We start from the raw sequence: 57,671 nt of genomic DNA, 5'->3' as shown, positions 1-57,671 counted from the left end.
CATCTTCTGAAGGTACCCATAAACTATAAAACTCCTTTCCATATACTATTAATATTGCTAGTGGAATAGTTATTAAAATTGCTATTATTTTCATACCCTGTTTTAAATTATTTTTAAGCGATTCTTGTTCTCCTTTAGCATAATCAATTGTTAAACTTGGCATAAATGTAGAAGTAAGTGTTCCTGCAAGACTAATTATTATATTAGGTATAGTTTTTGATAATGCAAGTACTCCCATTTCTACAGGTCCTATAAATAAATTTGTTATTAATAAATCTAATCCGCTTAAAAGTATTTGTCCTACATTAGTAATTGTATTCCAAATCCCTGAAGATATAAGTTCTTTTATAGTTTCCCACTTGAAATAACCTTTTTTGATTTTAAGCTGTGGAATTAGTTTTTTTTGATAATATCTATTAAAATAAGTAGAATATATCCCTGAAATCATAGTAGCTAATCCAACATAATAAACATGTGGTGAAAAAAATAAAAATAGTAATAATATCACTCCTATTCTTATTAAATTAGATTCCATACCTCGTATTGATTGTAAATATAATTTATTTGCAGCAAAGGTTGCTGTCCCCCAGCTCGGCATAGATTGTATAACAAGAAAATTTATAAATAATATAGAAAATAATATTTTTACATCTAAAACTAAGTTACTAGATATATTTATAATTGATTCTAATTTAATAATACAGATTAGTGCTGGTAATAATAATATACTTGTTATAATTAAGTTGCCTATGAATACTGAATTAAAATACTTATTTGCTGTTTTATAATCTTCTTTATGAATAGCTATAGTTATAAACCTACCTGCCATAGAATTTAACGCAATTGTTATTAATGTAGCATAACTAATGAAAGTATTAGCAAGAGATACGAAACCATTAGCCTCAACCCCTAAAGTCTTAACAACATACGGTGATAAAAAAAAGCTTATTATTAAATTAACTCCAAAAACAATCAAACTACTAGTTAAATTAATTGCTGTTTGTTTATTCCTATCTATGTCATATTTATTCATTATATTCTCCTCTAAAATTATATTTTTAATTTTTATCTAAGTTAATCAATAAAAAAACTATTCTTTATTAATTTTTCTATTTTACACGCAATATCATTACCATTAAAATCTACAATGTATCCTGTTTTTCTATCAATAATATGTTCTGTTGAGGTAGCAAATTTAGTAATTATAATAGGTTTCTCAAAAATTTTTGCTTCGCTGACTGTTATGCCAAACCCTTCCTCTAATGAAGGTTGTACATAAATGTCACAAGTTTTAAAATATCCGTATGGATTATCTTTATTTCCTAATAATATAACGTATTTTTTTAAGTCATTTTCTTCTACTTTTTTTAATAACTTATTTTTAATTGGACCTTCTCCAATTAAATACCACCTGAAATTTACTCCTTTTTTCTTTAATAAAATGGCTGCTTCTATTATTAAATCATGTCCTTTTTCAGTTGATAATCTAGCCACCGTTAATATGTTATAATTTCCATCACTTGTCTCAAACTTTTCTCCGCAGTCACTCAATTTTCTAATTTCACCTTTATCTATAAAGTTATATATAACTTTAGTCTTGTTTTTAAATTCTGGAAAAATATTAATAACTTGATTTTTTACTGCTTTAGAAATGCAAATTATTTCATCATATTCTTTATATAATTTATAGTACCCTCTTTTTTCATTTTCAGCTATCTTACTCATATCCATATGTATCCATAATACCTTTTTGTTTGATTTTACATTATCTATAACATACGGAACGGGTAAATCTGTAGGTTTATGGTAGCATACTGCTACATCATATATTTCATTTAATTTTCTGTATAACTTACATCTATATCTACATTTTTCATTATAATCTTTAACTAAATTACACATTATTAAATTTTTTATCTTTTTAATTAATTCTATTAGCTTCATTTCTGCTAAATCTTTAATTAAAATTGTTTTTATGGATTCATTCACTTCTGGTATTTCTATTATTTTTACATCTGATCTTAAACTTTTTTCAAGTTCTCCACCTAAATTAAATACTCCAATAGTAATTTCAAAATTATCTTTTGGAATTTGTTTAATCATCTCTAATAATGCTTTCTCGACCCCACCAGTTATTAATTTATTTGTAATAAAAATTACTTTAGTCAAATAATCACTTTCCTTTTTAGTGTTTTTAATTTTTGAAATTTATATATAAAAAAATATACTTTAACAAAACATACTTTTTTCTAATAATCAACTTGTTAATTATACTTATAGTTGTATTTTCTTGTTTTATCTTAAAACAATTTGTTATTTTCTCGTTACTTAATGCTTTGTTTAAAATCTTATTCTTTTGTTTTCTTTTTAGATTTTTACACATTAATATTTTTATAAATGCACTATAATATTGGGGATACATGGTATTATTTGCAATGCTAATAGCTTCCTTTGTTTTATAACACTTTGTATATTCTAAAAACTTTTCATGAACAATTAAGTAATTTTCAAATATATCTTTATATGCTATTTTTGTGATGCTACTATGCCTATCATAATGAGCATAAAAATACAGTTCATCTTGTAATACTTTTATATATTTGCAAAACTTCAAATAGCATAGGTTAAATACCGTATCTTCACTAAGTTTTAAGTCTTTAAATAGTATATTATTATTTTTTATAATATTTGTTTTATATAATTTACCCCAACACGGATGTACCAGCCCATTAACAAAAAAATCTTTATCCATTTCGACATCCATATCTAATAACCTTGACTTTACTTCTCTATTCTCACCGTAATTAATACTAATTTCATTTATAAAAACTTCTTTATAGTTGCAAACTATTAAATCAGCTTTACAGTCCACCATATTTTCTATTAAAGTCAAGATATAATTTTCACATATCCAATCGTCTGAATCTACAAAACTTATATATTCTCCATTAGCTACTGATATCCCTATATTTCTTGCTATATGCGCACCCTCATTCTTTTTATGAATAACCGCTATTCTTTTATCATTTTTAGCATAATAATCACATATTTCACCTGATTTATCTTTTGACCCATCATCTACTAATATAATTTCAATATAACTGTAACTTTGATTAATTATACTTTCTATACATTTTTTAATGTACTTTTCTGAATTATAAACTGGTATTATTATTGATATTAATTTATTATTAATCACTTTAAGCTCCTTACCATTTTACTTAAATTTTATCTTTCTAGAATGTTTTGTTCTATTTGCTTAATAGTTGTAAAATAATTGAAACTATTAGCTCTTTTTTTAGCCTTATTTTTTAATTCTTCTAATAAATCATTGTTACTTATTATATCTTTAAGTGCTAAGTATAGATCATTTTCATTGTTATCAACTAGCATTCCATATTCGCCAAAATTCAATAATTCATTTGGCCCACTACAATTTGTACTTATTACTGGAATACCTAGCACTAAAGCTTCTGCAATTACTAGACTAAATCCTTCTGCTCGTGATGAACATACAAATAAATCTGCTTGTTTAATAAACTTATAGGGATTTTTTTCGAATCCTAGCAACTTTACATACTCTTCTAAATCATTAGCTTTTATAAACTGCTCTAAATTTTCTCGTTCTTGCCCTTCTCCTAATATAATTAGTTCAAATTTAATATCTATTTCATTCTTTAGATTATTTATTATCTTAAGTAATCTATCATACCCCTTTTGGTGTACTAATCTCCCTACAGAAATTATCGTAAATTTATTACTATCAATTAAAGTACAATTTTCATTTGCTTTCAAAATAATACTCTCTTTATCAATTGGGTTGTATTGAACTTTAACCTTTTCTTTACTTATATTGTATTTTTTTACCAAAGAATCTTTAACACTATTGGAAACACATATTATTTTTTGAAACTTATTATAGCATTTCTTATGTTCATCTAAATTTTTAAAATACAAATCTGCATAATCTCTTTCAATTGGGTCAACATGTATCCAAGATATTTTCTTAGATACATTATTATTAGAATTACTTATAACTTTAGTAGCAAATCCTTCAACAAAAGCTACTTCCACATCAAATTTCTTTCTAAATAAAACTTTATAAACTACTTTAGCTGGTAATTTATAAATTAAATGATACTTAATTTTATATATAAATTTAAAAAATATATTTCCATTTAATAAATCTTTAGATAAAAAACTTTCATAAATACAATAATCTTTTATTTTGTCATTATATATTCCAATATCAGTTATAGTTTTTACCGTTATTTCAAACTTTGTTTTATCTAAGCCTTTTACTATATCTAATAGTACTTTCTCAGCACCACCCCCTCCAAGACTCTCTATAAAGAATATAACTTTTATCATTGTGTCACTTAATTTACTCCTTTATAATTTTATATAATTTAGCTAACTCATAACTATTTCCATACTTAGTATTTCTACAGTTTTCAGCTAACTTTTCTATAAACCCTTTGTATTTATACACCTTTTCAATTCCATCAGCTATTCCTTTTATACTTAAATCTGATATATATCCATCAACCTCATTATTCACTTGACTTTTTGCAGTATCATAATTAGTTATCATTACAGGCTTTCCTAAAATCTGTGCTTCTGTAACTGTAACTGCTTTACCCTCATATCTAGAAGGTTGAACATATAAATCACAAGCCTTTATATATGGATATGGATTAGTTTTCTTGCCTAATAAAATAAAGTTATTTTCAAGATTATATTCTTTTATTAAGCCTTTAATTAAATCTTCATCTCCACCATAGCCTATAACATACCATTTAATATTTTTTACCCCTTTATCATGTAGTATTTTCAAAGCCCTAACTGCATTATCTATCCCTTTTGCATAACATAGTCTTCCTACAGAAACTATATTAAATTTATCTTCTTCAAATTTTTCTTCTATATATTCATCAGCCATTTTTCTAACAAACTCTGGTGATGTTATATTTTCCATTACTTTTACTTTATCTTTTAAGCTAGGATATTTTTTTATAAATGAATTTTTACATTCTTCTGAAACAGCCATAATATAATTAAATTTATTCCAAATCCTTAAATCTTCTTTTATGTCTGTTTCTATTTTGGAGTAATCAGTATGTATCCAAGCTATTTTTTTCTTTGCCTTAACTTTTTCTGCAATAAAGTAATGTGGCCAAAGATAGCTTATTGCTACATCATACTCCTTATCAATTTTAGATAAGAATGAAATAGTATACTTCCACATTAGCTGCATTTGAATTACGCTTTCCATATCAGAGGTTTTAACTTTATTTTTTCCTTTAAACTTTGCTAGGAGTCTTGATACTCCAATAAGTAAATTTCCTTCTTTCATAACTTGTCCTATACCTTTTCTAAAAGTAGCTAATTCTTTAATTTCTGGTAATAGATTAACTTTCTTACTTAATAGATTCATAAATTCTCCAGAATGTCTATATAACATTAAATCTACTTTATAATTTTTATAATCAAAGTTATCTAACATACTTATTAAGCTTCTTTCAACACCTCCAACTTCTAAATCAAAAGATGCTATTAGAATATTCTTCATACAACTTCTCCTGCTCTAATTTAAATTTATAAACAGACATTAAATTTTTTAAAATCGAATTAAGATCATACCCTTTTTTTTGTATTGACTTCATTATATCTACATTTATAGACTGTTTTTTTTCTATAATATTTAAAGCCTTATTTGCCCATACTTCACTACCTTTATCTAATTTTATTTGAGTTATTAAATTTAATCCTAAATCTACTTCATTTTGAATAGCTTCTGATACTAAACAAGGAACTTTAGATGATTGCGCTTCTAATAAAACTAATCCTAACCCCTCACTAATTGAAGGTAATATAAATAAATCAATACTTTTTAAAATATATGGTATATCGCCTCTAATGCCTAAGAAATATACATTATTACTTAAATCTAACCTATCTACTTTTTTTCTAATATTCTCTTCTTCATCTCCAATTCCAACTAAAATAAGCTTTATATTATTATTTAATAAAACCATTTCCTTTGTAATATCTATTAAAAATTTATGGTTTTTTGCAGTTATAAACCTACCGATATGACATATTAATAAATCCTCTTTATTAAGTCTTAACTCTTCTCTTAAACTAGTTTTAGAATTATAATTAATGAATTTTTCATAATCTATATAATTAGGAAGTATTCTATATTTTTTATTTTTTAATATGTTATTACCAAAAAGATACTTACCAGCAGAATTACTACAAGCTAAAAAATCAGTGGAAAATATTCTTATAAGAATCCTCATTACAAATACATAAAACTTTCTTAATAAACTACTACTTATATCAGCAGTAGTATGTGCATGTGAAACCCTAACCTTTATTTCTTCCAAATAGGCAGCTATCATTGCCACTCCACAATTAAACATCATATGTGTATGAACTGCATCATATGGTCCATTTTCTCTTATTACTTTTCTTATATCATTTATAGCTTTAATAAATCCAACTTCATTAGGGGCTTTTAACCTTATTATTTCTCCTCCAAGCGATTCTACCTCTTTGTCATAATAGGCTTCTTTATTGCTATAAGAAATAAAATGAAATGTTATATCATTATTAATTTTTCTATATAAATTTATAAGCATTGTTTCAGTTCCGCCAACATTCATAGCCCCTGTAATATGCAATATTTTTTTCTTCATAATTATCACCTATAACCATTTAATATTTTTATTTAGCACTATTTTATTTCATAAAAAAATGTGTCTAATTTATATATTGTAGTATACCTCACTCTATTAGTTACTTCTTGGTCATAATAAAAGAATATGAAATATAATATTAATAACATAAAATAAAATAATCTTTTTTCTTTTCCCTCAAGACAATTGGCAATTATATATGGAATTAATATAAAACTATATAACTGAAAGTAAATTGTAAATCTTGCAAATATCCAGTTATATGCTGAAAACAACATAACTATAAAACAAATAATATTCATATTTACAAATACATTTCCATACTTCCACTTATCTTTTATTACATTTCTCTTTAAATAAGCTAATAATACCGGTACAGCAAAAACTGCAATTCTAATTAAATTAGCTCCTCCTTCATCAAATTCAGCATATTGCTCATATCTTGTATTACCTAAAAACTTCATAGCTAGATTTAATGATGGTTCATAAAATACTAATCCTATAGCTGTTAATACAAAAATGATATTAGTCATTCTTTCCCATGGTGTAAGTCTAACTATAAAATACAAAGGAATCATTATTAATGCTGAATTATGTATTGTGCTCATTAGTAATACTATAAGAAAATATGTTTTATATTTTTTCTTAAATATTAGTGTTGTTGCAAAGAATAATATTGAAGCTGCTAGGCTTTGTCTAATTCCATTCATTGTTACAATATAATATCCTGAAGTAATGTATAAAAATATTCCTAATTCAAAATAACTATCCTTTGTATATCTATAAATAGTTATTACATTTAATATATTGATAATTACAGAAGTTACTATTATTAATAATTGTGAATCACCAGAAAATATTTTTAAAAATTTTATAAAATAAACAAATCCGATTTCATATCCATCTGACACATATGATTGGTCTACTAATTCACATAGATGCCTATACATTCCTGTATCCCCTATACCAGATCTAATTGCAGATACTATTACTAAAATAGATATAACAAAAAACAAGAAAAACCATGATATTTTTCCATATTTACTTTCAATTTTCCTAGTCAGTAAAGCTAAGAAATAAGTTACTATTGTTGTTACATAAAAAACTGTCATGTTTTCCTCCTTTAATGTTTATGTTATTCTTACTTTTTTTCTAATGTATAAATATAATAAAAAGCCTATTGGTATTGATAATATCGTTAAAGCTTTACTTGGACTTTCATTAATAAAGCTTTTATTCCTTGAAATAATGCAACTTGATACATAGTGTATGTTTTCTTTTAACCTATATATTAAATTTCCCTGTCTATTTTTTAAATTTTCTTTCCTATAAAAAGCAAATCCTCTTGGATTTCTAATATATTGTCTTAACATATTATTACTAGATCCATCTTGCTGATATTCAACAATACATACTATTTCATTCATTAATAAAAGCTCATACTCTTGATCTATCTTATAATATTTATAAGATAGTCCAACATATCTTTCCCCTTCAAATATCGGGTATGGATACCTTCTTGTTAAATCACTTCTATATATGAGCTTTTTATCTCCCTTTACTTTCTTTTTATTATATAAATCAAACAGAGTAGATGATTTTATATGCTTTGGAAATTCAGTTCCTATAACTCTTCCATTTTCAAAAGCATCTAAACCTGCAAATCCAGCATATTTGTTAGATCCATTATTAATCCAAAAGCTACATATTTTTTCTACAGCATCTTCTGGCATATAGTCATCTGAATCTACGCATGTGTTTAATTCAGTATTTATGTTTTCATAAGCTGTATTATGTGCACCATGCATGCCTTGATTTTCTTGATAGATGTATCTTATACTAAAGTCATTTTTTTCATTAATCCATTTATCTACACAAGCTCTTGTCCCATCTGTAGATCCATCGTCAACTATTAACCATTCAAAGTTATTACTTGTTTGCTTTCTTAAACTTTTATAGCATCTAAACAATAAATCTTTTCTATTGTAAGTTGGCGTAAATATCGTTAATAAAGGCCTCATATATACTCCTTATCTACTTAATAATTGATTTATACAATTTATTTTCTACATTATTAATATATGTTTTTATACTAAATTTTTCTTCTACAGTTCTTTTAGCATTTATAGAGTAAAACTTAATTAACTTTTTATTGTCTTTAATCTTATCTAGCTCATTTATAAACTTCTCATATTCACAAGATTCTATTAAAACACCTGTATCTTTCTTAATAACTTCATTTATACTTCCTACATCTGTTGCTATTATTGCTTTTCCAAAAGCCATTGCTTCCAATAAAACCATTGGCAGCCCTTCATATAATGAGGGAAGAAAAAATATATCTATAAGTGGATAAAAACTGTATGCATTGTCTTGAAAACCAGTTAAAACAAATAATTCTTCTAATTCATTTTCTTTTATAAGCCTTTTCACTTCATCTTCCTGTGACCCATTTCCTACTAATAAAAACTTACTATCATTAAATTTATGTTTATGTTTAACAAGCTCCTTAATAAATGGTATAATTCCCTTTTCATAATCCAATCTTCCTATAAATCCAATAATTACCTTACATTCTGGTATATTAAATTTTTTTCTTACTTCATCTATTTTACTAATATTAAAATTATTTATTTCATTTATATCTATTGCATTTGAAAGAATTATTGTTTTCTCTTTATCAAAATATTTTGCATTCTCTTCATAAAACTCATAAACAATATTTCCGCATACAATGTTGTAATCATATTTAGGTCTTAAAAATGAATCTACTTTTTTATTAACTCCATTTTTTTTTAACCAGGGATAACAACTATGTATATGAGAAATAATTTTAACTTTTAACTTAAATATCTTTTTACTAAGATAACTGATAACTGAAGCTGTGTTGTCATGAGCATGTATTACTTTTATATCTTCTTTATTTACTATTTCCTTAATTTTTTTAATATCTTTTATAATATTTTTATTTGAGAATTCTATTGAATAGCTTTTTATGTTACTTTCTTCAAAAATCTTTTTAAGATTATTTCCTCCACATAAAACTATTGGTTCATATTCTTTCATATTTTTACATATTAAGAGTGCCATTTTTTCAGCACCACTTAATTTATTCATTGGTAATACATGTAATACTTTCTCCAGAATAATCACCTCTCTTTAACTAACTTACATATAAGAAAAAATCTTTTCATCTAATATATCATTACAAACTTCTGAATATATCTCTTTAAGTTTATCGTTAATATTTTTAATATTATATTTCTCAATATCTTCTGAAACCTCAAATTTCTTATCCTGTAACAAATAATATCTTTCAATTTCTTTTGCTGTTTCTTTATAATTTCCTACCTCTACAAGGGAACCAATACTTTCATTGCATACTATCTCTCTACATCCCCTTATATTTGTAGCAATTACATTTCTGCCACAAGCCATAAACTCCACAAGGTTTCTAGGTAACCCCTCTCTATGCGACATAAGTATTCCTATGTCTGAGACATTTATAAGTTCATTTATATCTTCTCTATATCCTAATAACTTTATATTTTCTTCTAATCCTCTTTGTTTTATTTCTTTTTTTATCTCTTCTAATAACTGTCCATCTCCAACACAAAGAGCTTTTATATTGGGATATTTATCTTTTAATAACTCCATTGCTTTAATAAGTTGAATATGGTTTTTATTTTTATTTAATTCAGCTATATTCAAAACAATAAAATCATCTTCATTTAATCCTAATTCTTCTTTCTTTCTCTTTATCTCTTCACAACTAATTTTCTTATATTTATTTAAATCAATCCCTACACCATTCATTAAATAGCATTTTTCAGGATTAAGTTTATTTTTAGTTATTTCGTAATCTTCCTTATTAATATTTATAGTTACATTAGTTAAGCTTGCCATAAATTTTTCTATTGGATAATAGATAAGCCATCCTAATTTTGATCCACTTTTTAAAAAGTGATATCCATGTGCTGTATATATAGTTTTTATTTTTGGAAACTTAAATCTAAGTAATCTACCATATATAGCGGCTATTGGTGTATGAACATGTATTACGTCATATTCATTTATAGATTGGATATCTATTAATTTATTAAAAGCCTTTATGTTTCCTAAGCCTAAAGGATTTCTTGAAAAAGGTATTTCGAAGACTCTAACTCCCTTGGCTTGTAATTTTTTATTCAAAGTCTTGTCTATCGAACAAGCACAATCAACTTTATATCCATTAGCTAAAAGCATCTCTATATGAGGAACCAAAAATGCATTTATAGTTCTACTCACTGTTGTCACATATAATACTTTTTTCAAATTCCTCACCTCATTTACTCTTAATTAATCATTTCTATTAAAAACACTATTTGCTTATTTCAACTTGTAACCTGTAATTAATCACTTGTAAGTTGTAACTCTTTAATAACCTTTGCCGGAACTCCAACCGCTGTACAATATGGTTCAATATCATTAATAACCACAGCTCCAGCCCCTATAATAGCTCCTTCTCCTATTGTCTTACCTTGAATTACTGTTGATCCAGATCCCATAGTTACACCTTCTTCGATTAAGTCATTTCCTGAAACATTAACATTCCATAATAATGAAACATAATCTTTAACTACTGAATCATGTCCTATTCCACACTTAGGACTTATAATTACATGTTTTCCTATTTCAATATTTGATGTTAATATGACACCTTCATAAATTATTGACCCTTCCCCTAAAGTCATAAAGTCATGAATCCATACTTTTGGATGAACTATTGTTGCAAATTTGAATTTTCCCTTTAACCTATTTACTATTCTCTTTTTAACCTTATAATTTGCTATTGCTATTACTACATAAGTATCTTCTGCAAAAAAATCTAATGAATCTACTCCTCCAATAACCGAGTATCCATTAATAACTTTTCCCCAATTATCAATGTTATCATCTATGAATCCAATCATATTCCAGGTTGCTTCTAAGTCATTAATTTGTCTAACTATTAAAGATACTTCTCTTCCTACCCCACCTGCTCCTACAATCATTAAATTCTTCATGCTATAACACTGTCCACTCTTTTCTATTTTTTAATATCACTTGAATAATGCTTATAATATCCATATTTTTGTTTCATATCTGACTCATTTAATATACTTCCTATAACATTGGCTCTTACTTTTTCAAGTTCATTGTAAGCAAGCTTTACATATTTAGCCCTTGATTTCTTTGCTCTTGATACTAAGACTGTTCCATCACACTTAGCAGCTAAAAGTTGAGCATCTGTAACAGCTAATACTGGCGGTGTATCTATTACAATATAATCATACTCATCTTCCATATTATCTATAAAATCCTTCAAAGCTTTTGAACCAACAATCTCTGCTGGATTTGGAGGTATTGTTCCTGCTGTTATTAAATGAACTCCTTTTGAAATAACTTTTACCACTTCATTTATAGTACATTTATTTACTAATAAATCCGTTATTCCTTTTTCGTTAGAAATCTTAAACTTCTTGTGAAGTGAAGGTTTTCTTAAATCACAATCTATTAATAAAACTTTGTTATTATTTTCGCTTAACACATAAGCCAAGTTTCCTGATATAGTTGATTTTCCTTCACTAGCAAGTGAGCTTGTAACAACTAATGTTTTTATTTTTTTATCAATTGATGAATACTGAATGCTTGTCCTTATCGATCTGTAGGCTTCAGCTGATATTGACCTTGGCATCATTTGAGCTATAAACATAGTTATCCCCCTTACCAAATTGTTTTTCATGTTTTGGAATATCACCTAATACAGGTATAGGTAATACTTTTTCTAAATCCTTTTTTTCCCTAATAGTATCATCTAAATAATCTAAAACTAATATTAATCCTATTGAAATAACTAACCCTATTACTATTCCAGTTTGAATTACTCTATTTTTATTAGGCCAAATTGTACTTACCCTTGCTGTATTAACTATAATAGGCTCTAAGTCTGGTACAAGTTCCCTTAAGTTAGCTATAAATTCTGTTCCTAATGCTTCTAACGTTTCTGTCATCATATCGCTATTTGCACTTGAAAACATCAAGCTTACTACTGGCGAATCTTCTGATGAAGACACTGATATTCCAGACCTTACTTCCCTTGCATCTCTATTTATATTATTTTTTTGAAGAACTTCTTCAATAAACTCTTCTGTCATTATCATATCCTTCAATGTATTTATGTTTCTTCCATAAAAATTCATCTGTTGCATTGTAGAATAATCTAACCCTTCTGTCTCTATTGCAATAAATATATTAAGACTTGTGCTATAAGATGGCCTCATTGAAGAAGCCTCATAATAAGCAATTCCTGTCGTAACTGCTGTAATAAAAATAATTACCCAAAGCTTTCTCTTAAATAACCTAATTATCTCTTCAAAATCAAATAACTTATCATCCACATTAATCACCTACCATTTGTTCATTAATTTTGACCATTAAAGTATTCCATTGTAATTCCTTCTGATTGGTTAATTCCATCTTTCTTAAATACTTTATATATTGTCTTGAATAGTATTTTTATATCTAACCAAAATGACCAATTATCTACATACCAAATATCTAACTTAAATTTTTCATTCCATGTTAACGAATTTCTTCCATTTACCTGAGCCAAGCCTGTAATCCCAGGCAATACCTCATGTCTTCTAATTTGCTCATCATTATATACACTTAAATATCGCTTAAGTAATGGTCTTGGACCAACTAAACTCATCTCTCCTTTTATTACATTTATTAATTCTGGAAGCTCATCTAAGCTTGTAGCTCTTAAAAATGAACCTAAGCTTGTAACTCTTTCAAAATCGGGTAAGTCATTTCCATACTTATCTTTTGCATCCTTCATTGTTCTAAACTTTATTATCTTAAATACCTCATTATCTTTCCCTACTCTTTCTTGAAGAAATAGTACCGGAGTCCCAAGGCTTATTTTTACTATAAAGCAAATAATTAACATAACAGGCCATAAAAAAAATAATAATACCGTTGAAATTAAAATATCAAATATTCTTTTAATAAACATACCCTAAATCTCTCTAAATAATTCTTTTATAATTTCTATTACATATTCTTGCTCTTCTACAGTCATCTTCGTATCTGAAGGTAAACATACCCCCCTATTAAATACGTCTTCTGATACACTTATTTCATCATCTTCATTATGCTTAAAGAATCTATATTCTTCAAAGTAAGGTTGAAGATGCATTGGCTTCCAAACTGGCCTTGATTCTATATTTTCTTTCTCTAAAGCTAAAATTATGTCAATAGGCTTTACCTTTGAATCCTTAGATAAAGTAATAACACTTAACCAATAATTAGGTTCACCATAATTTCTTACTGGCGCCATTTCTATATCATCTATTTCAATAAAGCTATTTTTGTAAAACTCATATATTTCCTTTTTCTTTTTTATTCGCTCTTCTATAACTTTTAATTGTCCTCTTCCTATTCCAGCTACAACATTACTCATTCTATAGTTATATCCAAGCTCACTATGTTGATAATATCTTTCATTATCTCTTGACTGAGTTGCCCAAAATTTTGCCTTGTGAAGTCCATCTATATTATTTGATACAAGCATACCTCCACCAGAAGTAGTTATTATCTTATTTCCATTAAAAGAATAAACACCATATTTACCTATTGTTCCTGTTTGAACTCCCTTATATGTTGCTCCTAAACTTTCTGCCGCATCTTCAATAACCGAAACCTTATATTTATTACAAATCTCCATTATTGGATCCATATCAGCACTTTGTCCATAAAGATGAACTACTATAACTGCTTTTGGTAACTTACCTAATTTTTTATAATATCTAAATGCATTTTCTAAAGCTATAGGTGACATATTTAAACTTTCTGGCTCTGAATCAATAAATACAGGTTCTGCGCCTTCATAAATTATTGGATTACAGCTTGCCACAAATGTTAAGCTTGAACAAAACACTATATCACCTTTACTTACACCTAATAACTTAACAGCCATATGTACTGCAGCAGTGCCTGAAGATAATGCTATTCCCCCACCAGAGCCAACATAATCTGATAATTCTATTTCGAAATTTTCGACATTTGGTCCTAACGGTGATATCCAGTTAGTTAAAAATGCCTCATCTATAAACTTTTTTTCATACTTACCCATATGTGGTGATGATAAGAATATTCGCTTATCAATTTTAGGTCTAACCATTCTGTCGATTAATTCCATTACCTTTCCCCCTACTGATACTATAAATAAACCTCATTATTTTTTTATTCTATTGTTCATCCAATGTATATTCTAATATATACGTTGATACAATTTCTTTTAAAGTACTTTGTATCCTATCTAAATATTCTTTCATAATCTTTTTGTAAAGTTATCAATAATCATCAGCAGTTCTTCATAAAGCTTTTATCCAAATATTAAATGTATTGATTTTAACCATGTATCCATATTAAAACATATAAGACTAATAATATTATTGATATATACTGAATAACTATAACTGGCTTAAAACTATTTATTAGCTTATATAGTGTTTCACCGTAATAAAATTCTCACCCTATATATATCTTACGTTTTATATTTTACCATTTATTTACACAATATTAGAGAAGTTTTTGTCGTCTTTTTCCTCCCTTAATCTCTTCTATTCTAGAAAAATTTTATATTTATAGTTTTATTTATTGAAATATTTCTAATAATGTCTTTATCGAAAAATTTTTTCATACAAATTATAAATTTAATTATATATTCCATTTAACTATTATTTTTTTGATGTTAACTTAAATAAAATCAAATTTCTATTATGAAATCTTCTTTCTAATACGTGTTTTTTCTTAAGATAATATTTATTTTATTTAGTGCAATGTCTATTCATAGCTTAATTTTCCATTTTAAGAGTATATTTAAAATAAAAAAAGATAGACTTAGTCATCTATCTACTTATATTATTCAACTTATCCACTTTTCTGCGACTTTTTATCTGATTTTATTTAGTACTTTAAATGCTCTTCTTCATAATATCATTTTTAATAAAGTATATATTTTTTTTAATTGTAATATAATTATTATTTTCTATTAATATACGCTTATATAGTAATATTTTATTAAAATCTTCATTAATAAAAATAACCTATCCTGAAGTTTAAACAGAATAGGTTATTATATATTGTTATCCAAGATACGCTTCTCTTATCCTATCATCCTTAAGCAATACATCTGCTTTACCATCAATAACTATAGTTCCTGTCTCAAGTACATAAGCTCTATCAGCTATTGAAAGTGCCATATTAGCATTTTGCTCTACAAGCAATACAGTAGTACCTGATTTATTTATTTCTACAATAGTATCAAATATATCTTTAACTACCATAGGAGCTAGTCCCATTGAAGGTTCATCTAATAAAAGCATTTTAGGTCTACTCATCAAAGCTCTTCCTATAGCAAGCATCTGTTGCTCTCCCCCTGAAAGTGTACCTGCATTTTGATTTCTTCGTTCCTTTAATCTTGGAAATTTTTCAAAAACCATCTCATAATCTTTTTTAACTTGAGCTTTATCTTTTCTTAAATATGCACCAAGCTCTAGATTCTCCATAACTGTAAGGTTACCAAATATCTTTCTACCTTCTGGAACATGACTTAATCCTTTTGACACTAATTTATTTGAACTAACTCCATTTATCTTTTCTCCATAAAAATATACTTCACCTGATTTAATCTTTTCTAATGAAGATATGGCTCTTAAAGTTGAAGTTTTACCTGCCCCATTTGCTCCTATAAGAGTAATAATCTCTCCCTCACGCACCTTTAGACTTATCCCCTTTAAAGCATGAATCCCTCCGTAATAAAGATTAAGATCTTTAATCTCCAAAACAACCTTTCCCAATAGTTACGCCCCCTTTCATCTTAGCCAAACTAAATAGAAATTTAATAGTTTCAAACTATTACTTCTAAATATATATTTAAAAAAGCTTCATTATATATGTAATTTAATTAACCATAATTTTTATAAATAAATCTTAATTAACGCTCATGAATTTTAGAATATTCATGAGCATTAATTAAGCTAATATATTAAGTGGGAGAAAACATTTTTACCGTTAGGCACCAAGATATGCTTCAATTACTCGCTTATCTGTCTTAATTTCTTCAGGAGCTCCTTCCGCAATCTTCTTTCCATAATCTAATACAGAAATCCTATCACATATCCCCATAACAAGCTTCATATCATGTTCTATCAACAGTATAGAAATATTAAATTTATCTCTTATACTTTTAATTAACTCAGATAATTGCATTGTTTCTTGTGGATTCATACCTGCCGCAGGTTCATCTAAAAGAAGTAACTTTGGATTTGTTGCAAGTGCTCTCGCTATTTCAAGTCTTCTTTGTTCCCCATAAGATAGATTACCTGCCTTTTCACTTGCCTTATCTAGTAGATTAAAGGTATCTAATATATCCCTTACCTCTTCATCCATTTTATTTTCTATTTTTCTAAATTTTTTTGTTCTAAATATAGCATCGAAATAACCATACTTAACTCTATAATCATAGGATATCTTTACGTTATCCATAACCGTCATCTTTTCAAATAATCTTATATTTTGAAATGTTCTTGCTAACTTTTTTGAAGTAACAACATATGGCTTTAGCCCATTTATTTGCTCTCCAAGATAGCTTATAGTACCTTCTGTCGGTGTATAAACACCTGTTAGCATATTAAATATTGTAGTTTTTCCTGCTCCATTAGGGCCAATCAGTCCTACGACTTCTTTGTCCCCTATTTCAATAGAAAAATCTGAAACAGCAACTAGTCCGCCGAATTTAATTGTAAGTCTGTTAGCCTTTAGCATATTCCCTCCTTGTTCATGTTAGTCTTATTGAAAATATATATTTGCTTTAGCACCGATTCATTTCGTATATAATTTCTATTATTCCTTTCATTAAAATTACTAAGGTCTAATAACTCGTACCTCAAACAATTAAACCTCTTAACGCAATTTTAATTCCAGAAATAATGAAATCATAGTTACTCATTCATATGTGCTTCCACAAATATATATTTTCAATATTACTACTAACATAATCTTTTAATTCTTTACCATACTTAAGGATGAAACTACTTCGTAGTTTCTACTTTTTTTAATATCTTAAATTTCTAGAACATATTCTCTTAACTTCTTATTTTCAATTTTACTACTTAGATATTTATTTTCTAGGAGTCTTATTTTATGCTCCTCTCCTCTAATTTACTACTATATCACTTCTTATTAATAAAGCATTACTTGCTACTTGCTATTGTAGTTGCTTTGTTTTGTTTTTTTACTTTTCTTTTATTTTTGAATTTTTCAATTAGGTCTGTTATTTCTAGTGTTCCCAGTAAACCTTGTGGTCTAAATATCATTAATACAACTAGTGTTATTGAGTAGAATATCATTCTTAGATCTGCGAATTCTCTTAGTGCTTCTGGAAGTATTGTCAATATTATTGCCGCTATTACTGAACCTGTTATTGACCCCATTCCCCCTAGTACTACAAAGGTTACTATCTCTATAGATTTTAAGAAGTTAAAGGTTGTTGGTTGAATAAATGCTGTATAATGTGAAAATAATCCTCCTGCAAAACCTGCAATTAATGCTGATATAAAGAATGCTACTACTTTATATTTTGTTGTATTAACTCCCATAGCCTCTGCTGCAATTTCATTTTCCCTTATTGCAAGCATCGCTCTACCTTTTGTAGATTTTACTATGTTCACTACAACTACTATTACAATAACTACTGCAAAATAAGCTATTGTAAATGTAGTTTTTTTTGGTATTCCAGTGAAACCTCTAGCTCCACCTACTATGTCCATATTTGTTATTAAAACTCTTACTATTTCACATACTCCTAAAGTTGTTATTGCAAAATAGTCTCCTTTTAATTTTAATGTTGGAATTCCTACAATTATTGACATAGCTGCTGCTGTAATTGCTCCAGCTATAAGTGATACAACAAATGGCATTCCTAAATTTACTGAAAAAAATGCTGAAACATATGCTCCAATTGCCATAAATGCTGCATTTCCTAAGCTTAATTGTCCAGTTATTCCTGTAATCAGGTTTAGTGAAATTGCTAAAATTATATTAATACAGCTAAGTATCATTAGCCTTGTGATATATCTATTTATTATATTTGCTCCAATAAGTGAATTAATGATGAAAAAGGCTCCAAATACTAGTATTATCATAATTATTTGACTTCTATATTTTTTCATCTTCTTCACCTACACTTTCTCATTTACTTTCTTTCCTAATAAACCTGTTGGTTTAACAAGAAGAATTATTATAAGAATTGCAAACACTATTGCATCTGATAAAGTGGTAGATATATATGCTTTTGTCAATGTTTCAGTTAGTCCTATCAATAAACCTCCGACTAATGCTCCTGGTATACTACCTATCCCCCCTAAAACAGCTGCAATAAATGCTTTCAATCCTGGAATTGTGCCCATATAAGGCTCTACTACAGTGAATGCTAAGGATACAAGTACTCCTGCTGCCCCAGCAAGAGCTGATCCTATAGCAAAGGTAAGTGAGATTATGTTGTTAACATTTATCCCCATCAACGATGCAGCTTCAATATCATATGAAGCACCTCTCATTGCCTTACCCACCTTAGTTTTATATACAATAATTTGAAGAAGAAGAACTAGGACTATTGATACAGCAAGCATTAATATTTTTGACGTTTCTATAGATAAAGCCCCTATTTTTATTACTTCCTTGCTTAATAACTTTGGAAATGCCTTAGGTGAAGGTCCCATTAATAACCTCATACCATTTTGTAATAACAAAGATACCCCAATCGCTGTTATTAATAATGTTATTCTTGGTGAATTTCTTAATGGCTTGTAAGCTACCTTCTCAACAATTACTCCTACCAAAGCTGCCCCAAGCATTGATATCAATAATGTTGGAATAAGTGATAACTTTAAAGTCGTCCCACAGTATAATCCTACAAAAGCCCCAATCATGTAGATATCCCCATGAGCAAAATTTATTAACTTAATAATTCCATAAACCATGGTATATCCCAAAGCTATGAGTGCATAAATAGATCCTAACGATAATCCATTTATAATTTGCTGTATAAATGCCATATTTCTTTCCCCCCTTCAAACTAATTGTTAGCTTATTACATTTAACTTATCTTTGTTTTTATAATTCATTAAACATTTTATTAATATGAGATGCTTATGCAGGTACATCATGGACTAGTATTTAGATTTTCATTGTTCCTGCAATTAAAAATTGCGTTAAAAAGTTTATGTTGCCTGAACGTAGTTAGTTCATAAACTTTAGCAATTTTTAATGTAAGGAACAATAGAAACTCTTATGCTAGTGAATTAGTACCGAAGTAAGTGGCTCATATTAATATTAGTTTTATGGATTGACTTTAGTTTCAAGTTTTGCTTCTCCATTTTCTATCTTTATTATTGATACTGATTTTTGTGGATTTCTATTTTCATCAAATCTTATATTTCCTGAAATTGTATCAACATCTATATTTTTTAATGCATCTTTAACAGCTTCTCCATCAGTTGAACCTGCTTTAGTTATAGCTTCTTCGAAAAGTTGTAAAGTACTATAGCTTAATGCTGCAAAAGCATCTGGAGTTTCTCCGTATTTTTCTTTATATGAATTAACAAATTCTTGGACTTCTGGGTCAGAGTCATCTGGTGAATAGTGATTTACAAACACAGCACCTTCAACAGCATCTCCACCTATCTTAACTAATTCTGGTGAATCCCATCCGTCTCCACCCATTAATTGTGAAGTTATTCCTATCTTTCTAGCTTGGTCTGCAATAACTGGAACCACGCTATAATAATCAGGTAATACTAAAACATCTGGATTTGAACTCTTAATATTAGTTAATTGAGCTGAGAAATCCTTATCTCCTTCATTGTAAGATATATACTCTACTACTGTTCCTCCATTAGATTCGAATTGTACCTTAGCAGCTTCTGCAATACCTATTGAGTAATCTGAATCCTTATTATAAAGAATAGCCATTGTTTTTGCTCCAAGGTTTTCGCTAGCATATTTTGATATAACTTCACCTTGTGTCGCATCTATATAGCATGTCCTAAATACATATTCTCCACCAGTTGTGGTAAGATTAGTTTCTGTACCTGAAGGAGTTATCATCGGAACACCATCAGCTGTAGCATTAGGTCCAACTGCATTAGCTGCTCCTGAAGTTACAGGCCCTAATAAAAGTTTAACTCCATCTTGATTTACTAATTTATCATAAGCATTTATAGATTTAGTTGGATCTGCTTCATCATCCTCAAACTTCAATACAACTTGCTTTCCGTCGATTCCTCCATTTTCATTAACCTTATCTAAAAATACTTGAGCTCCATTCTTAACTGATTGTCCATATGTTGATGCTGCACCAGATAATGGTCCTATTGCCCCAATTACTATTTCACCTGCATCATCAGATGAACCTTGTCCATTTCCGCAGCCAACTAGCCCCATAGTCAGCATAGATAAAGCTAATATTCCCCCTAATAATCTCTTTTTCATACCTTTTAGCCCCCTTTTTTTATTATTCTCAAAATTTCATCCCCAAATTAACTTTTTATCAAAATTGCATTATTTAAGAAAACGTTTTATCAATCATAAACCTATATGTTTGATAATGTATTCAAAATATAGCTATTTTGTTATTAATTAGTTAATATTTGTTTTATATATTAACATCCTTTTTTTACCATGTCAATATAGTTTTCACAATTACAAAAAATTCATTACTCTTATGTAAAATAAAAGAACTTTGACCACACTTATAGTTTTCTGCTTCATCATTGTAATATTTTAACATTACAATACTTATAGCTATAAACTATAGATTATCAAATTACTAACAGTCCCTTAACCATCGTGACTTGTACTCACAAAGTATATTTCATAACCTTTTTTGTTATCTAAAAGATAACTTTGATGTCCTTATATTAATGCAGTATGTATATTTTTAAGGATTTCCGAGATTATGCTCAACATCATCTGTGTTGAATACTTTTGAACCATCACCTCATATATAAGGCTTATTAATAATTTAATAATATAAAGATGGAATTATGCCCTAACATAATATTAGGTCTGTGTCCCAACTCTATGATGTGAAATCAAAGTTCTAGAAGTAGTTTTTCTACTTCTTACTATTGTTCTAACCACTTTTTTGTCCTATTATTCTAAACTTTTATTATTTTTTTTATTTATGTTATAATTATCTTGTACCTATTTTATACTTTGGAGGAAATGTAATGAAAAAAAGAATTTTATCAATAATTTTAATATCAGCATTATCAATCTCTTTATTTGTTGGTTGTGGAAACAACAATGATACTAATAATGTTCAAAATTCTAATCAAGAACAACACGAACAACAACCAGAAGATGATAAAAAAGACGATGAAATTTCTTCAGATGATAAAAATATCGAATCAAATGTAGTTGTTGAAGAAATTACTGAAGAAAAAATAGAAGAAAAATTTACTGAAATTATGGACTACTTATATACAAAAGATTACTCCAATGAAGAACAATCTATTGAAGCTGAGAATTACATAAAAGAAAACTTTACACCAGAAGGTGCTGAAAACATGATAAATAAGATAATATCTTATGGCGAAAAAGTTTCTTATTCTGATTTACTTATCACATTAGTAAAAAATATAGAAAATAATGATTCTAGATATGAATCAATGTACGAAATAAGATACAATGTGTCTGTAACTATAGGTAAACCTAGTATTTATTCTGACGTAATTGCTAAAGTTGTAGTAGATAAAGACGGTAAGATATTCATCGAAAGCATAAATGATTTTGAATTTTAATAAGCTACCATTGGTAGCTTATTTTTTTACCAAAATAAAAGACTATTGTCTAAAATCTGATAATATCTTACTTCAGATTTAATTAATTTGAATATTTATCCATAAATATGTTCATAATTTTTAGATAAGCAAATATATTTGGAGGATATTCATGATAAAGAATAACAAATCTAAATCCCACTCTAAAAAGCGAGCCTTTACATTAATAGAATTAGTAGTTGTTATAGCTATAGTTGCAGTATTAGCTGCTGCCTTTACCCCTAAATTATCTGGTTATATGGATGAAGCTAGAAAAGTTGTAGTTTTAGATCAAGCAAAAAGAGTATTAACAGCCTATGAAAGCCTAAATCTAAAATTCAATACACTAACAGAAGAATCTCCTATAAGTTCAGTCGTAAGTTTATCTGGAAGCCCTGTAACTAAAGCTGAAATCACTAAAATCCCTATGACTTTTACTATCAATCAATGTAGAAATTTACTTAATACCGAAAAATATGACTTTACTATGGCCAAAGGAATAGTTACAACAATAAATTCTAGATAATAATATAAGAGTTACTTACTAAATTATTAGTTCGTAACTCTTATTAAAATTCTATATATTATTTATACAAAAAACTTTTTATATCTATATTTCCTTCGCTTTTACTTCCATTGAGTTAATTTTAACTCCTTCTCCACCACAAAATCCGCTAATATTAATAAAAATCTTATTATTTTTAGAATATTTTCTTCCCTCTAGCCGTTTTTCATATAATATAGTCTTACTATTATAATCTTTTATAATAAGATTACATACAATTGTTTCATCCCCATTTAGCTCTATTTCTCCTATTAATATTAATTTTTCACTATCAATAACTATATCATTATCATCTTTGAGATACATTACATTCTGAAGATTTGAACCATTATTATTAGTTAATCTAGTGAATATATTACTTTTATCATCTTCCTTAACTTTATAAAATTGATACGTAAAATTATTGCTATTGTCTTCATTTAATGTATCTCTAATACCAACTGTAAGATTAAATCCATTTCCTTTGCTATTATTTAACTCATCTAATATCTCTATTTCTGCATCAAAATATAATTTTTGACTTTTCAAATCAAGATTTTCATTTCCTAATGCAACCCATGCCCTAGTTCCAACTATCAAAGAAGAATCTTTTATATAAACTTTTTTAGTGTTTTCTATAGATTGATCATATATCTTTCAATCATGTATATAACCTGTATTTCCGAAATCACTTTTATAAAATACTATTTCTTTGTTTTCATCACTTGTGCTTGGTGGTATAGTATCATCAACTAATACTTGTTTAGCTTTAATATCATAAGTATATCTAGCAATATTATCTAATATATCATTCTCATATATTTCTATATCATCATCTGTAATCCATTCTATTTTAGCTGAAACAACCTTTTCATTATTAGGATTTACTATAGTTGTATAGTGATTTTTTGATTCTGTTTGATTCACCCCCTCTATGGTTAATGTCAAATACTTTATTAAGTCTTTAGCTCCTTCACTTGTTGACTTGTCTTTATTATTATTTTCACTCTTTTCACTTAAACTAATAGTAAATTCAACTGGATAATCATTATCATTTTTTAATTTTATAGTATCTGCCGATAATACATCTCCAGGCTTAATTTCAGCTTCTGATACAAATTCACTATCTGCGCTTACTTCAAAAGTTGCTACACTTACCTTCTTATTTACTATCTCAAATTTCTTTGTAAATCTAGCTAAGCTTTCGAAACTTAAGCTACCTCCTATAATAAAACATAATAAAATTATGAAAAGCGCTGCTGTCTTTTTATCTATTTTCTTCATACTGTTCCTCCTGTTTTATATTTTTTTCTTTACCTATATTTAAATAAATAAGATACATTAATAATAAAATTCCTACTTTTATCATTGGATTCATATACTTAAAATAATCTAAAACATATCCAAGCATAGGTATTTTAAATACATATTTACCGACAATATTTTCACTCATTATGGAAATATCATCTTCCACATTATTTCCATCGCCTTTAGTTATAAACATTATCTCTTCGTACTGATTATTGATAATCCCTGATACTCTATGAGTAATTATTATATTTCCTTCTACAAAAGTTATTATGTCTCCTACTTTAATATCATCACTCTTTACTTTTTTTGCTACTAAATAATCTCCAGCATTAATAGTTGGTTCCATACTTCCTGTACTTATTGTAAATCCATACACCCCTAAAATATTAGGTATGACTTCTTCTCCTTTATAAACATTATAAGAAGATATTAAATATGATATTGCACATATTAATACAAAACTCCATACTGTATTACTAATTTTTATCCTTAAATTAAATACACTACTCACCTCATTATTATCCATTTTTTGTAATTACATCTTGATTCTATCCTATCAAAACAATTTTATTCATCATTATTTTACTTTTTTATCTTTTTTTGTTTTTTGTTGTAAAATAAAAAAGAGAGTTTTAATCTCTCCTAATAATTATCAAAATTATCCAAAAAATAAAGCCAGCATATTGCTGGCTTAAAATTTCCTAAATTATAAGTTTAATCCTTGCTTTTCAACTGTTCCATCTTAATTAAATGCTAAAGAATTCTGTAAATGCTTTAACAGTATAGTAGTTATCTTTAACAGCTGCTAACTCTCTTATAGAGTGCATTCCTAAAACTGGTGCTCCCATATCAATTACAGGTATATTTAATAAAGCTGATGTTATTGGTCCTATAGTACTTCCACCTCTAACGTCTGATCTATTAACAAATTTTTGGAATGGAACATTTGCTGCTTCACAAACTGATGCAAATACTGCTCCATTAAAGCTATCTGTGCTATAGCTTCCTGATGCAGCTATCTTAAGAACAGGTCCATTTCCTAATACAGGTCTATTTGTTGGATCATGTTTATCTCCTAAGTTTGGATGTACTGCATGTGAAAGGTCTGCAGAAATCATTATTGAATTTGATAACGCTCTGTAATAGCTTTCTGTATCTTTTCCTAATCCTAATATTATTCTTTCTAAAAGATTATTTAGTATAGAAGATGCAGCACCTTGAGCTGTTCTGCTTCCTATCTCTTCATTATCTATACATACCATAACTTTAGTTGCATCTATTTCCTTACTATCTATTAAAGCTTTAACTCCTGCAAATACCATCCATAAGTCATCAAATCTACCAGAAGATATAAGTTCTTCATTCATTCCTATTAATGATCCTTTTTCGTACTCATATAATCCAAGTTCAAAGTTTAAGATATCACTCTTATCAACATTAAGCTCTTGCGCTAAAATGTTCATTAAATAGTCTTCTCTTTCTAGCTTGTCATTTATAAGTCCTAATAAAGGTAATGTATCTACTTGTGCATTATATTTATAACCATTGTTTACTTCTCTATTCATATGTATAGCTAAGCTTGGGATTATTAATAACGGTTTATTTATATTAACTAATCTTATTTCTGGTTTTAATGGAGATGAACCTTTTACTGCAACTTTCCCAGCAATCCCTAATGGTCTATCATACCAAGTACTTAATATCGGTCCTCCATAAACTTCTGTGTTTAACTTTACATATGTATTTTCAGAAATCATTTGTGGATTTGGCTTTATTCTAAAACCTGGTACATCTGTATGTGCTCCTATAAGTCTAAATCCTGACTCTTCTATATTTTCATTTCCAACTTCAAAAGCTATAAGTGCAGAATCATTTTTTACAACATAATGTTTATCACCTTTTTTAAGGTTCCATTTATCTGCTTCCTTTATTTCAGTAAATCCAGCTACGTTTAACATAGCTTTTACAGATTCTACTCCATGAGACGCTGATGGACTATTATATAAAAATTCTATAAGTTCTTTTGCTAATACTTTTTCCATGTAATTCTCTCCCTTTTTGCTTTATTGCGTATACTTTATAATATATCCTATTTTCATATTTTTCTCAATAAGATATGCTTATTGACTTTTGTTTTTGGATAAATTAGGATATAGAATATAAGAGAATCCTTGTTAATATATTTAGTATAAATATATTTATAATCTAACTTCTAGCTATCAAATTACTCAAGCTTTTAGTTAGTTTCAAATTACCAAATAAGGGCTTTTGATTTTGAACTAATATTTATTTTAGTTAATGCAAAAAATATTTCTGAGGTGTTTTTAATATGATAACAAATTACCTAATTAAAACATTCGTCAAGGATAATGAAAAAGTCGATAATATAAAAGTTAGAAATGCTTACGGTAACTTAGCTGGTGCTGTAGGTATATTAGTTAACGTATTATTATTTTCAATAAAGTTATCCGTTGGCCTTTTAGCTGGATCGGTAGCTGTAATGGCTGATGCCTTTAATAATCTATCTGATGCAGCTTCTTCTATCATAACTATAATTGGATTTAAAATGGCTAATAAGCCTGCTGATGCAGAGCATCCTTTTGGACATGGTCGTATAGAGTATATCTCTGCTTTAATAGTGTCATTTTTAGTTATGTTAGTAGGATTACAATTTATTAAAAGTTCTTTTGAAAGAATAACTAATCCTTCTATTGTAAAATTTGAAGTTATACCATTTTTACTTCTTCTTGTATCTATATTCTTTAAATTGTGGCTTTCTAAATTTAATAAAACTGTAGGTCACAAAATAAATTCTTCAGCTTTAAAAGCTGCTGCTACTGATGCTTTAGGAGATGTATTTACTTCAAGTACAGTTGTTATTTCATTCTTATTAGCAAAGTTTACTCAATTCCCTCTTGATGGATATATAGGAGTATTTGTTGCTTGTGCTATTATATATTCTGGATATGGACTTATAAAGGAAACTTTAAATCCTCTTCTTGGAGAAGCTCCAGATCCAGTGTTAGTTAATAATATCTCAGATATGGTAATGTCTTATGAAAATATTAATGGTATTCATGATTTAGTAGTACACAACTATGGTCCTGGAAGAATTATGGCATCAATTCATGCTGAAATACCTTCTGACATTGATGTTATGACTATACATCATATAATTGATACTGCTGAAAGAGAGATTTCAAAAAAGTTAAATATATACTTAGTAATACACATGGATCCTATTTGTGTGGACACTGATGAAATTATTGATGCTCGTAAAATTGTTGAAGATGTATTAAAAACATATCCAGCAGTTAAATCGCTTCATGATTTTAGAGTTGTTGGAGAAAATGATATTAAAAATTTAATTTTTGATATAGTAGTAAATCCTATAGATTTAAATGATTGCTTTACTAAAGAAAAGCTTTCTCAATTTATAGAGCGAGATATTAAAAAGCTACACCCGCAATTTAATTGCATAATAACAGTAGATTTAGAACTAATATAATAAATTTCTTCAGGTATAAAAATCATTATGTTCAATTTAAAAGTTTTTTCAAAAAGTAAAAAAATTAATATATAAAAAAAATTATTTGCCACATTAAATTTGATATTGAATTTTATGTTTATTTTATTAAAATTTGATAATAATAATAATAATAATAATAATAATAAATTATATAAATTTTGCATAAAATAAAGAATCTAACATACTGTTATATGTTAGATTCCTATAATATAACTTTAGTTGTTTAAGACAACTGGTATCACATATAGTTATAAAAAACTAGTAGCGTCCAATTGTGAGGTGGGGCTACTATTTTTTTGTAAATTTATCTATCAAGCCTATTATTAATTCTAAGAAGGCTATAAAAAATAAACCACATTGTAATAGTATAGTTAAAGCTTCATTCGTCATTAGTATCACCTCCTCATAAAAAGGAAATACATTATTTATGTATAAGTGATACCAGTAGCCCACATCAACTATTAAGTTATACTTTTTAAATTATTGCACTTTAATCTAATTTCTAAACCTTATTTAACTATTGCATATATCATTATTATAATCAGCATAAATACTGAAACTATAGTAATTACATTAAGCGTTTCTTGCCTTGACAGCTTTTTTTTATGCTTTTGTTTAGGCCTTGTAATATTATAAAAGATAGCTTGTTTTTTTAATTCATAGTAATTCTTATCATCTGTTTTATCTCTGATATCATACCATTCTAATAAGTCATTTATAGCTTCATACATACCCTTATCAATCATATCTCTTAAATCTCTTACAACTCTCATCTCTTCTTCTGTTACAATCGAATTTTCTTCTTTTTTCTTTAATATATCTTTTAAATAAACGTAGTTACATTTCTTTATTCCAAGATCCTTACCTGCCATTGCTGATTTAAAGTATTCTTCGTATTTTTTATTTTTATATAGATTATTATTATATAAATATAATGCTAAGTTTCCATAGCAATCTGAATTTCCAACATCTATTCCTTCCATATAAGTGTTTATTATTTCATCTTGAGACATATTAGTAATTAATCGTTTTTCTGCTAAAATACATCTAAGATTATTAGCTGTTCCTTTATCAATATCCTCTATTTCTTTTATTATCTCATTTGCTCTCTTTTCATCTTTTTCTACACCTATCCCAGCTAAACAATAATAAGCAAGCTTACACTTCCCTTTTAACGCATCTAGCTCTATAAGTTTAAATACATATTTTAATGCTTTAATATCACTTTTACTATTTCCAAACCCTAATTCATATATCTCTATAAGACTTTCTATAGCTTCAATATCATTGTGCTCTGCTGCTTTTGTATATAATTTTATAGATTCATTTATATCTTGAGGTAAAAACTTACCTATCTTATACCAAGAAGCAAGCTTAACTATAGCTTTTATATAATCTCTATCAGCAGCCATCTTATAATATGAATAAGCTTTTTCTAAATTCTTTTCTACTACGATACCATTTTCGTATATATAGCCATATTGAAAAGATGATCCAACTACTCCATTAGCAAACCCAAACTCTAAATATTCTAGTAGTTTCTTTTCATTTATATCTTTACCATCCTTTTTATCTGCTAACATTAGAAATGCTAAATACTCTGCAGCAAATTGTGACTTTAACTCGTAAGCCTCTTCTAATAATTTCTTAACTATCCTTGTAGTGTCTTCTCCAAATTTATTAACTCTAAGATATGCTATAGCCAGCATATACATAGCATGTGGAGCCTTATTTTCTGCAGCTATCTCAATATATTTTATAGCCTTTTCTGTATCTCTCTTTACTAATTCCCCATTGTAATACATTATTCCTAATCTCTGTATACATTTCAAATCCCCTTCTCTACTTCCCATATCATATAGGTCTATAGCTTCATCAATCAAGTTTTCATCTTCATATATTTTACCTACTTTAAAGAATATATTTCTATTTCCACATTCTATACTTCTATTGTATAAATCTAAAGCTTTACTTACATCCTTATCTACATATAGTCCTGAATAATACATATCTGCTAAAGACTCTATACAATCTGTATCATAAGCTTCATATCCCTTTTTTAAGTAATAATATGCTTTTTCATAATTTACTTCATAACATATTCCTTCTAAATAAGATTTTCCTACAATATAATAAGCATCTTCATAATCATTTTCTGCTGCCTTTTCTACCCAATAATATGCTCTAACTATATTTCTTTCACAACCTTCTCCTGTTTTATACATATACGATAAAGCATGTTGCGCCGCTGGCAAATTTTCCTCTGCAGCTTTCTTATACCACTTAAAAGCAAACTCTAAATTCTTGTCTACCCCATATCCGTTATAATACATTCTTCCTAATTGATAATAGGCTGGACTATACTCACTTTCTGAGCTCTTTCCAAAGCATATTAATGCTTTCTGATAATCCCTAGCTACTCCTGTTCCATTTAGATATAAACATCCTAATGAATATTGAGCAAAAGAATTACCTTTAGCTGCAGCTCTCCTATACCACTTATTAGCTAAATCATAATTTCTTTCAACAGACAATCCTCTTTCATAAAACAAACCTAGATAAGCTTCTGCTACTTCGCTATCATATTTAGCTGCTTCTATAAAATTCTTAAAAGCTTCTTTATTATTTTTTTGTACTCCTCTTCCTAAATAATAATTTTCACCAGCTTCAACTAACTTTGAAACTTTTTCTTTTACTTCATCAGAATCTATATCTTCCATATTTGCCGCATCTTCATATAAAACTAATCCCTTCTCTTCATCTTTATCATCAATAATATTGCTTTCTTTGTTATTTAAATATTGTTTAAATATATTTTTTTCCTCTTCATTTAATCCGCTTAATATAAGAGAATAATTTTCTTCACCACATTTTACAGCTACAAAAACTAATATTTCATATAGTCTATCTTTGTATTTGTCTATAAACCCCTCAAACCATTCAGTTTCATCTTCGTCATTTTTACACTGATAACAAATATTTATCTGTGATAAAACTAATATAATATTTCTGTAAATCTTTCCAGGTAGTATTCGCTTATTATATAATCTAGTTATATTTTCATTTAACCCTACTTTATCATCATACAAAATCTTATTTTTTTCATAAATAAGTAAAATAATATACTCTACTATACTCTTAAAATGAATTATTATATCTTTTCCTTTATAATCGAAGATATTATTAACTTCAGTGTATAACTTTCTAAATTCTATCTTCAAAAAATCCAAATTAAGTCTATTTTCCATCTTGCCTCCTAAGCACTCTTAATATCTATTACTATTTTATTAGTAAGCAAGTTTATATATGATTATTTGTCTACTTTGTAGCAACGAAAAGTGGACTATTTCCAAGTGAAAATTGAACTATGTTCTGGGTAAAATCTGACTTGGTCAGAGTGAAAATATTGCTCTATAATAATGAAAATCTAATTTTTCACCTTTTTCTCAAGCAAAACTTTTCTTCTCTCCGCAGGAGACTTTTCATTTTTCCGCAAGAAAAACTTTTCACTTCAGCAAAGCTGACTTTTCACCTTTTACGCAGCAAAACAAAAGAGCCTCTCGGCTCTTTTTAAATAATTTTTGATAAAAAGTCTATTGTTCTTGGATTCTTTGGATTATTAAATATTTCTTGAGGGGAACCTTCTTCAACTATCTTTCCATTATCCATGAACAATATTCTATCTCCAACTTCCCTTGCAAATCCCATTTCATGTGTTACCACAACCATAGTCATTCCTTCTTTTGCAAGATCTTTCATAACTGACAAAACTTCTCCAACCATTTCTGGGTCTAGCGCTGATGTTGGTTCATCAAAAAGCATAACATCTGGCTCCATACAAAGCGCTCTTGCTATTGCTATTCTTTGCTTTTGCCCACCTGAAAGTGATGCTGGATATGCATCTGCCTTATCTACTAGTCCAACTTTTCCTAATAAGTCATATGCTTTCTTCTTGGCATCTTCTTCACTTATTTTTTTTACCATAACAGGTGCTATAATTAAATTTTCTAACACTGTCTTATGAGGGAATAAATTAAATTGTTGAAAAACCATTCCCATCTTTTCTCTTATTTTATTTATATCAATCTTTCTATCTGTTATATTAGTTCCCTCAAATATTATTTCTCCACTTGTAGGAACTTCTAATAAATTTAAACATCTTAAAAAAGTACTTTTTCCTGAGCCTGAAGGTCCTATTATTACAACTACTTCACCTTTTTCTATATTATCATCTATGCCCTTTAGTACTTCATTTTCATTAAAACTCTTATGAAGATTTTTAATTTGAATCACTTACCTTCAACCTCCTCTCGATGTATTTTATAAGTCTACCTAATGAGAATGTCATTATAAAATAAAATACCGCTGACATTATTAAAGTTTCTGTCTTATTAAAACTTCTTGTACTAACAACATTTGCTGCATACATAAGCTCTGCTACTCCTAAAGTTGAAGCCATTGAAGACTCTTTAATTATTGCAACAAATTCATTACCTATAGCAGGTAATATGTTTTTTATAGCTTGTGGTATAACTATCAATCTCATAGCCATACTTTCACTCATGCCTAGACTTCTTGCTGCTTCCATTTGTCCTTTATCAACCGCTTCAATACCAGCTCTTATAAGCTCAGAAACATATGCAGCTGAATTTAATGACAATGCTATTATAACTGCAAATAATTCATTTATTTTAAGAACATTACTCAAACCGAAATAAACTATAAAAATTTGTAATAGTAACGGTGTTCCCCTAACTATTTCTATATAAGCTGATGCTATAAATTTTAATAATTTAATCTTTGAACGTTTTAAAAATGTTAATATAGTTCCGAATACTACCCCTAATACAACTGAAGCAAGTGATATTGTTAAAGTCCACCTTGCCCCTTGAAAAAAATAAACCATCTGTCCATTGGTTATAAAATCAAAATCCCAATTCATCCTATCCACCTACTTTTCTTAGTTAGAAATTAATAGTTAAAAGTTAATAGTCATTAATTAAACTATCATAAACTATTAACTTTTCTCTGTTAACTCTTAACTACTATTCCACTTGGTTTTTAACTTGTTCTACTGCTTTTTGGACAAATTCATCTATCTTTCCTTCATCCATTAATTTTTTTAATGTTGAATTAACTTGCTCAACTAATTCTGGTGAATCCTTTGGCATGCCAATAGCTGATCCCCCTTCAGAATCTTCTATTATTTCTTCTCCAACAACTAAATCTGTGTTAGTAGTTGTTGCTAAGTTCGCAACTGGAGCCTCAATAATTAATGCATCAATATTTCCATTTTTAAGTTCAAGTATTAAAGTGTTAACATCAGATAATAATTTCACACTTGCTCCTTCAATTCCTTCAGCTATCTCAGCTTGAATAGATCCCATTTGAGCTCCTATTTTTTTACCTTCTAAATCAGCTAAAGTTTTGTAAGTATCTTTATTAGATGCTTGTATTAAAAATGCTTGCTCTGCTTTATAATATATGTCTGAAAAATCTACTGCTTTTTTTCTATCTGGTTTAGGAGTCATTCCTGATATAGTCATATCAATTTTTCCTAATTGAACAGCCTCACATAATGAATCAAAGTTCATTTCTTTAAGCTCTAATTCTACTCCAATATCATCAGCTATAGCTTGTGCTATATCAACATCAAATCCAATTATCTTATCTTCACCATCTATTAAGGCATGATACTCGTAAGGTGCATAATCAGCACTCATACCTACAACTAATTTTCCACTTTCTTTTATTTCTGTAAGTTTGTCTTTAACTTCTCCTGTAGATTTACTACTACATCCAACAGCCATAATTCCAATTACCCCAACAATAACAACTGCCATTATTTTTTTTATTAATGATTTTTTCATATTTAATCCCCCTTTTTATTTCTGAAATGTCTTTTTAACTCTTGCATAATTATACATCATAAAATCATATTTATGCAAGAGTTTTTTTAAACATTTTTTCCCTTTTTATAATTTCAAGCTAATTACATAACTATAAACAAGTAAAAATGCTTGTTTATATCAATTCTTAAAGATACCTTTTTTACAGTATTTATATCTATATGCATAAACTTTCACCAATTATTCATATGTATTTTCATTTTTTATTCTCTTTAAAGTCTACATTTATAGGTTGCTTGAATAAAATATATTATTAAAATTTTATTAGGAGTGATCAAATGGATAATTTGAAAGGGAGACACTTTTTTCCTGGAGGCAATACATCAAAAGGATTTTACTCTTTTTATAGATATATTCTAAGTCAAGATGATGCCAAACGTATTTTATGTCTTAAAGGTGGCCCTGGCACAGGTAAATCTTCTTTAATGAAAAAGGTAGGAGATTATTTCTTTAGTAAAGGCTATACAATCGAATATCATCATTGTTCCTCTGACAATAATTCTTTAGATGGAATAGTAATAAAAGAATTAGGTGTAGCATTAATTGATGGCACATCTCCACACATAGTTGATCCAATAACTCCAGGAGCTGTAGATGAAATATTAAATATGGGTGATGCACTAGATATGGATATGCTGTCAAAGCATAAAAGAGACATTTTATGTATAAACAGAGATATAAGCAAATGTTACAAAAGAGCTTATAGATATCTTGCTGCTGCAAGGTCTATTCATGATGATTGGAGTAATCTTAATTATGAATCTCTAGATTCTAATAAAATATCTGTATTAATAGAAACATTAAAAAATGATATTTTTAGAACAGATATATCTGGCTATGGTGGAGAGCGTAGACTTTTTGCAACGGCTATAACTCCTAATGGTATAATTACTTTTGCAGATAATTTATCTAATGGATATAAAAACATATATGTTCTGACTGGTGGACCAGGTATGGGAAAAACAGATATATTAAAATACTTAGGTACTTCTGGACAAAAGAAAGGATATTATGTTGAATATATGTATGATCCATTTATTCCTGAGCGTATTGAGCATATATTCATTCCTGAAATATCAACATGTGTCTTAACCAACAATGAAATTAACCGAGCAAATTATTCCGGAATAAATTATTATCTAAAAGACTATACAAAACCTAATTCACTTGCTTCTAAAGCTTCAGAAATAGAATATAATAGTAAAATCTTCTATGAATTACTTGATAAAGCTATTTCTCTAATTAGTAATTCTCATGCTCTACATGATGATTTAGAATCATTCTATATAAAAGCTATGAATTTTGATGTTGTTAATACCATGTATGAAAACGTAATTAAAAAAATAGAAAAATACGAGTAAGCTTACTTCGTAAAGGTGAAAGATTAGCTGAGGTAAGATGAAAGGTTTTGCTTTTTCAAAATTGGAAATATCGCTATGCTGAGGTGATGATTTTCTACACAAAGATTATGGTCAACTCCATTGAAGTGATAGTTTATCTTTGCCAATAATATTGTTTATTATACAAAAATGCCTTCGGCCAAAATAATCCGAAGGCATTTCTTTTTTATATCTCAAATATTTCTATTAATAAATACTTTTTTATTCAGCGTATTTCTTCGCTTCCATTCTTTCTGCTGCATATACAAAAGGTAAGTAAATTACTATTGATATAATTATATTAACTAACGCTAATATTGCACCTGAAATATGACCTGTAGCTAAGAATCCTGATATTATTGGTGGTGTAGTCCATGGCATTGATGCAACAATTACTGGACTTACTAAACCTGATTTTATTGATAAATATGAAACTATAGTAGTAACAACCGGTGCTATTATAAATGGTATACCGTATATTGGATTTAAAACTATTGGTAATCCAAATATAACTGGTTCATTTATGTTGAATATTGCTGGTGCTGTACCTAAAGCAAGCATATCTTTTCTGCTTCTACCTGCTATAGCTATAGCTACTAATAAACCTATTATTAATCCTGCTCCACCCATGTGAACAAAGGCATCGAAGAAAGGACCTGCTAATGTATGTAATGGCTCACTAGAACCTGTTGCCATTATTTGTGCATTATCTGCACCTAACTTAGTTAATAAAGTACTTGTTATTGGTAAAGCAATGTTTGAACCGTGTAATCCAACAAACCATAATCCATGGATAAATAATGTTATTGCAATAGCTCCACCTAATGAATCTGTAACTCCTGATAGAGGAATTCCTACATATTTGTTTATTAAATCTGTTAAGAATGCACCATCTGCAACTGTTCTTACTATTAAACCAATTACTGCAAATATAAGAACTGTTAACATACCTGGTATAAGCTTAGCAAATGATCTACTAACTGCTGGAGGAACTGCATCTGGCATTTTGATAACTAATGCTTTAACTTTTCCTAATTTAACAAATAATTCTGTTGCTAAAAGTCCAACTATAATTGCTGTAAATAATGCTGTTGTTCCTAAATAAGAAATTTGCATGAATCCCCAACCAACTACTGCTTCTGTAGCTCCTTCTGGAGTAATTGAAGCAACTTGTGGTGCTAAGAAGAAGAATATTGCTGTTGCAATCATTGCTGCTTGTAAACCATTTTCTTCATATGATTTAGCTAAATTGTAAGCAACACCAATAACTAATAATAGCGCCATTATTGCTAGTGTTCCCCACCAAATATCTCCATTTATAGTTTTTATTTGTTGACCAAATGTATTTTCTGCTAAGAAATTTGATAAAGCCTTGAAAGGCATGTTGTTAATAAGTGTTGCAAAAGATCCGATTATAGTTAAAGGAATCATAGCTATAAATGCATCTCTTACTGCTACTAGATGTCTTTGCGCACCTAATTTAGTTGCATATGGAAGTATATATTTGTCCATAAACGCCGTAAATTTTTCCATTTAATCCACCCCGTTTTTAAAATTTTAATTTTCACTTGTATTATTCATTTTTCTAAATGTGTATTCGTTTTCTACACTTCGTGTATATATTACAACAATTGTATAGACATTTCAAGTGCTTTTTATAAACTTTATTTAATAAATAGTATTTTTCCTTATTTCCAAAAAATTATTTTGGTAATTTTATTATTATAAGTTATTAATTCCTAATTTAAAGCAAAAAAATATATCAAACTATACAGTTTTATCTAGATTTACCAATAAATCGATCTAAATAAAATATATAATCTAATATATTTTAAAACTATTTTAAATTTAATTTTTAATATTAACTTATTAACTTTCTACAAGAGCATTTAATGTTAATTTATATCCATAATGATAAGTATGTGAATATTCAAAAGCTTCTCCATTTTGTAATATCCCAACCTGTTCTATATGCAATATCGGAGCTTCAGAATCTAACTCAAGCAAATTAATAAGCTCTGCATTTGAAATTATAGCTTCAATTGTACGATTTGCTTTATATATATTATAATTATTATCTCTAATATAATTGTACAAAGATATACAATCATCTTTTTTTAAGTTAGGAAACATCTTCACAGGCATATAAGTTATCATATATGATACCGGTTCCCCATTAGCATATCGTACTCTTTTTATCTCCCAAACATTTTCGCCTTTCTCTATATTTAATCTCTCTTTTATAGTATCATCAGCTTCTATGACAAGTAAACTTATAAGTTTAGTTGTTACTTCATATCCTTTTCTCAACATTTCTTTTGTGAAGCTTTCCATCGCTCCCATATTATCAGAAACTTTATTTCCTAAAACTATACTTCCTATTCCTCTTTTTCTAATAATATATCCTTGTTTAACTAAATTATTAAAAGCTGACCTTACTGTCATTCTAGTTACATTAAATTCTTCACTTAATTGATTTTCCGACGGTAATAATTCACCTGGTTTTATTTTCTCTGAGTCTATTAACTCCCTTAAATATTTTTCTATTTTAATATATATTGGTTCATTAATTTTCATTGTTCTTAACTAAACTCCTTTTAAAACGATTACTTTGTATTGTATTGAATTGTATATATATTTATTATCATTGTATAATACTATATTACCACAAAATTTATAAATTACAGTATTTCACATTATATTTTAAAATAAATTTCACAATATTTCACTCTTAACAAACTAAGATATATATTAAATTTAAAAGGTGTTTCTTAATATTGATAAATTCCTTCTAATAATAGCTATAAAAACACTACTAAAAAGTTTATATCAACTGAAACACCTTTTTTATAATTCAATTATTTTTTAAAATTAATTACATTCAATCTATGAAGTGCTCTAGTACACATAATATATTTAACTAGGCTATCTGTTTCATCATCTAGATTTACTACTATAACTCCATCAAATTCTAAACCTTTTGCATAATATGATGGAATTATTACTCTTCCACCTCTGTATATTAAATCCTCTCTATCAAAAGAAAGAATCTTCGTAAATTTCTTTAATTCTGGAGCTATTTCTTTCAATTCTTTCTTACCTTTAACTATTATAGCCACATTTTCATAGTTTTCATCTTCATAAGATTCAAGAGTCTCTAATAAAGTATCTATTAAATCTTCCTTATCCTTTATATCAATTTCTTCAACATCATATTTACCCTCTCTAACAAATGGCACAATAGCATGTTCATCAAGTAATTTATTTGCATATTGCATAATTTGATAAGTTGATCTATAACTCTTATTAAGTTCAAAATACTTTGTAAATCCACCAAAAAGTGATTTTAAGTTAAGCATTGCAGCCCCTTTTGTAGCTTTAATTAATCTTTGATTTGCATCTCCAACTATAGTATAACTTCTACACCCAGTTAGTTCTTTTAAAACTATAAATTGAAGCATGTTATAATCTTGAGCCTCATCAATAACTATATGCTTTATTTCACTCTTGCACTTCTTACCATCAAGCTTAATCATTAGATATAGTATCGGTGCTAAATCTAAGTAAGATAAAGTTTCAATATCCATAATCTCTTTATAAATATCCACGATATTCTTATGATCTATCCAAGCAGCTAATTCAGCCTTTGCTTTCATAACTTCTCTTACTATTTCTCTTACTCTAATTCTTCTAGTAAATTCAATATTATTTTGTTCAATTAATAGTTCATCTTCTGAAAGACTTGCAAGTTTTTCTTTAACTTCTGCATTAAGCTCCCTTACTTTTTCATCTCTCTTATCCTTTATCTTGGATATAAGAACTCTCTCTATTTTTTTACTTCTTCTAAATAAAGGCATATATTTATAATACTTTTCAAATAATTCCTTTATTTCTTCTACTCCTACTATTTCTTCACCGAAATAAGTTACTGGTTTAATTTTAAAATAACTTTCTTCAAATTCACTACATTTTTTATCTAAAAAGTCAATATACTCTTGTGATGATTTATATTTTATCTCATCAATGACTTCGGTATTTCCTCTTAATGCCTTTTCTAAATACTCAGTAAAATCTACAACATATTCTTGTAGCCCAATTTCACTCATAGCAAAATTAACAAATGTTTGTTGTCTTACTCCACCTTCCCCTAAAGTAGGAAGAACTTCTCCAATATAGTCTATGAAAATATCATTTGGTCCTAAGATAAGAACTTTATCTCCTAATTGTTCTCTAAAATTATATAGCAAATAAGCTACTCTATGAAGAGCTATAGTAGTCTTTCCTGAACCTGCAACCCCATTAACTACAACAACCTTTTGCCTATCTTCTCTTATAATTTCATCTTGTTCCTGTTGAATACTCATTACTATATCTTTAAGCTTTTCTCCTGTATTTGAAGAAAGTATCATTTGAAGTATCTCATCTTTAACATCTACGTCTGAATCAAAGAATCCTTGAAGAACTCCCTTTTTAATCATTATCTGTCTTCTAGATAAAATATCTACTGGTACTTCTCCATTTGGAGACTTATAACTAGTTTCACCTAAAGTTCCTTTATAAAATAAAGATGATACAGGTGCTCTCCAGTCAACTACAACTGGTTCAAACTCACCTTCTCTATTTAATCCATATCTCCCAATATAAATTGTTTCTTGAATACCATCATCAGCAAAAGAAACCTTTCCGAAGTAAGGATTTTCTTTAAGCTTAGTGTATTCTGCTAATTTTTTATCTATAGTCTTATAAGACTCTTCCTTAACATACTTTTCATGGTCGAAGTACTCAATTAACTTATCTTCATCATCTCTATGTTCTTCTATAAATTTCTTTCTATATTCAAGTATATACTCAGCTATACCTTTTCTCTTTTCTATATAATTAAGAATTTCATGGTTTAATACCTTAAGAGTATAATCTAAATTTTGCTCTTCTTGTAAAAACTCAAACTTATTCATTAAAAACCTCCTGTTTATCTCTATTTATCAAATGGCAGCATGTAATATCACTACATTTACATAATTATAGAGATATTATCTTTTATCCTGTTAAGTTAAACATGCCTGACGGCAGAGTTATAATCTCTTGCTGTCAGGCAATATTAATCTATGCCAATGGCATACATTTCTACTAGCGAAAGCCAATATTTATAACGCTTTAGCGTATATTTCTCTTTTTCGTTAACAAATTATTTTGTTTCTTCATCATCTACAGTAACAGTTGCTTCATCAAGTTCAGTGCCTTCAATTTCAGCATCATCATTAACTACATTAGATGCCTCTCCTATTACTTCAGTAGTTAATTCATCTTTAGCAATTATTTCTTCTACTAAAGTATTATTATCTGCTTCTACTGCGATTTCATTATCTTCTTTTTTATCCTTTTTTAATTCAGAATATTTTTCATGAACGAACTTCATAAATTCGTCTCCGTATATAGTTTCTTTTTCTAGTAAATATTCAGAAATTTTATCTAATAAATCTCTATTTTCTCTTAATAAAGTTCTTGCCTTTTCGTGACATTCTCTTATTATTTTTAATATTTCCTTATCTACTAAAGTTGAAGTTTCTTCACTACAATTTCTTACTGCTCTTCCATCTAAGTATCTATTTTGAATTGATTCTAATGCCATCATATCAAATGATTCTGTCATTCCATAAACAGTTACCATGCTTCTAGCAGTTTGACTTGCTCTTTCAATATCATTAGATGCTCCTGTAGAAATAAGATTAAATACTTCTTCTTCAGCAGCTCTTCCTCCAAGCATAACTGTTATTTGATTTAATAATTCTTCTTTAGATACTAGGTATTTTTCCTCTTCAGGTAATTGCATTGTATAACCTAAAGCTCCCATCGTTCTTGGAACTATAGTAATCTTATGAACTGGATCAGTTCCTTCTAAAAGTCCAGCAACAAGCGCATGACCAACTTCATGGAATGCTACTATCTTTCTTTCTTGAGCTGAAAGTATTCTATCCTTCTTTTCCTTACCAGCAATTATAACTTCAACAGCTTCTTGTAAGTCTTCTTGAATTACTTCATCTCTTTTATGCTTAACAGCTCTTAAAGCAGCTTCATTAACTATATTTGCAAGGTCAGCCCCTACAGCTCCTGGAGTACCCTTAGCTATTTCATCTAAGTTTACATCTGGTGCCATCTTAACATCTTTTGAATGAACTCTTAATATAGCTTTTCTTCCTATTAAGTCAGGTCTGTCAACAATAACTCTTCTATCAAATCTACCTGGTCTTAAAAGAGCTTTATCTAATATTTCTGGTCTATTTGTTGCTCCTAAGATAACTATACCTTTAGAAGTATCAAATCCGTCCATTTCTGTTAGTAATTGATTAAGAGTTTGTTCTCTTTCATCATTACTTTGCATTTGATTATCTCTACTCTTACCTATAGAATCTATCTCGTCTATGAATATTATACAAGGAGCATTCTTTTCTGCCTCTTTGAATAAATCTCTAACCTTAGCTGCACCCATACCAACAAACATTTCAACAAAGTTTGAGCCTGATACAGTTAAGAATGGAACCTTTGCTTCTCCTGCAACAGCTTTCGCAAGTAAAGTTTTACCTGTTCCTGGAGGCCCTACTAATAAAGCTCCTTTAGGTAATTTTGCTCCTATTTCAGTATATCTTTTTGGGTTATTTAAAAAGTCTATTATTTCTGTTAATGACTCTTTAGCTTCATCTTGACCTGCAACATCATCAAAAGTAATCTTTATATCATTTTCCATATATATTTTAGCATTACTTTTACCCATTCCCATTGGGCCACCGCCCATTTTTTTACCCATCTTATTAAAGATGAATCTAACAATAAAGAACATTAGCACAAATGGTAAAACATTTATTATTATGAAATCCATTATAGCTGAATTTTGTTTAACTATTTCTGGGTAGAAATCAACCCCATTTTCAGTTAATAAGTTTATTAACTCTGGATTATCTACATTACCAGTATAAAGAACTTTACCTTTATATTCACTAGTATCTTTAGGTACTATTACTAAGGCGGTTCCTTCTGTACTAACTCTTTCTATTTCCTTATTTTCAACTAACTGAATAAATTCATTATAAGATATTTGAGTAGTTGTTAACATGTCTTTTGCTGTACTAAATGAGTACAAGAATAAGAATGCTATAACTGCATATATTATAAGAAATTTATTATTCTTTTTCTTTGGTGCATTATTATTGTTATTATTTTTATTTCGTCCATTTTCACTCATATGTCTTCTCCCTAATTTAACATTATTTAATCATACCAAAATCATCAAATGGATATACTTTCAATTGTGCTTTTCCCATAATATCGCTAGAGTCTATATACGGGTTATCCCAATATCTTGAATCACTTGAGAAGAAACGATTATCTCCTAAGAAGAAATATTTCCCTTCAGGGACCTCATATGTCCCATTAAATTTATCTGGTGTTCCAATATAATTCTCATAAAGAGTTTCTCCATTTACGGTAACAATTCCATCTTTTATTACTATCTGATCTCCTGGTTTTCCTATTAATCTCTTTATCATATCTTCATTTTTTTCATCAGAATGGAAAACTACTACATCTCCACGATCTAAATTTTCAGGATTATATACTCTAGTTACAAATAGCCTATCCCCTACATTCAAAGTTGGAACCATAGATTCTGATGGTATCTTAACCTTAAATACTATAAATTTGTTTATTAATACAGCTAAAACTACAGCTATAAGTATTGGAACTACCCAATCATAAAAGAAACCTGTTTTCTCATTTTTTTTAGCATTTCTCTCACTACGCTTTTCTAGCTTTGAATTTTCAATATTATTATCTACATTAGAAGTCTTTCCTTCTTCATGTATGTATCCATCGTTATTATTGAATTCATCCATAATCTAAGCCCATATACCTTTCGTTATATTTTTAATTTTTTCTTTTCTTTTTACCGTTTCCTCTTCATCTATGTAAAAGAAATTATTATCCTCTATTAACACATCACCTTCATTAGGCAACTTATTAACATTTGATTTTTCTATTACAATTATTTCCCCATTGTAACTTTCTAATACAAGAGATGCTTCTTCAATTCTATCTACAACATAAAATTCTCTACCCATATAAACTACTCCCTATATTAAATTATTTATATCTAAACCAAACTATTCCCATTCTATTATGAACATATACTTTCTATATAGTTTAAATAGCTAAGTTGCGTGTATCCCATGGATGAAATTTGGATTTTCAGTTATATTACAGTATAACATAACTTTATACGTAAATCTATTACTTAACCAAATTAAGTAGTAATTAATACTCTATAAAAGAAGGTATATTATCTCATATTAATTACTCTGTAATAATTCTACATTATATTTATGTCATTTATGTTTCAAATTTATTTCCTAATTAATGAAATAAAATGAATAAAGACAAATGACGAGTTTAAAATCTAATAAAACTAGCCATCTGTCATCCAAATATATTAATTAAATATTTAACTTCAATAAATAAAGTTACATTTTTACGAAGAAAATGCTTACTCTCTTTATAAGTAAACTCTTTCTCTTTTCTACAAAAAAATCTTAACCTTTACGTTAACAGACTTTTTACCTTTTTTACAGAAAGCTTTCACTTGGTATAGTCAACTCTTACCTTGCTTATCGACTATACTCCTCTATATTTATCCATAAGTTCACTCATTACATCCCCTGTAGATTGTGGCGTATAAGTGATTGCATTAGCTCCTGCTTCTATTGTTTCTTTAATAGTCTTTTCAGTTGGTCCTCCAGTTGCCATTACTGGAAAATCTGGAAACTCTTCTCTTATCTTTCTTACTATCTTAGCTGTATTTTTTCCACCTGATACATTTAGTATCGTAGCTCCAGCTTCTATTCTTGCTTTTATATCCTCACACTCTGATACAACTGTCACTATAACAGGAATATCTATAGTTTCTCTTATCTTTCTCAATATTTCATTAGATGTTGGTGCATTTACTACTACTCCCATAGCTCCTTTAAACTCTGCATCTAAAGCTAGGTTAACAACTCTTTTCCCTTGAGTTATACCTCCACCAACTCCACAAAATATTGGAACATCAGCAGCCATAACTAAAGCTTGAGTTATTAACGGTTGTGGAGTAAATGGATATACTGCTATTATTGCATCAGCATTAGTATTCCTTATAATTGCAACATCTGTTGTAAATAATAAAGATTTTATTCTCTTTCCAAAAATTTTTATTCCTGAACAATCTCTTATACATGGTGGAACTTCTACAACATGACTTCTTAATATACCTTTTATTTCAGGAACATTCTTTATTCTTTTATTTTCCATTTTTTCCACTTCTCCTCACCATAAAGTTAACTATCATCACTAATTATACTATTTTGTAGACATATTTAAATATATTTTATAAAAATTTAATTTATTTTTTAAGTATCATCTGTTACACTCTCATAGAGGTGAATTTTATGGACTTAAGAAAAAATTTTTATAAGCCTTATAAAGTTTTAATGCTCTTGTATATTTTTATGATTTTATTTGGTTTTATAGTTAATACTCCTGCTGAAATATTTTCTGGACTAAAAAATATATTGCTTACTCCAGACATATTAATAACTGATTATATTCAAGTAGGGGGAATAGGTGGAGGTATTATAAATGCAGCATTAACAAGTTTATTATGTCTGTTACTGCTTATATTTACTAATATTGTCCCTAATGGATCTACAATAATGGCTTTATGGGTTGTTACAGCCTTCGCATTTCTTGGTAAGAATATATTAAATGTATGGCCAATAATATTTGGAGTGTATTTATTTAGTAGATATAAGAAAGAGAAATTTTCTAATTATACTCTAGCAGCTTTATTAGGAACTTCTTTATCTCCTATAGTTACTCAATTATATTACACTGATTATCTTCCTAAAATGCCTTCATTAATAATAGGAATATTTTTAGGAATATTAGTTGGCTTTATATTACCACCAATAGCTAGTAACTCTGTTAAAGCACATAACGGTTATAATTTATATAATGTAGGCTTTGCTTGTGGAATAATAGGAACAATGCTTATGTCTATATTTAGACTTTTCAATATCACTTTTGAAAGTAGATTAGAATGGTATACAGGAAATCAAACTTCTCTTTTAATCTTCCTGTTTATAATATTTATTTACTTGATAATAGTTGGTTTAATTTCATCAAAAGATATTAAAAATAATATGATTAATATTACAAAGCAAAGTGGACGTTTAGTTAATGATTTCTATACTTCATTTGGAGAGACAGTATATATAAATATGGGGATATTAGGTATTTTATCAACTCTATTTATACTTGCTCTAGGTATAGACATAAACGGTGGATCTATTTGTGGTATATTTACTATTGTAGGATTTGGATGTTTTGGTAAAAACGTCAGAAATGTCTTTCCAGTAATGATTGGTGCAACAATAGCTGCAATGATACATATTAATCCAATATCTTCAGCTGGTTTAACACTAGCAATATTATTTTCAACTTGCTTAGCTCCTATATCAGGTATGTTTGGTTGGAAATATGGAATTTTAGCAGGATTTATACATGTTTGCATAGTATGTAATACAGGATATCTTCACGGTGCACTTAACTTATATAATAATGGTTTTGCTGCTGGATTTACTGCGATGATTCTTGTTCCATTAATAACAGCATTTAAAAAGGAGAGTTAGTATGAAACTTAAACTTGAAAAAAACCTTAAAATTATTAATGAGATGGTAACATACTTTAAAAAGTTAGGAAACAAAAACATTCATCTAGATTTCAATTCTGATGAAACTAAATCACATTTTTTAATTTCTGGAGATGTAGCTAATATATCAACTGAAAAATTAAATCAATTAAATACTATACTTAATAGACCTAGACAACAAGAGGTTGAAGAATGCTATTGGCAATTAGGTGGAGAAAGTGAAGTAGAATGTGAACTTACTTTAATCGGTGTAATGGTTGATTCAGCTAAAGTTGAATATAACGGAAAAATATTAACTGTAGAGTTAATAAGAGAAGAAAATTAGAATACTACGAGCTTAGCTCGTAGTATTTTTAATTTATTAAAGTATTATTTCAATAGGTTTATTTATCTCTATTCCATTCTCTGTAACAATACAGCTATAAGCAAAAATATCTACTCCATTACTTGCTGCAAATCTTAGTGCTTCACCAAACTTAGGATCTCTTTCATCATTTGGTGAAAACTTTTCTACATCTTCAATTTGTATTAAAAACATAACTCCTGCACCATATCCTTGCTTCTTAGCTTCTACTAACTCTAAAAGATGTCTTGCTCCTCTTTCTGTTGGGGCATCAGGAAATCTACAATAACCTTCATCCTCTAGTGTAACGCCCTTAACCTCTAGGAAATATTCCTCTCCATTATCTTTCGATATTTTAAAGTCAAATCTACTTTTTCCAAATGTTTTTTCTCTTAATACATTAGTGTATTCTTCTAACTTCTCAATCTTTCTATTATTAAGAGCTTCTTCTACAACCTTATTAGGTATATGAGAATCTATGCTTATAAGCTTATCTCCTTTAATTGCGGCTATTAAATCGTAGGGGGTCTTCCTTGTAGGGTTGTTTTCCTCTCTTAAATACACAGTGCAACCTGGTACAAGTATTTCTCTGCAACGACCTGTATTAGGAACATGAACTTTTATCTCTTCTCCATTTATAATAACATTTGCATGAAATCTATTAGGCCTATTTATAAATTCAGCTCTTAAAATTCTCTTATTATAATTCATAAATTTCTCCTCCATAGTAAATACTAATTTTGTCTAATTATAGCATTAAAAAGTTACGAATTAACAATAGTTATCCACAACTTTTTATTTTTTATTAGATTTTCAAATGAATTTATTCACAAATCGGATGCTTATCCACAGTATTTATCCACAATAGTGTTGATTCTGTTGATAACTCTGTTATTTATATTTTTTATTAAGTTACATTATGCAACAAATTATGAGTTTTTTCAACGACACCCATTATATTGGGTTTGTCTACTTTTTATACATAATATATTGTGTCAATATCTTTTATAGACTTTTCAACAGTTTTTAATGTTTATCCACATTTTGTGGATAATTTTTAACAGTTTTAACAGAACTTTAGTTCTTTTATACCTTTTTATTGAAAATATTCCATTTCAAAGCCTACTAATTGTGGATAACTCTTAGATTTTTTTCTAATATTAAACAAAATTTCAATATTACTAATAATATTTTTTGCATTTCAAAATCCTCTGTTAATAACTAATAAAAAAAGAAAAGCTTTTGTGGAAATTTAAGCTTTTCTTTTCATATTTTAAGCGAATTTTTTATTATTTTTAAAAACTGATACTAAGTATTGAATTATAAATATTCCAGGTCCTATCAATAATGTTATTGCGGGCCATATTATTTTATTTTGTTGTTTTTCTATAGCTAATTTATATGATACAAACACTGCTGCTACTAAAAGTCCTATTACTATAAAAGCTTGCATTATTTATCCCTCCTAAATGTTCTAGGTTCATTTTATATTACTTTATATCTTCTCTCAATAGAGTGTTATTGGAAGTAGACATTAATAACTAATATTTAATAAGTTATTAAATATTAGTTTACATTTTATTTATAAAAAGCTTAAATACCTTCTAATTTTGGGAAACCACTACCCCTTACTTCATCAACTTGTCCTATTGTTATAAATGCTTTTTCATCTATCTTATCTATAAAATCTTTTAATTTATTTAACTCTTTTTGTTTTACTATTGCATAAATTATTTCCTTAGATTCTCCACTATTTGCGCTTGAACCTTTAAAATATGTACACTTTCTATCTAAAGTTTCTATTATAAATTTAGATATCTCATCATTTTTATCGCTTATGACTGTTACTTGCTTTGTCTTATTAAACATAGCAATGAACTTATCTATTAAAAACCCATTTAATATTACACATAAGAATGCATAAAAACCTGTATCAACCCCAAATACGATAGCAGCTGCTACTGTAACCAATATATCTATTATTGCCAATGAAATTCCTATGTTAAATGTTGTATATTTATTAAGTAATTTAGCTATTATATCAGTTCCACCTGTTGATGCATTAGCATTAAAAGCTATAGCCATACCAAAAGCTATTATAGCTGGTCCAAAAATCGATGCTAACATTAAATCATTAGTTAATGCTACTGGGTTTAAAAACTTTTCAATAACCCACATTATAAATATTAATCCATAGGTTCCATAAAGAGTCTTTATTCCAAAGTCTCCTCCAATTAAAAAGAATGCTAGAATAAATAACGCTATATTTACAAAGAAACAAAATACACTCGGTGTTAAGAATGGTATAAAATGATTAACTACTATACCTAACCCACTTATTCCTCCAGCTGCAAGATTATTTGGTGCATAAAAATACTCTATCCCTACAGCAACCAAAATTAAACCTAAAGTTATTATAAAATACTCTTTTACTATTGCTTTCCAATCAATAGCCTTTAAATCAACTTTCTTCATTTGTTCATCTCTCCAAATTATAATTTAATAACAAACTAATTTTTACATAATTATTCCTCTTATCTTGTTAACAACATAAACTAGAATAACAAAATTTCTAATAATTATAAAGATTATTTTATATTTTTATAGATGTTATTTATTCATTTTATTGTTTTATTTATTCATTTTTATATTCTATTTCACATTTACTAGCTCATTCCTTACAATTGCATTTAGTAAATCGAAACCTACATTTTCAGTTAGGATTTATCAACCCTTCAACTTATAGATTATCACTATAAATTGAACTTATTATATTCATCATAAAATAAAAAAGTCGTTACGGTAAGTTAAACATATACTACCGCAACAACTATTTTATTTTAATTTAATATTTTTATCAGTTTTTCTTTAACTTCCTCTTCTGATTTATTTTTCATTTTATCAACATCAAAATAATAATTAGCTAAAGCTATTTTTGTTGCTCTAGAAATATTAAATTTATCTGCAACTTCTTCTAAATAATCGACTTCTGAAGTTTCATAATCTCCATCAATTAAAGCAACCCCTAACAATTCAAAGTACACCATATTCTTTATTTTATCTTCTGACTTATCTAATATTTCTATAGCTTCTGTATGAGAAATTTCATTAATTTCCTCTTTATTCATATTTAATTTATTTAAATATTTTTCTATTACACTTTTTTCTTCCTTATTGATTTTCTTATCAACAGTTACGAACTCAGAAACCAATCTCATAAAAGCTCTTGATTCCTCTTTGTTTAATTCAAATAATAACATACACTCACTCCTATCTTTATATATATTCAATATTATACTATAAACTAAATTTTATAGAAAATTCTATTTATTTGTAAATACACTCATAATACTATTCTCTTTGGGAAATTATAGATATAAATGCTTTTTATAAAAGGAGTATACTATGAAAAATATTAAAAATTTTTATCTTCCGCTCTTTTTTTCTACTATAATCATCATAATATATATGTTTTTTAAACCTTATACCCAATATACTTCAAAATTATCTTTTACTAATAATATAAATACTACTGATGAGCTTACTTTTTATATTAGTAGTGATATTCATTATTTATCTAAATCTCTAACGGATTATGGCATTGCATTTAATAGATTTAATAAAAATGGAGATGGAAAACAACTAGAATTCATCTGTGAAATTTTTAATGAATTTGCAAATGAAATTAAAAATAGAAAGCCTGATTTTCTAATTTTAAGTGGTGATTTAACGCTTAATGGTGAAAAGCAAAGTCATTTAGATTTATCATCAAAGCTTGCAGAAATAAAAGCTTCTGGAGTTGATGTTTACATAATTCCTGGAAATCATGATATAAATAATCCTAATGCCCGTGGATTCAAAGAAGAAAATCAATATAAAACTGATTTTGTTTCTAAAGAAGAGTTTATAAACATATATCAGGACTTTGGTTTTAATGATGCTATATCAAAAGATAAATCATCATTAAGTTACTTAGTAGCTCCTTCTAATAAATTATACATACTCATGCTAGATGATAATTTATATAACAATAATTTATCCATAAACTATCCTGAAGTTAATGGATGTATTTCTAAGGATACATTAAATTGGATAAATAATTGCGGTAAATTAGCTAAAAATAATAATGCAAAAATTATTGCTGTATCTCATCACAATATAATTAACCATAGCAATTATATCTATAGTGGATTTACTTTAGATAATAGTGACGAGGTTTTAAACACCTTAAAAAATAATAATATACATCTATGCTTTACTGGACATATTCATTTTCAAAGCATAAAGAGTACTTCTCTAGATAATTCTATTTTAACTGATATAGCAAGTAGTTCTTTAGCTATTTATCCTCAACAGTATGGCATAGCTACATTTAATAAAGATAAATCTCTATCCTATGAAATTGCAACACTAAATATGGATAACTTTGATCCTTCATTTAAGAGTAATTCAAAAAAATCTTTTAAAAACTTTGTCTATAACCAAAACTTTAAAAGATTATCATATAGTGATGATTATACTGAAGAAGAGCTTAAAGCCATGTGTGAAACACTATCTAATATTAGACTTAAATATAATGATGATTCTGAAGAAATATCTTGGGATAGTATTATTTCTTCAAAAGGATTTAATCTCTTAAAAAGCTGTCCATCTCCATTTATTAAACATTACGTAGATATAGCTTTAAATAATAAAGATAATAACTATAAAAATTTAACTATAAAACTATAAATTTAAAAAATTATAAAACCTTTTCAAAAAAAACATTTACAAAATATTTTCTCTGTGATAGTATATTTTTCGTAAATTAAATAATTAGCGTGTTACTGGTTATGCAGGCAAGGCTTAAATATGTATAAATATTACTTACAGAGAAATAATGATGTTTTCTTTGTGTATAAAAGTATATTTATAGATATTTAGGCCTTTTTATTTTTTATGGCCGTGTAATACAAAGTTAATTATAACTTTGTAAAATGGATATAATAATACTGTCTAAGGAGGAATAATAAAATGATGCAATTTTTACAAAGAATCGGTAAAGCAATAATGCTTCCAATCGCTGCTCTTCCAATAGCAGGTATATTACTTGGTGTTGGTGGTGCATTATTAGGTATCGGTGGTTTATCAAATCCACCAGCAGTTTATGGTCCACTAATTTCTTTCGTTAGTATTCCAGCCGTTACTGCTATATTAACAGTTATGAAAAATATAGGTGATATAATATTCGGTAACTTACCACTATTATTCGCTGTTGGTGTTGCAGTTGGTCTTGCTAAGAAAGACAAAGGTACTGCTGCTTTAGCTTCAGTATTTGGATTCATAGTTATGAACCAAGTTATTTCTACACTTTTAGGTTTAGGTGTTACTCAATTAGGAGTTTTAACTCCTGATAACGTTGGGGAATATGGTACTTACGTAACTACTAATCTTGGAATATTCACATTAAATATGTCAGTATTCGGTGGTATTATTACAGGTATAGTTGCTGCAAGTCTACACAATAGATTCCACACAATCCAATTCCCACCAGTATTTGGATTTTTCTCAGGATCAAGATTTGTTCCAATAATAACTTCATTAGTTATGGCTTTAGTTGGTGCTGTATTAGCATTTGCATGGCCTTTAGTTCAAGATGGTATATCTGTAATTGCTAACCTTGTTAGAGAAGCAGGTACAATTGGAACATTCTTCTACGGATTAATTGAAAGAGCATTAATACCATTTGGTTTACATCACGTATTCTATACTCCATTCTGGTATGGTTCTTTCGTTGAAGCACAAGTTTTAGTAAACGGATCATTCCAAACTGTTGCTGGTGCTAATACTGCTTATTTCGTTCAATTATCAAGCATGACTGATTTAGTAGGTGCTTCTGCATCAGTTATGAATGATATTGTTAGCGGTACTACAAGATTCATGGCTGGTAAATTCCCATTCATGATGTTTGGTCTTCCTGCTGCTGCATTTGCTATGTATAGAGCTGCACTTCCAAGCAAGAAGAAAGTTGTTGGATCATTATTATTAGCTGCTGCTGTTACTTCATTCTTAACTGGTATAACTGAACCATTAGAATTTACATTCTTATTCGTTGCTCCAGTACTATATGTTGTACACTGTGTACTTGCAGGTTTATCATTCATGTTAATGGATATATTAAATGTATTCATAGGTATGACATTCTCTGGTGGTGTAATTGACTTCTCATTATTCGGTTTACTTCCAGCAGGTGCAGGTGTTCCTACTAACTGGATCTGGGTATTAGTTGTTGGTGCAATATATGCAGTAGTTTACTACTTCGTATTCTACTTCATGATTACTAAGATGAACTTAAAGACTCCTGGTAGAGATGAAGAAGAAGAAACTAAACTTTACACTAAAGCTGATTTCCAAGCTCAAAAAGGTGGAAAGACAGAAGCTACTACTACATCTACTGGTAAAGGTGAAATAGCTGAAAAAGCTCCTGCTGTATTAGCTGCTTTAGGTGGAGAAGAAAACATAGTATCTGTTGATGCTTGTATCACAAGATTAAGAGTTGAAGTTAAAGATAAAGCTAAAGTAGATAAAGCTGAATTAAAGAATTTAGGTGCTGCTGGTGTTATGGAAGTTGGTAACGGAATTCAAGCTATCTTCGGTGCAAAAGCAGATGCTTACAAAAATGAAATAAATAACATATTAGGTATTAGCTAATAGATAAAAAAGAGGCGTAAAGCCTCTTTTTTATTTATAATTTTATCATTATATATTTTTAAAAATTGTAATGATAAAATTATGATAGATATTCATTTTTACTATTCTCTGGCTTATCTAGCTCTTTTCCAAATAAGACTATTATTTCTCTACATATATTAGGATGAGCTTTAAGTACATCATAATCATAATCTTTATCTAATAACTCTAATATTCTAACAGCCTTTCTTAAAGCTAAAATATCGGTTATATCAATTACCTTGCCCATAGTTTTCCTCAAAAACATTCTCTATATTAAGTTATTCCTTAGAAGTTTTATAAGTTCAAATTTCTTATAGTACTTTATCGACTATTATCTCATTTATATAAATCTATTTTACAATTATCCTATTTTATTAAGCATATATAGGTTATAATACTTTCCACCTTTAGCTATAAGCTCTTCATGACTTCCAAATTCAATTATTCTTCCATCCTCTACAACCATTATATTATCTGCATCCCTTATTGTACTTAATCTATGCGCTATTATAAAGCTTGTTCTGCCTTTCATTAAACTTAACATAGCTTGTTGAATTCTAAGCTCTGTTCTAGTATCCACATTACTAGTTGCTTCATCCAATATTAATATTGAAGGATTTGATAATACAGCTCTAGCTATAGCTAATAATTGTTTTTGTCCCGCACTTAAATTACTACCACCTTCAGAAAGAACTGTATCATATCCATTTGGTAATCTTGATATAAATGTATGTGCATTTGCTATCTTTGCAGCTGATATTATTTCTAAATCTGTTGCATCCTCTTTTCCATACATAATATTTTCTTTTATTATTCCTGAAAATAAATAGGTGTCTTGAAGAACTATTCCAAAGTTTCTCCTCAAACTATCCCTTGAGTAATCCCGTATATCAACTCCATCAATGGTTATAGACCCTTCTGTTATTTCATAAAACCTAGTTAATAAATTTACTATAGTAGTTTTTCCTGAACCTGTTGCTCCGACTATAGCTAAGGATTTTCCTGGTTCAACTTTAAAGTTTATATCATGCAAAACTATATTATCATCATTATATCCAAAGCTTACATTTTTAAATTCTACTTCTCCCTTTACATTTGTTAATTCATTACAACTTTCCTTATCTTCTACCTCTTCTTTTTGATCTAATACTTCAAATACTCTTTCAGCTCCTGCAAGTGCTGATTGTAAAGTATTAAATATATTAGCTATATCATTTAAAGGTCTTACAAATTGTTTACTATAACTTATAAATGATGCAATTATTCCTATAGTTATCATATTATTAACTGCTAATATCCCACCTAATAAAGCTATCATTGCAAACCCAAAATTATTTATTACATTTATTAATGGCATTAAATAACCAGTCCATATTTGTGCCTTATATCCTTTTATTCTTAAATCTTTATTTAAGTCTTCAAATGTAGATTTTATATTTTCTTCATGATTAAAAGCTTTAATAACTTCTAATCCTGAAATACTTTCTTCAATATGTGCATTTAAATTTCCTAAAGCCGCCTGTTGTTCTTTAAAATATATTTTAGTTCTCTTAGCAATTGTTTTTGATAATAAAAGAACTAAAGGTGCAGTTATTAATCCTGCTATAGTCAAAATAGGACTCAATACAATCATCATAACTAAAGACCCTACTATACTTATAGAACTACTCATAAGAGTCGTTACTGATGAGGATATTGTAGTACTTATATTATCTATATCATTAGTTAATCTACTCATAATATCTCCATTTAAATTAGCATCGAAATATGATGTAGGTAACTTTTGAAGCTTGTCAAAAAAACTTTTCCTTATATTTTTTACTATTCTCTGAGAAATACCAGCCATTGAAAGTCCTTGAATAAGGTTTATAGTACTATCAACAATATATATAGTTATTAATATATATATTATCTTTTTTACTACTGAAAAATCTACATTATTAATACCAATTGATATAATATCTACAGCTTTTCCTATTAAATAAGGAACTAAAAGTAATATTAATGTGTCTACTATTATTAATATAAAAACTAATAAAAATAACTTTTTTTCATCTCCAAATAGTCTCCATAATCTAGCCAATGTTTCTTTTAAATTTTTAGGTTTTTCATTATTACTCATAAACCTACTAGCTTTTGATGTTCCTGCTGCGAACCCCTTATTATTTTGCAAGATATTCACCTCCATTACTGTTGTGATTTATAAATATCTTGATAAACTTCACAATTACTCATTAATTCATTATGGGTACCTTCTCCTACAATCTTCCCATGGTCTAATACAATTATCTTATCTGCATTTATTACAGATGAAATTTTTTGAGCAATTAATATTGTTGTCATATCTTTTGAATATTCTTTTAATGATTTTCTTATTCTATATTCAGTATCCGTATCCAATGCTGATGTTGAATCATCTAATATTAATATTTCTGGCCTTTTAATAAGAGCTCTTGCTATAGCTATTCTTTGTTTTTGCCCACCTGATAAATTTGATCCACCTTGTCCAACAATCGAATCATAACCTTTATTAAAACTAGTAATAAAAGAATCTGCATCTGCTATTTTACAAACTTCTCTAACTTCATCATCTGTAGCATCTCCTTTTCCCCATTTTATATTCTCTTTTACAGTTCCTGAAAAAAGCACTGTCCTCTGAGGAACTATTGATATCTTATCTCTTAATTCTTCAAAAGTATAATTTCTTATATCTACTCCATCTATTAATATTTTTCCTGACTTAGCATCATAAAACCTCGGAATTAAATTTATTAATGTAGTTTTTCCACTTCCAGTAGAACCTACAATACCTAAGGTCATTCCTTTCTCTAATGTAAATGATATATTATCAATTATAGGTTCTCCTTTTAAGCCTTTATATGAGAATGTAACTTTTTCAAATTTTATATTTCCTATTTCTGAAGAATTACATATATCACTGCTTATTTCTTTTATATCATTTTCTTCTAAAAATATTTCGTTAATTCTTTCAGTTGAAGTCTTAGCACGTATTAAACTTGAAAATATCATTGTTGTTGACATTAGTGCAAATAGAAGTTGTGTCATATAATTAGTAAAAGCAACTATTTTTCCAACTTGTATAGTTCCTATATTTACTCTTGTAGCACCATTCCATATTATAATAACTATTGCCATATTTACTATAAGTGTAATTACAGGATTAAATACTGCCATGAATTTCATTGAACTAACTGATTTATAAGTTAAATCCTCATTAACATTTTCAAATCTATCTTCTTCAAAATCAAATCTATTAAAAGCTTTAACAACTCTTACTCCTCTTAAATATTCTCTAATAACTTCATTTACCTTATCTATAGCCCTTTGAACCTTAAGAAAGTACGGATAGCCGTATTTTAAATTTATATATATTAGACCACCTACTATAGGCACTATAGTTAAAACTATTAAAGACATCTTTAAATCTAATCTTATAGACATTATTATGCATCCTATAGCTAATAATGGTGCTCTAACAAATATTCTCATCAATCCATATATAAAATTTTGTATGTTAGTTATATCATTTGTAAGCCTTGTTATTAATGATCCTCTTTCAAATTTATCTATATTATCAAAATCAAAGCTTTGTATCTTATTAAAGACATCTGATCTAAGATCTGCTCCAAAGTTTTGTGCAACTGTTGTTGCAAGTTTATTTCTATTAATAGCTATAAATGCTCCAAAAATACTAACTCCTATCATAAGAAATCCATATTTTAGCACAACACTCATATCATTATATGAAACACCCTCATCAATTATAGTAGACGTTAATGTAGGCTGAAGTAAGTCACATAAGACCTCCAGCATAATGCATCCAATAGCTAGAAAAAACATTTTATAGTATTTTTTAAAATATTTTTTTAAAAAATTCATATTCGTATTACATATTCCCTCCTATTATTTCTCATAGAATATATTATTCTATTATTTAACTTTATTTACAGATAAACTTAAAATCATCAATGGATTTAATAATTTATATAATTTTTAGCTAAAGTATACTTATATTTTATATAAACATAATTGACATTTCATACAATATATTATATATTCTTCTCAATAGGATACCTTTAAGATAGTCCAGAGAGACTAATAAGGAAAAGTACGGTTTATAAATTAATTACTAATATGCTATTTTTATATAGTGGAATTAAACTATAGTATGTTTTGCCTTAATATCTTAAAGGATATTAAGGCTTTTTTTATGGTGTCCTATAAAAATATACAGAATCTGTTAAGTTGATATGAAAAAATAGCTTGATTTTTCATAGAATTGCTCGCTCTTTGAAAATTATATAAGTTTGAATTTTTTATTGTATGGTAAACAAACCTACAATAAAATTGATTTTTGCAGGTTAAATAAAGGTATTAAATTTAATTAAGCTGCTGAAAACCAAGAGTTTTTAGCTAAGCTATCGCTAGCGAAGCCAGCAACTTCTGCTGGAGTACAGTTATTTAATGAGCCATGTGGTCTAATAAAATTATAGTGAAAGATAAATAAATATATTAAGTTATTCGCCTTTTCAAAAGAGTTAAAACCTTTTTTAGCTTTATACCAAGCTTTAAA

Annotated in this window: 52 protein-coding genes (1 of these 52 running past the window's edge); 8 read left to right on the top strand and 44 right to left on the bottom strand. The window is 27.9% G+C overall.

What is annotated here, in order from left to right; all coding sequences use genetic code 11:
- The 20 genes from H8S10_RS00960 to H8S10_RS00865 all read right to left on the bottom strand — a co-directional run.
- Nucleotides 1-1,033 carry the 5' portion of an oligosaccharide flippase family protein gene (locus tag H8S10_RS00960; RefSeq protein WP_186837639.1) on the bottom strand. Its footprint begins 509 nt before the window's first position, so 1,033 of the gene's 1,542 nt are visible here — the first part of the coding sequence; its start codon is at nt 1,031-1,033; its stop codon lies off the left edge, out of view.
- A gap of 41 nt (nt 1,034-1,074) precedes the next feature.
- Nucleotides 1,075-2,169 carry a glycosyltransferase gene (locus H8S10_RS00955; RefSeq protein ID WP_186837638.1) on the bottom strand — a complete coding sequence of 365 codons (1,095 nt, stop codon included), beginning with the start codon at nt 2,167-2,169 and terminating at the stop codon, nt 1,075-1,077.
- A gap of 25 nt (nt 2,170-2,194) precedes the next feature.
- Complete coding sequence (locus tag H8S10_RS00950) at nt 2,195-3,199, bottom strand: glycosyltransferase family 2 protein (protein ID WP_186837637.1); 1,005 nt, start codon at nt 3,197-3,199, stop codon at nt 2,195-2,197.
- 29 nt (nt 3,200-3,228) lie between these two features.
- Nucleotides 3,229-4,371, bottom strand: coding sequence for a glycosyltransferase (locus H8S10_RS00945; protein WP_186837636.1), 1,143 nt, complete (start codon nt 4,369-4,371; stop codon nt 3,229-3,231).
- A gap of 13 nt (nt 4,372-4,384) precedes the next feature.
- Nucleotides 4,385-5,572 carry a glycosyltransferase gene (locus H8S10_RS00940; protein ID WP_186837635.1) on the bottom strand — a complete coding sequence of 396 codons (1,188 nt, stop codon included), beginning with the start codon at nt 5,570-5,572 and terminating at the stop codon, nt 4,385-4,387.
- A complete protein-coding gene (locus H8S10_RS00935; protein ID WP_186837634.1) occupies nt 5,544-6,704 on the bottom strand; it encodes a glycosyltransferase family 1 protein in 1,161 nt (386 codons plus the stop codon). The genes H8S10_RS00940 and H8S10_RS00935 overlap by 29 nt, the downstream gene beginning before the upstream one ends.
- 38 nt (nt 6,705-6,742) lie before the next feature.
- Nucleotides 6,743-7,816 (bottom strand): EpsG family protein, encoded by a 1,074-nt coding sequence (locus tag H8S10_RS00930; protein ID WP_186837633.1) that lies wholly within the window; start codon nt 7,814-7,816, stop codon nt 6,743-6,745.
- A gap of 18 nt (nt 7,817-7,834) precedes the next feature.
- The gene (locus tag H8S10_RS00925; RefSeq protein ID WP_186837632.1) at nt 7,835-8,725 is read right to left on the bottom strand and encodes a glycosyltransferase family A protein; all 891 of its coding nucleotides are present in this window, start codon (nt 8,723-8,725) and stop codon (nt 7,835-7,837) included.
- 13 nt (nt 8,726-8,738) lie between these two features.
- Complete coding sequence (locus H8S10_RS00920) at nt 8,739-9,794, bottom strand: glycosyltransferase family 4 protein (RefSeq protein ID WP_243175808.1); 1,056 nt, start codon at nt 9,792-9,794, stop codon at nt 8,739-8,741.
- A 78-nt stretch (nt 9,795-9,872) separates the two neighbouring features.
- On the bottom strand, nt 9,873-11,018 hold the full coding sequence (locus H8S10_RS00915; RefSeq protein WP_186837631.1) for a glycosyltransferase family 4 protein: 1,146 nt from the start codon (nt 11,016-11,018) through the stop codon (nt 9,873-9,875).
- A 77-nt stretch (nt 11,019-11,095) separates the two neighbouring features.
- A complete protein-coding gene (locus H8S10_RS00910) occupies nt 11,096-11,749 on the bottom strand; it encodes an acetyltransferase (protein ID WP_186837630.1) in 654 nt (217 codons plus the stop codon).
- A gap of 23 nt (nt 11,750-11,772) precedes the next feature.
- Complete coding sequence (locus H8S10_RS00905) at nt 11,773-12,438, bottom strand: CpsD/CapB family tyrosine-protein kinase (RefSeq protein ID WP_186837629.1); 666 nt, start codon at nt 12,436-12,438, stop codon at nt 11,773-11,775.
- Nucleotides 12,398-13,123, bottom strand: coding sequence for a Wzz/FepE/Etk N-terminal domain-containing protein (locus H8S10_RS00900; RefSeq protein ID WP_186837628.1), 726 nt, complete (start codon nt 13,121-13,123; stop codon nt 12,398-12,400). The genes H8S10_RS00905 and H8S10_RS00900 overlap by 41 nt, the downstream gene beginning before the upstream one ends.
- A gap of 23 nt (nt 13,124-13,146) precedes the next feature.
- The gene (locus H8S10_RS00895; protein WP_186837627.1) at nt 13,147-13,743 is read right to left on the bottom strand and encodes a sugar transferase; all 597 of its coding nucleotides are present in this window, start codon (nt 13,741-13,743) and stop codon (nt 13,147-13,149) included.
- 3 nt (nt 13,744-13,746) lie between these two features.
- The gene (locus tag H8S10_RS00890) at nt 13,747-14,928 is read right to left on the bottom strand and encodes a DegT/DnrJ/EryC1/StrS family aminotransferase (protein WP_279287135.1); all 1,182 of its coding nucleotides are present in this window, start codon (nt 14,926-14,928) and stop codon (nt 13,747-13,749) included.
- 949 nt (nt 14,929-15,877) lie between these two features.
- Nucleotides 15,878-16,591, bottom strand: a complete 714-nt coding sequence (locus H8S10_RS00885; protein WP_186837626.1) for an ABC transporter ATP-binding protein — start codon at nt 16,589-16,591, stop codon at nt 15,878-15,880.
- Nucleotides 16,592-16,805: 214 nt separating this feature from the next.
- Nucleotides 16,806-17,558, bottom strand: a complete 753-nt coding sequence (locus tag H8S10_RS00880) for an ABC transporter ATP-binding protein (protein WP_186837625.1) — start codon at nt 17,556-17,558, stop codon at nt 16,806-16,808.
- A 428-nt stretch (nt 17,559-17,986) separates the two neighbouring features.
- Entirely contained in the window at nt 17,987-18,964 is a 978-nt protein-coding gene (locus tag H8S10_RS00875; RefSeq protein WP_186837624.1) for a branched-chain amino acid ABC transporter permease, read from the bottom strand.
- Nucleotides 18,965-18,973: 9 nt separating this feature from the next.
- Complete coding sequence (locus H8S10_RS00870) at nt 18,974-19,849, bottom strand: branched-chain amino acid ABC transporter permease (RefSeq protein WP_186837623.1); 876 nt, start codon at nt 19,847-19,849, stop codon at nt 18,974-18,976.
- Between the two features lie 283 nt (nt 19,850-20,132).
- The gene (locus H8S10_RS00865; protein ID WP_186837622.1) at nt 20,133-21,284 is read right to left on the bottom strand and encodes an ABC transporter substrate-binding protein; all 1,152 of its coding nucleotides are present in this window, start codon (nt 21,282-21,284) and stop codon (nt 20,133-20,135) included.
- 740 nt (nt 21,285-22,024) lie between these two features.
- Between H8S10_RS00865 and H8S10_RS00860 the strand changes: the two genes are divergently transcribed.
- Together H8S10_RS00860 and H8S10_RS00855 are read left to right on the top strand one after the other, a co-directional pair.
- The gene (locus H8S10_RS00860) at nt 22,025-22,597 is read left to right on the top strand and encodes a hypothetical protein (protein WP_186837621.1); all 573 of its coding nucleotides are present in this window, start codon (nt 22,025-22,027) and stop codon (nt 22,595-22,597) included.
- Nucleotides 22,598-22,748: 151 nt separating this feature from the next.
- Entirely contained in the window at nt 22,749-23,141 is a 393-nt protein-coding gene (locus tag H8S10_RS00855; RefSeq protein WP_186837620.1) for a prepilin-type N-terminal cleavage/methylation domain-containing protein, read from the top strand.
- A gap of 84 nt (nt 23,142-23,225) precedes the next feature.
- Here the strand turns inward: H8S10_RS00855 and H8S10_RS00850 are convergent, their stop codons facing one another.
- The 4 genes from H8S10_RS00850 to H8S10_RS00835 all read right to left on the bottom strand — a co-directional run bounded on the left by H8S10_RS00850 (nt 23,226) and on the right by H8S10_RS00835 (nt 26,512).
- The gene (locus H8S10_RS00850) at nt 23,226-23,759 is read right to left on the bottom strand and encodes a hypothetical protein (RefSeq protein WP_186837619.1); all 534 of its coding nucleotides are present in this window, start codon (nt 23,757-23,759) and stop codon (nt 23,226-23,228) included.
- 57 nt (nt 23,760-23,816) lie between these two features.
- Nucleotides 23,817-24,443 (bottom strand): hypothetical protein, encoded by a 627-nt coding sequence (locus tag H8S10_RS00845; protein ID WP_186837618.1) that lies wholly within the window; start codon nt 24,441-24,443, stop codon nt 23,817-23,819.
- Nucleotides 24,427-24,981 (bottom strand): signal peptidase I, encoded by a 555-nt coding sequence (locus tag H8S10_RS00840; RefSeq protein WP_186837617.1) that lies wholly within the window; start codon nt 24,979-24,981, stop codon nt 24,427-24,429. The genes H8S10_RS00845 and H8S10_RS00840 overlap by 17 nt, the downstream gene beginning before the upstream one ends.
- Nucleotides 24,982-25,216: 235 nt before the next feature.
- A complete protein-coding gene (locus H8S10_RS00835) occupies nt 25,217-26,512 on the bottom strand; it encodes a M18 family aminopeptidase (RefSeq protein WP_186837616.1) in 1,296 nt (431 codons plus the stop codon).
- A 287-nt stretch (nt 26,513-26,799) separates the two neighbouring features.
- Between H8S10_RS00835 and H8S10_RS00830 the strand changes: the two genes are divergently transcribed.
- A complete protein-coding gene (locus H8S10_RS00830; RefSeq protein ID WP_186837615.1) occupies nt 26,800-27,978 on the top strand; it encodes a cation diffusion facilitator family transporter in 1,179 nt (392 codons plus the stop codon).
- 309 nt (nt 27,979-28,287) lie between these two features.
- On the opposite strand, the gene H8S10_RS18020 is transcribed toward H8S10_RS00830, so the two are convergent.
- The 5 genes from H8S10_RS18020 to H8S10_RS00810 all read right to left on the bottom strand — a co-directional run bounded on the left by H8S10_RS18020 (nt 28,288) and on the right by H8S10_RS00810 (nt 33,869).
- The gene (locus H8S10_RS18020; RefSeq protein ID WP_231074160.1) at nt 28,288-28,389 is read right to left on the bottom strand and encodes a putative holin-like toxin; all 102 of its coding nucleotides are present in this window, start codon (nt 28,387-28,389) and stop codon (nt 28,288-28,290) included.
- A gap of 119 nt (nt 28,390-28,508) precedes the next feature.
- On the bottom strand, nt 28,509-31,247 hold the full coding sequence (locus H8S10_RS00825) for an SEL1-like repeat protein (protein ID WP_186837614.1): 2,739 nt from the start codon (nt 31,245-31,247) through the stop codon (nt 28,509-28,511).
- 322 nt (nt 31,248-31,569) lie between these two features.
- Nucleotides 31,570-32,292: an amino acid ABC transporter ATP-binding protein gene (locus tag H8S10_RS00820; RefSeq protein ID WP_186837613.1), complete on the bottom strand. Its 723-nt coding sequence runs from the start codon at nt 32,290-32,292 to the stop codon at nt 31,570-31,572.
- A complete protein-coding gene (locus H8S10_RS00815; protein ID WP_186837612.1) occupies nt 32,279-32,941 on the bottom strand; it encodes an amino acid ABC transporter permease in 663 nt (220 codons plus the stop codon). The genes H8S10_RS00820 and H8S10_RS00815 overlap by 14 nt, the downstream gene beginning before the upstream one ends.
- Before the next feature lie 103 nt (nt 32,942-33,044).
- Entirely contained in the window at nt 33,045-33,869 is an 825-nt protein-coding gene (locus tag H8S10_RS00810) for a transporter substrate-binding domain-containing protein (RefSeq protein ID WP_055266042.1), read from the bottom strand.
- A gap of 317 nt (nt 33,870-34,186) precedes the next feature.
- Between H8S10_RS00810 and H8S10_RS00805 the strand changes: the two genes are divergently transcribed.
- On the top strand, nt 34,187-35,269 hold the full coding sequence (locus tag H8S10_RS00805) for a PRK06851 family protein (RefSeq protein ID WP_186837611.1): 1,083 nt from the start codon (nt 34,187-34,189) through the stop codon (nt 35,267-35,269).
- Nucleotides 35,270-35,509: 240 nt separating this feature from the next.
- Here the strand turns inward: H8S10_RS00805 and H8S10_RS00800 are convergent, their stop codons facing one another.
- The 7 genes from H8S10_RS00800 to H8S10_RS00770 form a co-directional block, all read right to left on the bottom strand.
- Nucleotides 35,510-36,820: a PTS transporter subunit EIIC gene (locus H8S10_RS00800; RefSeq protein ID WP_055266039.1), complete on the bottom strand. Its 1,311-nt coding sequence runs from the start codon at nt 36,818-36,820 to the stop codon at nt 35,510-35,512.
- A 336-nt stretch (nt 36,821-37,156) separates the two neighbouring features.
- Nucleotides 37,157-37,864, bottom strand: coding sequence for a GntR family transcriptional regulator (locus tag H8S10_RS00795; protein WP_207731812.1), 708 nt, complete (start codon nt 37,862-37,864; stop codon nt 37,157-37,159).
- Nucleotides 37,865-38,145: 281 nt separating this feature from the next.
- A complete protein-coding gene (locus tag H8S10_RS00790) occupies nt 38,146-40,242 on the bottom strand; it encodes a UvrD-helicase domain-containing protein (protein ID WP_186837610.1) in 2,097 nt (698 codons plus the stop codon).
- A gap of 230 nt (nt 40,243-40,472) precedes the next feature.
- Nucleotides 40,473-42,524 carry an ATP-dependent zinc metalloprotease FtsH gene (gene ftsH / locus H8S10_RS00785; protein WP_186837609.1) on the bottom strand — a complete coding sequence of 684 codons (2,052 nt, stop codon included), beginning with the start codon at nt 42,522-42,524 and terminating at the stop codon, nt 40,473-40,475.
- A 22-nt stretch (nt 42,525-42,546) separates the two neighbouring features.
- Nucleotides 42,547-43,173: a signal peptidase I gene (lepB, locus tag H8S10_RS00780; RefSeq protein ID WP_186837608.1), complete on the bottom strand. Its 627-nt coding sequence runs from the start codon at nt 43,171-43,173 to the stop codon at nt 42,547-42,549.
- Between the two features lie 3 nt (nt 43,174-43,176).
- Nucleotides 43,177-43,398, bottom strand: coding sequence for a DUF3006 domain-containing protein (locus tag H8S10_RS00775; protein WP_055266031.1), 222 nt, complete (start codon nt 43,396-43,398; stop codon nt 43,177-43,179).
- A 550-nt stretch (nt 43,399-43,948) separates the two neighbouring features.
- On the bottom strand, nt 43,949-44,623 hold the full coding sequence (locus tag H8S10_RS00770; protein ID WP_055266030.1) for a hypothetical protein: 675 nt from the start codon (nt 44,621-44,623) through the stop codon (nt 43,949-43,951).
- Between the two features lie 137 nt (nt 44,624-44,760).
- Between H8S10_RS00770 and H8S10_RS00765 the strand changes: the two genes are divergently transcribed.
- Together H8S10_RS00765 and H8S10_RS00760 are read left to right on the top strand one after the other, a co-directional pair.
- On the top strand, nt 44,761-46,002 hold the full coding sequence (locus H8S10_RS00765; protein WP_186837607.1) for a DUF1576 domain-containing protein: 1,242 nt from the start codon (nt 44,761-44,763) through the stop codon (nt 46,000-46,002).
- Between the two features lies 1 nt (nt 46,003).
- Nucleotides 46,004-46,348 (top strand): hypothetical protein, encoded by a 345-nt coding sequence (locus tag H8S10_RS00760; protein WP_055266027.1) that lies wholly within the window; start codon nt 46,004-46,006, stop codon nt 46,346-46,348.
- A 36-nt stretch (nt 46,349-46,384) separates the two neighbouring features.
- Here the strand turns inward: H8S10_RS00760 and sfsA are convergent, their stop codons facing one another.
- From sfsA to H8S10_RS00740, 4 genes are all read right to left on the bottom strand, one after another.
- Nucleotides 46,385-47,077: a DNA/RNA nuclease SfsA gene (gene sfsA, locus H8S10_RS00755; protein WP_186837606.1), complete on the bottom strand. Its 693-nt coding sequence runs from the start codon at nt 47,075-47,077 to the stop codon at nt 46,385-46,387.
- Between the two features lie 562 nt (nt 47,078-47,639).
- Complete coding sequence (locus H8S10_RS00750; RefSeq protein WP_186837605.1) at nt 47,640-47,819, bottom strand: hypothetical protein; 180 nt, start codon at nt 47,817-47,819, stop codon at nt 47,640-47,642.
- Nucleotides 47,820-47,959: 140 nt separating this feature from the next.
- Nucleotides 47,960-48,841 carry a YitT family protein gene (locus H8S10_RS00745; RefSeq protein WP_186837604.1) on the bottom strand — a complete coding sequence of 294 codons (882 nt, stop codon included), beginning with the start codon at nt 48,839-48,841 and terminating at the stop codon, nt 47,960-47,962.
- A 365-nt stretch (nt 48,842-49,206) separates the two neighbouring features.
- Complete coding sequence (locus H8S10_RS00740; protein ID WP_055266016.1) at nt 49,207-49,626, bottom strand: hypothetical protein; 420 nt, start codon at nt 49,624-49,626, stop codon at nt 49,207-49,209.
- A gap of 145 nt (nt 49,627-49,771) precedes the next feature.
- On the opposite strand from H8S10_RS00740, the gene H8S10_RS00735 reads away from it, so the two are divergent.
- Together H8S10_RS00735 and H8S10_RS00730 are read left to right on the top strand one after the other, a co-directional pair.
- Nucleotides 49,772-51,097, top strand: coding sequence for a metallophosphoesterase (locus H8S10_RS00735; protein WP_186837603.1), 1,326 nt, complete (start codon nt 49,772-49,774; stop codon nt 51,095-51,097).
- A 282-nt stretch (nt 51,098-51,379) separates the two neighbouring features.
- Nucleotides 51,380-53,056: a PTS transporter subunit EIIC gene (locus H8S10_RS00730; protein WP_055266012.1), complete on the top strand. Its 1,677-nt coding sequence runs from the start codon at nt 51,380-51,382 to the stop codon at nt 53,054-53,056.
- Between the two features lie 79 nt (nt 53,057-53,135).
- On the opposite strand, the gene H8S10_RS00725 is transcribed toward H8S10_RS00730, so the two are convergent.
- The 4 genes from H8S10_RS00725 to H8S10_RS00710 form a co-directional block, all read right to left on the bottom strand.
- Nucleotides 53,136-53,324, bottom strand: a complete 189-nt coding sequence (locus H8S10_RS00725) for a hypothetical protein (RefSeq protein WP_055266010.1) — start codon at nt 53,322-53,324, stop codon at nt 53,136-53,138.
- A gap of 114 nt (nt 53,325-53,438) precedes the next feature.
- Nucleotides 53,439-55,250: an ABC transporter ATP-binding protein gene (locus H8S10_RS00720; protein ID WP_347707654.1), complete on the bottom strand. Its 1,812-nt coding sequence runs from the start codon at nt 55,248-55,250 to the stop codon at nt 53,439-53,441.
- Nucleotides 55,251-55,264: 14 nt separating this feature from the next.
- Nucleotides 55,265-56,938 carry an ABC transporter ATP-binding protein gene (locus tag H8S10_RS00715; protein WP_347707656.1) on the bottom strand — a complete coding sequence of 558 codons (1,674 nt, stop codon included), beginning with the start codon at nt 56,936-56,938 and terminating at the stop codon, nt 55,265-55,267.
- Nucleotides 56,939-57,482: 544 nt separating this feature from the next.
- Nucleotides 57,483-57,671 (bottom strand): integrase core domain-containing protein (locus H8S10_RS00710; protein WP_186837600.1); only part of this gene is annotated, 189 nt, incomplete at its 5' end.

The sequence above is a fragment of the Clostridium sp. NSJ-49 genome (assembly GCF_014287725.1).
Classification (GTDB): Bacteria; Bacillota; Clostridia; order Clostridiales; family Clostridiaceae; genus Clostridium; species Clostridium disporicum_B.
This window is presented reverse-complemented; position numbering and strand designations above follow the sequence as displayed.

Excerpts from the sequence above, each read along its gene's own strand:
- H8S10_RS00805 (WP_186837611.1), top strand. The coding sequence starts at position 34,187 with ATGGATAATTTGAAAGGGAGACACTTTTTTCCTGGAGGCAATACATCA.
- H8S10_RS00860 (WP_186837621.1), top strand. The coding sequence starts at position 22,025 with ATGAAAAAAAGAATTTTATCAATAATTTTAATATCAGCATTATCAATC.
- H8S10_RS00815 (WP_186837612.1), bottom strand. The coding sequence starts at position 32,941 with ATGAATTGGGATTTTGATTTTATAACCAATGGACAGATGGTTTATTTT.
- H8S10_RS00865 (WP_186837622.1), bottom strand. The coding sequence starts at position 21,284 with ATGAAAAAGAGATTATTAGGGGGAATATTAGCTTTATCTATGCTGACT.
- H8S10_RS00800 (WP_055266039.1), bottom strand. The coding sequence starts at position 36,820 with ATGGAAAAATTTACGGCGTTTATGGACAAATATATACTTCCATATGCA.
- H8S10_RS00925 (WP_186837632.1), bottom strand. The coding sequence starts at position 8,725 with ATGAGGCCTTTATTAACGATATTTACGCCAACTTACAATAGAAAAGAT.
- H8S10_RS00910 (WP_186837630.1), bottom strand. The coding sequence starts at position 11,749 with ATGAAGAATTTAATGATTGTAGGAGCAGGTGGGGTAGGAAGAGAAGTA.
- H8S10_RS00745 (WP_186837604.1), bottom strand. The coding sequence starts at position 48,841 with ATGAAGAAAGTTGATTTAAAGGCTATTGATTGGAAAGCAATAGTAAAA.
- H8S10_RS00715 (WP_347707656.1), bottom strand. The coding sequence starts at position 56,938 with ATGTTTTTTCTAGCTATTGGATGCATTATGCTGGAGGTCTTATGTGAC.
- H8S10_RS00760 (WP_055266027.1), top strand. The coding sequence starts at position 46,004 with ATGAAACTTAAACTTGAAAAAAACCTTAAAATTATTAATGAGATGGTA.
- H8S10_RS00870 (WP_186837623.1), bottom strand. The coding sequence starts at position 19,849 with ATGGCATTTATACAGCAAATTATAAATGGATTATCGTTAGGATCTATT.
- H8S10_RS00895 (WP_186837627.1), bottom strand. The coding sequence starts at position 13,743 with ATGTTTATTAAAAGAATATTTGATATTTTAATTTCAACGGTATTATTA.
- H8S10_RS00790 (WP_186837610.1), bottom strand. The coding sequence starts at position 40,242 with ATGAATAAGTTTGAGTTTTTACAAGAAGAGCAAAATTTAGATTATACT.
- H8S10_RS00750 (WP_186837605.1), bottom strand. The coding sequence starts at position 47,819 with ATGCAAGCTTTTATAGTAATAGGACTTTTAGTAGCAGCAGTGTTTGTA.
- H8S10_RS00930 (WP_186837633.1), bottom strand. The coding sequence starts at position 7,816 with ATGACAGTTTTTTATGTAACAACAATAGTAACTTATTTCTTAGCTTTA.
- H8S10_RS00765 (WP_186837607.1), top strand. The coding sequence starts at position 44,761 with ATGGACTTAAGAAAAAATTTTTATAAGCCTTATAAAGTTTTAATGCTC.
- H8S10_RS00905 (WP_186837629.1), bottom strand. The coding sequence starts at position 12,438 with ATGTTTATAGCTCAAATGATGCCAAGGTCAATATCAGCTGAAGCCTAC.
- ftsH (WP_186837609.1), bottom strand. The coding sequence starts at position 42,524 with ATGAGTGAAAATGGACGAAATAAAAATAATAACAATAATAATGCACCA.
- H8S10_RS00810 (WP_055266042.1), bottom strand. The coding sequence starts at position 33,869 with ATGAAAAAATCATTAATAAAAAAAATAATGGCAGTTGTTATTGTTGGG.
- H8S10_RS00920 (WP_243175808.1), bottom strand. The coding sequence starts at position 9,794 with ATGGCACTCTTAATATGTAAAAATATGAAAGAATATGAACCAATAGTT.
- sfsA (WP_186837606.1), bottom strand. The coding sequence starts at position 47,077 with ATGAATTATAATAAGAGAATTTTAAGAGCTGAATTTATAAATAGGCCT.
- H8S10_RS00880 (WP_186837625.1), bottom strand. The coding sequence starts at position 17,558 with ATGCTAAAGGCTAACAGACTTACAATTAAATTCGGCGGACTAGTTGCT.
- H8S10_RS00825 (WP_186837614.1), bottom strand. The coding sequence starts at position 31,247 with ATGGAAAATAGACTTAATTTGGATTTTTTGAAGATAGAATTTAGAAAG.
- lepB (WP_186837608.1), bottom strand. The coding sequence starts at position 43,173 with ATGGATGAATTCAATAATAACGATGGATACATACATGAAGAAGGAAAG.
- H8S10_RS00770 (WP_055266030.1), bottom strand. The coding sequence starts at position 44,623 with ATGGAAAATAAAAGAATAAAGAATGTTCCTGAAATAAAAGGTATATTA.
- H8S10_RS00730 (WP_055266012.1), top strand. The coding sequence starts at position 51,380 with ATGATGCAATTTTTACAAAGAATCGGTAAAGCAATAATGCTTCCAATC.
- H8S10_RS00830 (WP_186837615.1), top strand. The coding sequence starts at position 26,800 with ATGATAACAAATTACCTAATTAAAACATTCGTCAAGGATAATGAAAAA.
- H8S10_RS00740 (WP_055266016.1), bottom strand. The coding sequence starts at position 49,626 with ATGTTATTATTTGAATTAAACAAAGAGGAATCAAGAGCTTTTATGAGA.
- H8S10_RS00775 (WP_055266031.1), bottom strand. The coding sequence starts at position 43,398 with ATGGGTAGAGAATTTTATGTTGTAGATAGAATTGAAGAAGCATCTCTT.
- H8S10_RS18020 (WP_231074160.1), bottom strand. The coding sequence starts at position 28,389 with ATGACGAATGAAGCTTTAACTATACTATTACAATGTGGTTTATTTTTT.
- H8S10_RS00945 (WP_186837636.1), bottom strand. The coding sequence starts at position 4,371 with ATGATAAAAGTTATATTCTTTATAGAGAGTCTTGGAGGGGGTGGTGCT.
- H8S10_RS00940 (WP_186837635.1), bottom strand. The coding sequence starts at position 5,572 with ATGAAGAATATTCTAATAGCATCTTTTGATTTAGAAGTTGGAGGTGTT.
- H8S10_RS00795 (WP_207731812.1), bottom strand. The coding sequence starts at position 37,864 with ATGAAAATTAATGAACCAATATATATTAAAATAGAAAAATATTTAAGG.
- H8S10_RS00835 (WP_186837616.1), bottom strand. The coding sequence starts at position 26,512 with ATGGAAAAAGTATTAGCAAAAGAACTTATAGAATTTTTATATAATAGT.
- H8S10_RS00890 (WP_279287135.1), bottom strand. The coding sequence starts at position 14,928 with ATGGAATTAATCGACAGAATGGTTAGACCTAAAATTGATAAGCGAATA.
- H8S10_RS00725 (WP_055266010.1), bottom strand. The coding sequence starts at position 53,324 with ATGGGCAAGGTAATTGATATAACCGATATTTTAGCTTTAAGAAAGGCT.
- H8S10_RS00875 (WP_186837624.1), bottom strand. The coding sequence starts at position 18,964 with ATGAAAAAATATAGAAGTCAAATAATTATGATAATACTAGTATTTGGA.
- H8S10_RS00935 (WP_186837634.1), bottom strand. The coding sequence starts at position 6,704 with ATGAAGAAAAAAATATTGCATATTACAGGGGCTATGAATGTTGGCGGA.
- H8S10_RS00845 (WP_186837618.1), bottom strand. The coding sequence starts at position 24,443 with ATGAAGAAAATAGATAAAAAGACAGCAGCGCTTTTCATAATTTTATTA.
- H8S10_RS00735 (WP_186837603.1), top strand. The coding sequence starts at position 49,772 with ATGAAAAATATTAAAAATTTTTATCTTCCGCTCTTTTTTTCTACTATA.
- H8S10_RS00855 (WP_186837620.1), top strand. The coding sequence starts at position 22,749 with ATGATAAAGAATAACAAATCTAAATCCCACTCTAAAAAGCGAGCCTTT.